This window comes from Mycobacterium nebraskense (assembly GCF_002102255.1).
Taxonomy (GTDB): Bacteria; Actinomycetota; Actinomycetes; order Mycobacteriales; family Mycobacteriaceae; genus Mycobacterium; species Mycobacterium nebraskense.
In genome coordinates this window covers 1-54396 of sequence record NZ_LQPH01000116.1, presented here as the reverse complement: position 1 = coordinate 54396, position 54396 = coordinate 1, and the positions used below count along the sequence as shown (strand labels likewise).

Genomic DNA, 54396 nt, shown 5'->3' with positions numbered 1-54396 from the left:
TCCACTACCCGACGACCTCCGCGACGCCATCGCAGCGATCACCCCAGGCCGTGCACACTAAATTGTCCTAAGTCAGGGCGGTCCGCAGCGGTAGCTGCGTCGTCATCGATTTGGGGTTGGGCGTCCGGGACGCGTAAGCGTTGGCCGCGAACATGGCCAACAATGAGCCAGACACTGTGGCTCAATGACGCCATCAACGATCAAGTCAGAGCGAGCGACCGACCCGATGGACAAGTGATACGAATTGCGAAGATCTTGTTTCCGCGGGTGATGGCGGCTAATCGCTGACTATGTGTGCCTTCCTTGGCAAGAACAACGCCGGAAGGATCGTCAACGCCACCAACACGACAGCCAGCACATACACCACTGTGTAAGCGTGGGAAAGGCTGTGCAAAAGATTGGTCGCGAAATCGGGATTGGCCGTTTGACGCGGAATGGCAGACGGGTCAATCGGCTGCCCGTGCCGAGCGGCGTTATCGTGCAATGCTGCCAACTTGTTTGCACTGGCGATGTATGTGTTGTGATTGAACTGATTGGTCAGTATCACCGCCATCAAGGAAGCTCCGATCGACCCACCTACCTGCTGGTTGACGGCCATCAGCGTCGTCCCGCGGGCGATCTGATGCGGTGTCAGCGACTGCATGAGCGCCGCATTGAGCGGCGTCGTGGTGAACCCTATGCCCAGCCCCATGATCGTCAGCCCGGCCAGCAGCGTCGGTTGATAGGCGGCCTGCTTGGCCACTCCGAAGGTGAATATGCCGAGGCCTATGGTCATCAGCGTGAGGCCAACAAGCACGATATTGCCGGGTCCTCGTTTGTCCACGAATACCCCGCCCAGCGGCATAGTCAATAGGGCACCGACTCCCACCGGCACCATGTGCAGACCGGCCTGCATCGGGGTTTGGTGCAGCACGACCTGGAAATAGCTGGGAACTAGCAGCCCGACGCCGACAAAGGCGATAGCGAATACCAGCAACGTCACATTGACTTCTGTCACCACGCGGTTCTTGAACAGCCGCAGGTCAATCAGCGGGTGATCGGTGCGATACCAGGCATGCAAGACGAACGCGATGATCAAAGCCAGCCCGATGAGCGCCGGTATCAACACATAGCGGTCGATTACCGTGCCGCGTCCCGGGATGCACGACACTCCAATCAGGAATGCTGCCACGCCTGGCGACAGCAGCAGCACGCCGACGAAGTCGAACGCCTCCGACGGGGCCGGGCGATCTTTCGCGAACATAATTCCCGCGAGGGCGAACGCGGCGAGCCCGATCGGCAGGTTTACCAGGAAGATCCATTTCCAACCGTAGGCATCGATTAGCCAGCCCCCCAGGATCGGGCCGCCGATGGGGCCGAGAAGAATTGGGAGGCCCCCGACCGCCATTAGGCGGCCGACCCGCTTCGGCCCCGCCTCGCGAGTCAAGATCACAAAACTCAGCGGCAATAGCATGCCGCCACCGATACCCTGCAGCACCCGAAAGATGATGAGCAGCAAAATGTTTGGTGCCACCGCGCACAGCAGCGAGCCGAGCGTGAATAGCATGAGCGCACTCATGAAGAGCCGTTTGGTCCCGAAGCGGTCGGCCGCCCAACCCGTTATCGGGATCACCGTCGCAAAAGCGAGCATATAGCCGGCGATCGTCCACGACACGATGGCCTGGGTCGAGCCGAATTGCGCGAGGAAAGTCGGCTGCGCAACGAGTACGACGGTGTTGTCCAAAATTGCCATAATGCACGCGAGGCCGCAAACCCCGGCGATGCGGAGTAGCGCGGCGTCCAGCTTATCGGGAGACTCGTGTCGGCCCGCGTCTGATCGCCCGGTAGAAGTGGGGTCTGCCGGGGCATCGGAAGTGGCGGAATAGGCCTTCTGCATGGTGTTGCCGAGCATATCTATACCGGTACCCTGCCGCGGACGCTTTTAGGCGTTTGGTTCCGCCGGCGCCCTTCACTTGCTGGCCAGGCAGGTGACCGGTGGTCGGACCGACAACGTTCCTCTTTCCAGAGCCGGCGCGGTGAACGGCTCACACCGCCTACGCTGGTCCGGCATGTGGCAGGCAGAAATTGCTACTGGGGCGATGCCCGTGGACGCACCGCCGCACTGACTGGCCGGTCTTGCGCTATTCACCGACTGTTTGGGTCGCGGGTTTTTTCGGGAGAAAGGACGCCGGAATGATCGTCGACACCACCAGCACCACCGCGACCACAAATACCGCCGTATAGGCGTGGGAAAGGTCGTGCATCACGTTGCCCCAAAAGCCGGGGTCCAGCGTTTGCCGCGGTATTGCGGACTGGTCAACCGGCACCCCGCTGACCGCGGCTTTCTGCTGCAGCGCCGCGAGCTTGTTCGCGGCGACGATGTTTTCACTCCGATTGAACTGATTTGTCACGATCATCGACATCAGCGCGGTGCCCATCGACCCGCCCACCTGATGGCTGACGCTCATCAGCGTCGTTCCCCGGGCGATCTGATGCGGGGCCAGCGCCTGCACCGCGGCGACGGACAAGGGCATCATGGTGCAGCCCATGCCGAGGCCCATGATGGCCAGACCGATCAGCAGCGTGGGCAGGTAGTCGGCCTGCCTGGCGACGCCGATGGTGAAGGTGCCCAGGCCGCCGGTGATCAGCGCGATGCCGACCAGCACGATCTTGCCGGGCCCCTGTCGGTCCACCAACGGCCCGGTCAGCCGCATGGTCAGCATGGCGCCGAGTCCCTGGGGGATCATCCGCAGGCCCGCCTGCATCGGCGTCTGGTGGAGCACCTGCTGGAAGTAGCTTGGCAGCAGTAGGCCGGCGCCAAAGAAGGCGCTGGCGAATACCAGCATCGTCACATTGGCGTGGGTGAGCACCGGGTTGCGAAACAACCGCAGATCGATGAGCGGGTGATCGGCGCGGTGCCATGCATGCGCGACGAACGCGGCGATCAACGCCAGGCCGACGGCCGCCGGTATCAGCACGTGGCGGTCCGCCACAGTTCCGCGGCCCGGGACCGACGACACCGCGAACAGGAACGTCGCCAGTCCCGGCGAGAGCAGTAGCACGCCGACGAGGTCGAAGGTCTCCGACCGCGCGGGTTGATCCCTTTCGAACACGATTGCCGCGAGGCCGATAGTCACGAGTCCGATCGGCAGGTTGATCAGAAAGATCCACCTCCAACTCGAGGTGTCGATGAGCCAGCCGCCCAGGATCGGGCCGGCGATCGGGGCCAGCAGCATTGGGATGCTCAGGATCGACATCAGGCGGCCGAGCCTCCGGGGGCCCGCTTCACGGGTCAGGATCATGAATCCTAGGGGCAGCAGCATGCCGCCGCCGACGCCCTGCACCATCCGAAAGACAATGAGCAGCAGAATGTTCGGTGCCAGTGCGCACAGCAACGAGCCCAGTGTGAAAGCCAGGACCGACCCCATGAAGAGCCGTTTGGTGCCGAACCGGTCGGCCGCCCACCCGGTTATCGGGATGACGGTCGCCAGAGCGAGCGTGTAGCCGGTCATCGTCCAGCCGACAACGGCCTGGGAGGACGCGAACTGGTCGATAAAAGTGCGCTGCGCGACGCTGACGACGGTGACATCGATGATCGCCATGACCGTGGCCAGGATGCACACGCCGGAGATCCGCAACAGTCCGGCATCCAGCTTGTCGGGGTAGTCCCGCTCGTCGGCACCCAACGCTGGGACGTAGGGCAGCGGGGTGTCGGCCGCTGCGAAGGGGGCCTCATCCATGGCGTTGCTTAGCATATCGAATCGATCGCTTTGACCGTCCCTGGCATGCGTTTTCCGTGCCTTTGGCGGTGTTCCGGCGAGTCTCGTTATACGCCTGCCGTCTGCGTGTCCTTCACCATTCCGACACCTGGGATCGTCAAACTGCGGGTGTGGCTGGAAAATTGATCGTCTCGGTCTCGGGGATAGGCGAACGCACCCTGGCTGACGTCGAGGCGTTCTGCGCGCAAATGGATGCCCGCAACGTGCCGGTGTCGCTGTTGGTGGCTCCCCGGCTCAGTGGTGACTACCGACTCGACCACGACCCGCGCACCGTCGAATGGCTGACCGACCGGCGGTCCGGCGGCGACGCCATCGTGCTGCACGGCTATGACGACGCGGCCACCAAGAAGCGCCGCGGTGAATTCGCGATCCTTCGGGCCCACGAGGCCAACCTGCGGCTGATGGCCGCCGACCGGGTGCTCGAGCACCTCGGGCTGCGTACGCGGCTGTTCGCGGCGCCCGGCTGGGTGGTATCCCCGGGCGTCGTCAAGGCATTGCCGGACAACGGGTTTCGGCTGCTCGCCGACCTGCACGGCATCACCGACCTGGTTCGGCACACGACTGTGCGATCCCGCGTCTTGGGCATCGGGGAAGGCTTTCTCACCGAGCCGTGGTGGTGCCGGATGGTGGTGTTGTCCGCCGAGCGGATCGCCCGTCGCGGCGGCGTGGTGCGAGTCGCCGTCGCCGCCCGTCACCTGCGCAAACCGGGCCCGCTGCAGGCGATGGTGGACGCCGTCGATCTGTCGCTGATGCACGGCTGCGCACCGACGGTGTACCGCTGGCGGCGCGACAAGGCGATTCTCGACGCGGCCTGACCAAACGTCTCCTCAACTCGTCCTGCGCTGGCACTACCCTGGTCGGACATGAGCGATTCTTCGGCCGGGGGGTTCGGCGCCGACACCATCATCGTCGGGGCGGGACTCGCGGGTTTGGTGGCCGCCTGCGAGTTGGTGGACCGGGGCCTGCGGGTGCTGATCGTCGACCAGGAGAGCAGCGCGAACCTGGGTGGGCAGGCCTTCTGGTCGTTCGGCGGCTTGTTCTTCGTCGACAGCCCCGAGCAGCGACGCCTGGGGATTCGCGACAGCCACGAACTCGCCCTGCAAGATTGGCTCGGTACCGCGGCGTTCGATCGGCCCGAGGACTACTGGCCACGCCAATGGGCGCACGCCTATGTCGATTTCGCGGCGGGGGAGAAACGCCGTTGGCTGCGTGACCGGGGCCTCAAAATCTTTCCGCTGGTGGGCTGGGCCGAACGTGGCGGGTATGACGCACAGGGGCATGGCAATTCGGTGCCCCGCTTCCACATCACCTGGGGCACCGGGCCCGCTTTGGTCGAGATTTTCGCCCGTCAGCTGCGGGATCGCTCGACAGTGCGCTTCGCGCATCGCCACCAGGTCGACGAGTTGATCGTCGAGGATGGCGCGGTGACCGGCGTCCGGGGCACGGTGCTGGAGCCCTCGGCCGCGCCGAGGGGCGTGGCGTCGTCACGAACGGCCGTGGGGCAATTCGAATTCCGCGCGCCCGCGGTGATCGTCACCAGCGGCGGCATCGGCGCCAACCACGAGCTGGTGCGCAAGAATTGGCCCAAGCGCATGGGTCGCATACCCGAGCAGTTGCTCAGCGGGGTGCCTGCTCACGTCGACGGCAGGATGATCGGCATCTCCCAGCAGGCCGGTGCGCGGGTCATCAACCCGGACCGGATGTGGCATTACACCGAGGGCATCACCAACTATGACCCGATCTGGCCCCGCCACGGGATCCGCATCATTCCGGGGCCGTCGTCGCTGTGGCTCGACGCGAGCGGCAAGCGGTTGCCGGTGCCGCTGTACCCCGGTTTCGACACCCTCGGCACGCTCGAATACATCACCAAATCCGGGTATGACTACACCTGGTTCGTGTTGAACGCCAGAATCATCGAGAAGGAATTCGCGCTCTCGGGGCAGGAGCAGAATCCCGATCTGACCGGGCAGAGCCTGCGTGCGCTGCTGCGTAACCGGGCGCGCTCCGGGCCACCCGGACCGGTGCAGGCATTCGTCGACCGGGGAGTGGACTTCGTCAGCGCAAAATCGTTGCGGGAGTTGGTGACCGCGATGAACAAGCTGCCCGCCGTGGCGCCGCTGGACTACGCCACGGTGGAGGCCGAGGTGACCGCTCGCGACCGCGAGGTGGCCAACAAGTTCAGCAAGGACGGCCAGATCACCGCGATCCGCGCCGCCCGCGGCTACCTGGGCGACCGGCTGGGCCGGGTGGTGGCACCGCATCGGCTGACCGATCCGAAGGCGGGGCCGATGATCGCGGTCAAGCTGCACATCCTGACCCGAAAGACGTTGGGTGGCATAGAAACCGACCTGGCCACCCGCGTGCTGAAGGCCGACGGCACACCCCTCAACGGGCTATACGCCGCCGGCGAGGTGGCCGGGTTCGGTGGCGGCGGCGTGCACGGCTACCGCGCCCTGGAAGGCACGTTCCTGGGCGGTTGCATCTTCTCCGGGCGCGCCGCGGGCCGCGGCGTCGCCGACGACATCGCCTAGCTCGACGATTCGGCGATTCGGCGAGCAGACGCAAAATCGCACGGACCGGGCTGAGATTGTGCGATTTTGCGTCTGCTCGCGGTCAGAAGGTGACCGCGTCCTCCTCGGGCAACACCTGGAAGTCGGTGGTGGTCATCTCGGTGAGCCGGCCGTAGTAGATGCCCCGCGCGTCCGGGGCGATGATCCCTTGGTGGATGGGCACCGCGCGCGCCGGCGCCACCGCGCGAAGGTAGTCGACGGCCTCGGAGATCTTCATCCACGGCGCCGCCGCCGGTGTCGCCAAGACGTCCACCGGCTCGTCGGGCACGAACAGCGCGTCACCTGGATGCATCAGCCTGGCGCGATGATCGCCGTCCCCCACCAGGAACGAAATGTTCTCTATCACAGGGATTTCCGGGTGAATGATGGCGTGTTTGCCGCCGATGGCGCGAACCGTCAGCTCACCGATCCGTAACTCGTCACCGACGTGCACCGCCTGGCACGGCGCGCCCAGCTGGGCGGTGGTTTGCGGATCGGCGTACAGCACGGCGTCCGGGTTGCCCTCGAGCAGCGCCGGCAGCCGGGTGCCGTCGACGTGGTCGGGGTGTTGATGGGTGATCAGGATGGCCGATAACCCCGTTATGCCCTCAAAACCGTGCGCGAAGGTTCCAGGATCGAAGAGCACCCGGGTGTGGTCGAATTCGGCAAGTAGACAGGAGTGGCCGAAATGCGTCAGTTGCATGACTACGATTGTGCCCTGACGGGGGTGATACCGATGCGGGTGATCCTGGCGACCATGGTGGTGGTCGGCGGTCTCGCGGTGGCTCTCATCGTCGTAGCGCCCGCACGTGCCGAGCCGCAGACCTGCCCGCCCGTGTGCGACCAGATCCCCGACTCCGCGTGGATCCAGCGCCGTGCCGTGCCGCTGGATCCGGTTTACGGCTGGCCAGCGTTGGCGGGCGTGGCGGCGCAGGTCACCGGGGCGGCGCCCGGCCCTCGGTTCCGGTTCGAGGAGCTGTGTGCCACACCCCCGGTGCCGCGGGACCCCCGCGACTCGGCGGTCGTGGCCCGCGCGATAGTGGCCCACCCGGACGGGCAGTGGCAGCTGCAGGCCCAGATCCTGCACTGGCGCGGCGATACGGCCACCGGCGGCGCCATCGCGGCGTCGGTGTTCAGCAATGCCGTCGCCGCACTGCGCTCCTGCCAGCAACGGGCGCCGGTGCAATCACCATCTCTCACCAGCGACGAAACGAATCGGATGGCCGCGGTGATCAGTGGCCCGGTCGTCATGCACACCTACCTGATCGCCCACCCGGCCAGCAGCACGATCAGCGAGCTCACGCTCTGGTCATCGGGGCCGCCGCAGGTCCCGTGGCCGGCAATGGCCGACGACCCGGTGCTGAACGCTATGACCGCGCCCCTGTGCGACGCCTACATTGCCTCGTGCCCGTAACGACCGAGCTGCACTTACGCCGGTAGAGTTGGCGCGGATACAGATCTGAGGAGGAGCGCCGGTGGGCCGGGTAGTCGTGCATGTGATGCCCAAAGCGGAGATACTCGACCCGCAGGGTCAGGCGATCGTCGGCGCGCTGGGCCGACTCGGTCATCCGGGGATCTCAGATGTCAGACAGGGCAAGAGATTCGAACTGGAAGTGGACGACACCGTTGACGATTCGGTGCTCGCCGACATAGCGGAAACGCTGTTGGCGAACACCGTGATCGAGGACTGGACGATCAGCCGGGAGACCCAGTGACGGCACGAATCGGCATCATCACCTTTCCGGGGACCCTCGACGACGTCGACGCCGCCCGCGCGGCGCGGCGTGTCGGCGCCGAGGCGGTCAGCCTGTGGCATGCCGACGCCGACCTCAAGGGCGTCGACGCCGTGGTGGTGCCCGGCGGTTTCTCCTATGGCGACTACCTGCGGGCGGGGGCGATTGCCAGGTTCGCCCCGGTGATGGGTGAGGTGGTGGCCGCCGCGCAGCGTGGCATGCCAGTGTTGGGGATTTGCAACGGTTTTCAGGTGCTCTGCGAGGCCGGACTGCTGCCGGGGGCGCTGACCCGCAACGTGGGTCTGCACTTCATCTGCCGCGACGTTTGGCTGCAGGTGGCATCGATCTCGACGGCGTGGACGTCGCGTTTCGAGTGGGGCGCTGAACTGCTGGTTCCGCTGAAGTCCGGTGAAGGCCGTTACGTGGCCCCCGCCGACGTCGTCGAGGAACTCGAGGGCGAGGGACGGGTGGTGTTCCGCTACCTCGACAACCCCAACGGCTCGCTGCATGACATCGCCGGGGTCAGCTCCGCCAACGGTCGTGTCGTCGGACTGATGCCGCATCCCGAACACGCCATCGAAGCGCTGACGGGCCCCTCCGACGACGGCTTGGGCCTGTTCTATTCCGTATTGGACGCGGCGCTTTCGGTCTAGGCGGAAATCCCTGCGGCGGCGCGCAATTCGGCGAACGATGCGCTGATGGCGTCCGTCGCTTCGTGCGGGTCGTCGAACGTCCGGTCATCGGTGAGCACGGCGACGCCGAGCTGGTCGACGTAGCTCCAGACGGTGATATTGACCGGGGCGCCCGGGGATAACACCCCGGTCGAGTAGATCTCGCTGACCGCCGCGCCGCCGAAGTGGCCGCGTTCACGCGGGCCCACCACGCTGGAGACCGCGACGTTCATCAGCTTGTTCGGCGCGTCGCGCTGTCCCAGCCACCGGAAGGCGGCCGGGGCAAAGGCGGTCGGCAGGTAGGCCATCAGCCGCCCGTAGAGCTGCGGGCCCAGGATCTCGTGGTCTTCTTTGGCGATTCGAGTCGCCAGCGCCACCAGCCGTGCCCGCTCGGCGGGATCGGCGACGTGTACCGGCAACGAAATCATCAGACCGCTGATCTCGTTGCCGGTGATGCGGTCCGACTTGTCGGTGGCCGTCGGCACCGACGCGATGATCGGCCGGTCGGCCGCGCCGTCATAAGCCAACAACAGTGTGCGCAGGCCGCCGGCGGCCGTCGCCAGTATCACGTCGTTGACGGTGATGCCCAACGCCTTGGCCGTCGCTTTGACGTCGGCCAGCGACAGCGTGGCGCTGGCGAACCGCCGCTGGGGCGACACGACGTGGTTCAAAAAGGTCGGCGGTGCGTCGAAGGCGTCGGCGAGATCCGGGTGGTCACCGCGTTCTTTGGACCGGCGGCGCACTCGCGTCAGCCCGGTGGCGGCGTCCCTGATCAGCCCCGGCAGTTCGGCGATCTGCCGGGCGTGGTCACGCGCCGCGGCGCGCAGCAGGTCGGCCCTCGAGGCGGTGACGCCCGCGTCGTCGTTGTCGCGCTCGTCGGTGACGTCACCTGTTGGCCCGTACACGTCCATGGCGCGAGCCAGCAGGTTGACCGACGCGACGCCGTCGGCCAGCGCGTGATGGACCTTGCCGACCAGGGCGAACCGCCCGCCGGACAGCCCCTCGGCGAAGTGGAATTCCCACAGCGGGCGGCTGCGGTCCAGCGGAGTCGAGGCGACCCGGCCGATCACCTGGTCGAGTTCTCGCCGGCCGCCCGGCGTGGGCACCCGCACCCGACGCAGGTGATAGTCCAGGTCGACCTCGCAGTTCTCCTGCCACATCGGGTGATGAAGCTGCCAGGGAATGTCGACGAGCTTGTAGCGCAACGGTTCCAGCAGGTGCAGCCGGCGGCGCAAGTGACGGCGGAACGCCTCGAAATCGAACTCGGAGCCAGCGGGGTCGATGACCGCGACTTTCAAGGTGTGCGTGTGCAGGTTGGGCGTCTCGCTGTAGAGCAGCATCGCGTCCATGCCGTTGAGTCTTTTCACCTGCCACCTCGCTGTGCAGACCTCAGCGCATTCGTAATCAGGTTGTGCTGCAGTGGCTTTCGCATGGTATCGAGCCCCGAGCCGTCGGTGCTGTCGGTCAGCCGACGATGGGCAGCCGGCGCTGACCGGCCAGTCGCTTGAGCGCTGACTCCATCACCGTGCGCACGTGCGCGTCGACCTCGTCGATGTCGGGATCGTCGCCGAACTGGGCGATGACGTCGATCGGTTCGAGCACCTCGGTGACGATCTTGGCGGGCAGCGGCAGGTTCGGCGGGAAGATCACGCTGAGTCCGAACGGGAACCCGAAGCTCACCGGCAGGATGTCCATGCGCGCCTTGGTCAGCCCCAACTTGCGCGCCAGCCAGTTGCCGCGGGTCAAGAAGAGCTGGGTCTCCTGGCCGCCGATCGACACGGTGGGCACGATCGGCACCCCGGCTTCGATGGCGGTCCTCACGTAGCCGGTGCGGCCGTTGAAGTCGATGGTGTTGGCACTGAAAGTGGGCCGGTAGGAGTCGTAATCGCCGCCAGGGAAGACCAGCACCACGGCGCCCGAATGCAGGGCGGCGGCGGCATTTTCACGGCTGGCCTCGATGACCCCGAGTCGGCGCAGCAAGCCGTCCAACGGGCCCATGAACAGGCCGTAATGGCCCAAGGTGTAGACGGGGCGGTCGTAGCCGAACTTTTCATAGAACGCCGGGGAGAAGATCAACACGTCCGGTGTCAGCATGCCGCCCGAGTGGTTGGACACCACCAGCGCTCCACCGGATGACGGGACGTTGTCGAGGTTGCGCACCTCGGCGCGATACCACCGTTTGATGAGTGGTCCGAGGGCCTTGCTGACCTGCTCGGTGAAGGCCGGATCCCACTTGGTGGTCTCGTGGTTGTCGGCCACCTCAACACCGCTGCCCTTCATGGCTCCCCGCCGTCGTGTTCCTGCCATTTGCTATTGATTGCCGGTGTGACGCAGATCTCAAACCTCAATGCCTGCGCAGCATACGTTACTCTCCGAATAGGAGAATGTCATATCCGTTTGCTGGGGAGCATCGTGCGGCGGGGCCGATGTCCGAAAAGGTTCTTGTCACTGGGAGTTTCGGGCTGGTCGGCTCGAGTACCGGGCGTCGCCGGGTCGGCGATGGCCGCCGGCGGGCGGCAACCTAAACGCCAGGATCAGCCGGCGTCGCGCAACAACGGATGCGCCGTGGGCAGCTCGACGACGGGGCTCACGTCGTCGAAGAGGTCCGTCGCGTCCGCGATCGTGCGGTCGACGAAGGCGGCGAAATCCTCGAAGGAGACGTTCGGTCGGATCCATTGCGATCTGCGGGCTACCAAGCCGATCCGCTGTGGATCGCAAGAGCCGTGCACGATCGCGGTGACTTCGCGTTCCCGGTGGTTCCACGTGTCAGAGAAGTGCACGAGCCAGGGGCGCTCGGTGGCGGGGAAGAAGCAGCCCGGAGTGACGCGAATGATCAGCACGTCGCCGTGCTCGGGCGGGATCTCGAGGTGGACGTGCAGGCGCCTCGAGAGGGACGTGCGGGCGCGGGTGACGAAGAAGTATTCGCCGTCGCGGTGGCCACGGAAATAGCGTCGCCCGCGGGTGCGCAGGTAACGTTCGACCAGGTTCGCGCACATGGGCTGCTTCGTCATGAAAACATGCTGCGGCCAGTGGCTTTGCGGATGCTGGGAGACAAGCCATGAACCACCGAAGAATCTGTTGAGAATTCGCTGAGCGGCCGGGGCGTTACGACAGCACGCCGGTGCACACATCCCAGATCACGGTCCCCTCGTGGCGCAAGGTCAGGCGTTCAAACGCCGCTCGACGATCCCGGCTCCGGGGCCCGGCACGGTCCTTGGCAGTGAGCAGAGCGTAAAGGACGTCTTGTGTTCCGTCGCCGCCCGCTCCGGCAATCGTCGTCGGCCAAGCGCCCGATTACTCTGGTACCGAATGGTTTTCGCCCAGCCAAAGGAGGGCCGACGGTGAGATTCGCGGTGGAACGGATCGACCATGTGGTGCTGAACTGCAACGACGTCGAGGCCACCGCCGCGTGGTACGAGCGGGTTCTCGGCATGCGGCGCGAGACGTTCGGGCCGAACAACCGGGTCGCGCTGCGGTTCGGCGAGCAGAAACTCAACCTGCGGCCCGTCGGGGCGCTCGCCGACGATCCCGAGTGGGTCACCGGGTCGGTCGAGGCGGCCGGTTCCGAGGACTTGTGCTTCATCAGCCGCAGCAGCCCGGACGAGGTACGCGCCCACCTCGCCGACAGTGGAGCGGAGATCGTCGGAGGACCGGTGACCAGAACCGGGGCCCTCGGCCCGATGACCTCGCACTACTGCCGCGACGTCGACGGGAACCTGATCGAGATCGCTGTCTACTTACCGGATTAGCGGTCTAGAGGGGGTACAACGCCGGGAGATTCACCACCACCGCCTCTTGGGTACTGCGCGCGATGATGACCTCCGCCGATGTGTTCGGGTCGGGGTTTTCCTCTCGGTGCGGCAGATACGGCGGGATGAAGACGTAATCGCCGGGTGAAGTGCAGATGCGCACCTCTTGGGCGCCGTCGTGAAAGACGAATTCCGGGTGGCCGCTGCGCACGTAGATGGCGGTTTCCGAGTCGCCGTGATGGTGGTTGGACGAGACGGTCGATGGCATTGCGTGTGTCTCGCCCATCCAGAGCTTTTCGGCTCCGACCGACGTGCCGCTGAGCGCGGCGAAGCGACGAAGTCCCTCCGATTGCGCGGTGTCGGAGCTGATGTCCGATGCCTTGATGTGGTGCACTCGGTTGTGGGTGGCTTCCGGTGTTGTCTCGTTGAAATCTGGGTGGAATCCGTCTGCGGTGGCCATGGGTCAATTATGGCGTCGTCCCGCGATGAGTTGCTGGGCCAGCTGGCGCACGTCACTCACCACGAGGTTCGGTTGCGGGAGCCCGTCGACCGGTAGCGGCGGATTGCCGGGGCGGGCGATGAGCGCGGCGCTGAAGCCGACATTCTGCGCGCCGAGCGTGTCCCACACGTGCGCGGCCACCATCATGCAGTCGGCCGGCGCCACACCGAGCGTTTCGCACACGTACCGGTAGACGGCGGGCGCCGGCTTGAAGGCGCGGCAGGCATCGACGCTCAATTGGTGTTCGAAAAATTTGGCCAGCCCGGAACAGAATGAGCTCGGCGCAACAGTCCCGCCTCGTGTTGCCCTCGAGGACCGGGCGGCATATCCTGGGCCAGCTTTGCGGGGCCCGGAGGTGACATGGTGGGCAAGCTGGTCTCGGTGAACATCGGCATGCCCAAGAACGTGCAGTGGCATGACAAGGCCGTCTACACGGGGATCTGGAAAACACCGATCGACGGGCCGGTCATGGTGCGCCGCCTGAACATCGACGGCGACGGCCAGGGCGATCTGGGCGGCCATGGCGGTGAGCAGCGTGCCGTCATGGTGTACCAGACCGAGTCATACGACTTCTGGAAGGAATACCTGGGTCGCGTCGACCTGGTGCCGGGCCACTTCGGGGAGAACTTCACGATTTCTGGGTTGCCCGACGACGATGTGTGCATCGGTGACCGCTATCGGATCGGAGAAGCCGAGTTCGAAGTCACCCAGCCGCGTGTCACCTGCTTCCGCGTCGGTCTTCGCCTGAATGAACCGAAGATGCCGAATCTGCTTGTCTCTCAACGACGCCCGGGGTTTTACTTTCGGGTGATCACCGAGGGTCAGGTCCGCGCCGGTGACGACATCGTGCGTACCCGCCGTGGTCGACACGAGCTCAGCGTGGCCGACGTTGATGCGCTCCTGTATCTGCCGAACCGCGACCTCGAACGACTTCGCAAGGTCGTCGACGTTCCCGCGCTGAGCCCCGGCTGGCAGCAGTCGTTCCGGGACATGCTGGAAGCACACCGCGAATCGGCGGCCGAAATGCCAGGGGCGCAACCGGCGTGGGAAGGGTTTCGCCCCTTGCGTGTCAGTGCGATACACCGGGAAAGCCCGCAGGTGATGTCCATCCGACTGGAAGCCGACGGCCATGCCGCCCTCCCACCGCCGCTTCCCGGGCAATACCTGACGGTGCGAGTCCCCGGCGCGGGCATGCCGGCGCCGCTGCGCAGTTACTCCCTCTCGGGCGATCCCGCCGCCGGGTACTACCGCGTCAGCGTCAAACGTGAAGAGCACGGTCTGGTGAGCCGGTGGCTGCACGAGCACATCGAGCCGGGCTCGTTCGTTGAGGCCGCCGCCCCGCGCGGCGAGTTTTGCCTCACCGATGGGGAGGGACCAGTGTTGCTGATGTCGGCCGGAATCGGCATCACGCCGGTCTTGGCGATGCTGCATGCGCTCTCGGCGGCCCGCAGTGCCCGCGACGTCTGGTGGCTGTACACCGCCCACAGCCGTGAAACGCAGGTTTTCGCAACCGAAGTCGCGAGCTTGATCGAATCCTTGCCGAGTGTGCGGCAATCTGTGTTCTACACGCAGACACAGGGGCGCTTGGACCGGCCGGCCATCGCGGCGCTGGGTATCCCGGCCGACGCCACGGCATACCTCTGCGGCCCAACCCAATTCATGAGTGACATGCGTGACGCACTCACCGCGGGGGGTCTGGACCCCGCGCGGACCCACAGCGAACTCTTCGGTGCCCTGCCGCCGATCAACCCGGGCATCGTCGACGGCGCCCCTCGTAAGCCACCGCATCAACCCGCGGGACTTCCGGGAACGGGGCCGTCAATCACGTTCGCGCGCAGCGGCCTGACGGTCAACTGGTCGCCCCAATGCGGAAGCATCCTCGAGCTGGCCGAAACCTGCGACGTGCCCACCCGATTCTCCTGCCGGAGCGGAGTCTGTCACGTGTGCGTCACCGGGGTCGTTGCGGGCAATGCCACGTACATCCAGCCGCCGCTGGAGCCGCCAGAGCAGGGGGCGGTGCTCATCTGCTCGGGGCTCCAGAGACCGATCTCGTACTCGACCTGTAGCGAAAACCGCTGCTTCAGGCGGCGATTGCGCGCTGACCGCCGGACGCGGGCAACACCGCGCCGTTGACATAGCTGGCGTCGGGGGAGCTGAGGAAGACAACCGCGTTGGCGATTTCACTCGGCTCGGCCGGCCGGCCCAGCGTGGTGGTGGCCGCCACCGCCTCCAACACGCCGGGTAGGGCGGCGACACCGGGAGTGTCGGTTGGCCCGACGGCGATCGCGTTCACCCGCACCCCCGATCCGCCGAACTCATCCGCCCAGACGCGCGTCAGCAGCTCGAGACCGGCCTTGCTAGCGCCGTAGATGCCCGCGCCACTCGCCGGCGCCGAGGCCGCAACGGTGCTCACGTTGACCACGGAGCCGCCGCCGCGCTCGATCATTTTCGGCACCAACTGCTGGACCAAAATGTAAGGGGCGCGCAGATTCACGTTCACGTGCTCGTCGAACGTCGCGTCGTCGGTGTCTGCGGTCGCGCCGAATTTGTAGATGCCGGCGTTGTTGATCAATATGTCGACCGGTCCCGCTTCGGCGGCCAACCGGCGTACGTCGTCGCTTTCGTTGAGGTCCGCCGCGACGAAACGCGCCATACCGCCGGCGTTTTCGATATCACGGACCGTCTTCGCGCCGCGTTCGGCACTGCGGCCGTGTACCTCCACCTCGACCCCACGTTCCGCGAGTCGCAGCGCGATTTCCCGGCCGATCCCGGATGTCGCCCCGGTCACCAACGCGGTGGAGCCGGCCATTGTTGCTGCCATCGAACCCTGCCTCCAGGAGAGAAGTTCACTTGCCTCCCCGTCAGCAGCCGTCCGGCGGCATTTATTCCTAGGAGCTCAGCGGGACCGATGCCTCGGCGGTGTAGCACAGGAATGTCAGCGTCTCCTGTAGATACAGCTGCACGGTGTCCGCATCGTGGCTGGTGTAGCCGATCGACACGTCGGTCCCGAGCTGCAGATCGAAGTCGCCGCCGCGGGTGGTCAGCACGAAAGCACCGTCGATGGCGGGCGCCCAGATGATGTCTCCGGGAACCAGTCGGTCGATGTGCTCAAGGATCGGATATCCGTGTTCGGTGGTCTCGCTGACCTTCGTATAGACGTCGGCGGACAGCAGCACCGAGTAGGGACCGTCGACACCGGCCAGCCGCAGTTCGGAGATCGCCTGTGTGATGACGTCTGGAATCTCGCGAGGATCTGCCGGCAATGTCAGCGGCTTGTTCGAGCTTGCGGAGCGGATGCCCTCGATCGACGCGGCGGCGTAGCCCTCGAAGATGGCCCGGTCTTCCACGAACGCCAGCTTCTTGGCGGCCTCCTTGACCGGGTCCCAGTCGGAGTCCTGCGCACCGCGCTCGACGTTGTCGATCTCGTAACGCGACAGGGTGAACGGAACTCGGAGCCGGACAAGGGGTTTGCTTGCCCGTAGGTGAGCCTCCACGCCGTCGGAGGGTGACGCCACGTCGATCAAGCGGCCGGTGCTGACCGCTGCGGTGACCGGACCGCCGGGCCCGCTGACGTCGACGACCCGGCGCCCGGCGACATTGCGTTTGAATGTCCGGGTCGCCTCCGTTTCGATTTCTTCCCAAGCGGCTTCGGTGACCGGTGCCAGATCGCGGTAGAGGTTGTTCATGAAGTGGTTCCTTTCAGGCTGCCGATCGAAAGTGAGCCGTCCTGTGCAGCAGTCGTTTCCGCCCCCGGCGCTGCGGGCAGAGGCGGTGGATCGTCGAGGAAGTCGACGGTGGGGGAGAAGAACAGGCCGCCGGTGACCGCGGTGGAGAATTCGAGGATGTGGTCGGTGTTGCCGGGTGGGTCGCCGAGAAACATATTGCGCAGCATCTGTTCAGTGACCTGCGGCGCGCGGGAATAGCCGATGAAGTAGGTGCCGTACTCGCCCTTGCCGAGCTCACCGAACGGCATGTTGTGCCGCACGATCTTCAGCTCGGTGCCGTCGTCGTCAGTGATGACGTTGAGGGCGATGTGGGAGTTGGCCGGCTTCTCGTCGTCGTCGAGTTCGAGGTTTTCCAGCTTCGTGCGGCCGATCACCAGCTCCTGCTCGGTGACCGACAGTGCATTCCACGAAGACATTTCGTGTAGATACTTCTGCACGTGCACGTAGCACGAGCCCTCGAATTCGGGGTCCTCGGCGCCGATGGCGGTGGCGCTGACGGCCAGCTGGCCGTCGGGGTTTTCGGTGCCGTCGACGAAGCCCAGCAGGTCCCGGTTGTCGAAGTAGCGGAATCCGTGCACCTCGTCGACCACGGTGACGGCACCGGCCATCGACCTCAAGATGCGGTCGGCCAATTCGAAACACACGTCCAAGCTTTCGGCGCGGATGTGGAACAACAGATCCCCTGCCGTGGCCGGTGCGGTGTGCCGCGGGCCGGTCAGTTCGACGAACGGGTGCAACTCGGCGGGACGCGGCCCGGAAAACAAGCGGTCCCATGCCTGCGAGCCGATGGAAGCGATGGCCGACAACCGTTTCGGCGGCTCGCGAAATCCGATCGCGCGCACCAGTCCGGAAATGTCGGGCAGCGCGTCATGCACCGTCGCTTCTCCGCCGTCGTCGATGGTCACTACCAGGAAGACCGCCGCCGGTGTCAGCGGCTCGAGGATCGGCTGTGGCTGGACGGGAGGCACTCTGCTGACCCTAGCGTGGCTGGCCCTAGCGTGGCGACGGCGAGCGCCGGAAGGGCGCGGTTGGGGGTCCCCCCGCTTGCGGGGGAGAGCCGCGCAATTGGACCTAGCGGGGCAACGGGGAGCGCCGGAAAGGCGCGAGCAAGGAGCCGCGCAATTGGACCTAGCGTGGCGACGGCGAGCGCCGGAAGCCATGATGATGAACATGTCGGCCAGCGCCGCAAGCCTCTGCGATTTCATCGACGCTTCTCCGTCGCCATTTCACGTCTGCGCCACGGTGGCCGCGCGGCTGACCGCTGCCGGGTACACCGAACTCAGCGAGGCCAACCGCTGGCCGGACGAGCCGGGCCGCTACTTCACGGTGCGGGCCGGCTCGCTGGTCGCCTGGAACTCCGATGGGGCCGACGGCCCGTTCCGGATCGTCGGCGCGCATACCGACAGCCCGAACCTGCGGGTCAAGCAGCATCCGGATCGGCTGGTCGCCGGCTGGCGCGTGGTGGCGCTGGAGCCGTACGGCGGAGCGTGGCTCAACTCCTGGCTCGACCGTGACTTGGGCATCAGTGGACGGTTGTCGGTGCGTGACGGCGTCAGGATCGAGCACCGGCTGGTCCGGATAGACGACCCGATCCTGCGGGTGCCGCAGTTGGCCATTCATCTGGCCGAGGACCGCAAATCGCTGACGCTGGACCCGCAGCGACACGTCAACGGCGTCTGGGGCGTCGGCGTCGAGGCGAGGTCGTTCATCGATTTCGTCGCCGAACGCGCCGGGGTGGCGCCGACGGGCGTGCTGGCCGCCGACCTGATGACCCACGATCTGACCCCGTCGACAGTGATCGGCGCCGACGCCGACCTGCTCAGCGCTCCTCGGCTAGACAACCAGGCCAGTTGCTATGCGGGCATGGAGGCGTTGTTGACCGCCAAGCCGCGAGGTTTCCTGCCCGTGCTGGTGCTCTTCGACCACGAGGAGGTCGGTTCGACCTCCGACCACGGCGCCCAGTCCGACCTGCTCGGCACCGTCCTCGAGCGAATCGTGCTCGCGGTCGGCGGCACCCGCGAAGACTTCCTGCGCCGGCTGCCCGACTCGTTGTTGGTTTCGGCGGACATGGCGCACGCCACTCACCCCAACTATCCGGACCGGCACGAGCCCAGCCACCTCATCGAGGTCAACGCCGGGCCGGTGCTCAAGGTGCACCCCAACCTGCGCTACGCCACCGACGGACGCACTTCCGCGGCTTTCGCTCTGGCCTGCCAGCAGGCCGGGGTCACCTTGCAGCGCTACGAACATCGCGCCGACCTGCCGTGCGGGTCGACGATCGGGCCGCTGGCGTCGGCCCGGACCGGCATCCCCACCGTCGACGTCGGTGCCGCGCAACTGGCGATGCACTCCGCGCGCGAGTTGATGGGCGCGCACGACGTGGCCGCCTACTCGGCGGCGATGCAAGCGTTCCTTTCGCCTGAGCCCGTGTGAGGCCTAAGGTCTGGCGGTATGGCGCTCAACGTGGAGATGATCACCTTCGACTGCAGCGATCCCGCGAAGTTGGCCGGATGGTGGGCCGAGCAGTTTGGTGGCACGACGCAGGAGTTGCTCGCCGACGAGTTCACCGCGGTGAGTTTGTCGGAAGGACCCCGACTCGGGTTCCAGAAGGTGCCCGACCCCACGCCCGGGAAGAACCGTGTGCACCTCGACTTCGGTGCCGCCGACGTTGATGCCGAGGTGGCTCGGCTGAAAGCCGCCGGGGCCACCGAGGTGGGCCGGCACAAGTTCGGCGACAATTTCCGCTGGGTGGTGCTGGCCGACCCCGAGGGCAACGTCTTCTGCATCGTCGGTCAATAGCCGCCGCGGCGCCCCCACGGCGCCAGCAGCGCAGCCCTAGACTGTCTGGCGTGACTGTCTCCGGGACGAGCGCCCGCACCCAGGCGATCGACACCGTCGAGCACGCCGCAGCCAGCCCCGACCAGCCGCAGCCGTTCGCCGAGCTGGGCCTCAAAGACGACGAGTACCAGCGGATTCGCGAGATCCTGGGCCGCAGACCCACCGACACCGAGCTGGCGATGTACTCGGTGATGTGGAGCGAGCACTGCTCGTACAAGTCGTCCAAGGTTCACCTGCGCTACTTCGGCGAAACCACGACCGACGACATGCGCGCCGGCATGCTGGCCGGCATCGGCGAGAACGCCGGCGTGGTCGACATCGGCGACGGCTGGGCCGTCACATTCAAAGTGGAATCCCACAACCACCCGTCCTACGTCGAGCCCTACCAGGGCGCGGCGACCGGTGTCGGCGGCATCGTCCGCGACATCATGGCCATGGGCGCCCGACCGGTCGCCGTGATGGACCAGCTTCGGTTCGGCGCCGCCGACGCGCCCGACACGCGCCGGGTGGTCGACGGGGTGGTCCGCGGAATCGGTGGCTACGGCAACTCGCTGGGGTTGCCCAACATCGGCGGCGAGACCGTCTTCGATGCGTGCTACGCCGGCAATCCGTTGGTGAACGCGTTGTGCGTGGGCGTGTTACGCCAGGAGGACCTGCATCTGGCGTTCGCCTCGGGCACCGGAAACAAGATCATCCTGTTCGGCGCGCGCACCGGGCTCGACGGCATCGGCGGGGTGTCGGTGCTGGCGTCGGACACCTTCGACAGCGAGGGGTCCCGCAAGAAGCTGCCCTCGGTGCAAGTGGGCGACCCCTTCATGGAAAAGGTGCTCATCGAGTGTTGCCTCGAGCTCTACGCGGGCGGCCTGGTGATCGGCATACAGGACCTCGGCGGCGCCGGATTGTCTTGTGCAACCTCGGAATTGGCGTCAGCCGGCGACGGCGGGATGGCGATCGAACTCGACACCGTCCCGTTGCGAGCCAAGGACATGACGCCCGCGGAGGTGCTCTGCAGCGAGTCGCAGGAGCGGATGTGCGCCGTCGTCGCGCCGGAGAATGTGGACGCCTTCCTGGCGGTGTGCCGCAAATGGGAGGTGCTCGCCACGGTGATCGGCGAGGTCACCGACGGCGACCGGTTGCGGATCACCTGGCGCGGCGAGACGGTCGTCGACGTGCCGCCGCGCACCGTCGCGCACGAGGGCCCGGTGTACCAGCGGCCGGTCGTGCGGCCCGAATCGCAGGACGCCCTGAACGCGGATCGGTCAACGAGCCTGCCGCGGCCTGCAACGGGGGAGGAGCTGCGCGCGACTTTGCTTGCGCTGCTGGGCAGCCCGCACCTGTGTAGCCGCGCGTTCATCACCGAACAGTACGACCGCTACGTGCGCGGCAACACCGTGCTGGCCGAGCACGCGGACGGCGGCGTGCTCCGCGTCGACGAGACCACCGGCCGCGGCATCGCGCTATCGACCGACGCGTCGGGGCGCTACACGCTGCTCGATCCGTACGCCGGAGCCCAGCTCGCGCTGGCCGAGGCCTACCGCAACGTCGCCGTCACCGGCGCGACCCCGGTCGCGGTGACCAACTGCCTCAACTTCGGCTCCCCCGAAGACCCCGGGGTGATGTGGCAGTTCTCGCAGGCGGTGCGGGGCCTGGCCGATGGCTGTGCGGCGCTTGGCATTCCGGTGACCGGCGGCAACGTCAGCTTCTACAACCAGACCGGGTCGGCGGCGATCCTGCCCACGCCGGTGGTCGGCGTGCTCGGTGTGCTCGACGATGTGGGCCGCCGCATCCCGACGGGCCTGGGCCGCGAACCGGGCGAGACCATGATGCTGCTGGGCGACACGCGCGACGAATTCGACGGTTCCATCTGGGCGCAGGTGACCGCCGACCATCTGGGTGGGTTGCCGCCCGCGGTCGACCTGGCGCGCGAGAAGCTCTTGGCCGAGGTGCTGAGCGCGGCGTCCCGCGATGGGCTGGTGTCCGCAGCGCACGACCTGTCCGAAGGCGGGCTCGCGCAGGCCATCGTGGAGGCGGCCCTGGCGGGCGAAACCGGTTGCCGCATCGTGCTTCCCGAGGGCGCAGATCCGTTCGTGATGTTGTTCTCCGAGTCCGCTGGCCGGGTCCTGGTGGAGGTGCCGCGCACCGAGGAGAGCCGGTTCCGTGCGATGTGCGAGGCGCGCGGGCTGCCCGCGGTCCGCATCGGCGTCGTCGATCAGGCGTCCGACGTGGTGGAGGTTCAGGGCCTGTTCACGGTGTCGCTGGCGGAACTGCGCGAGACGTCCGAGGCGGTGTTGCCGCGCCTCTTCGGATGAGCCGTAGCGGCGAATCCTGATGGGCGAATACGGTTTCCGTCGGGAACGTGCGTTCTCGTTGGCCGCCGCCCTGGTTGGCTGGAGCTTCGTCGGGCCGCGACTGCCCACGCCGTGGCGGGTCACCGCGCAGGCCGGTGCCGCCACGCTCCTGGTGCTTGCGACGCGTGCACCGCTGGGTTTATCTCCGCCGCGGTTGTGGGCGGGGCTGCGGCTGGGGTCGGCGGCCGGCGCGGCGGCGGCGAGCGCGATCGCCGCGACGACGGCGGTGCCGTTGGTGCGGGCGTCGATGGCCGACCGGGAGCCACCCGGGTCGATGCCCGGCTGGCTGCTGCTGCAGATCCCCGTCGGGACCGTCTGGGCCGAGGAGGCCGCGTTCCGCGCGGCGCTGACCACCGCCGCTTCCGGTGCGTACGGCAACTCCGGTGGAAGGGTGTTGCAAGCGGCAAGCTTTGGGCTCTCCCACATCGCGGACGCGCGGGCGGCGGGCGAGCCGGTGGTGGGCACCGTGTTGGTGACGGGCATCGCGGGCTGGCTGTTCAGTTGGCTCGCAGAGCGTTCCGGCAGCCTTGCCGCGCCCATGCTGGTGCACTTGGCCATCAACGAGGCGGGTGCGATCGCCGCGCTGCGCGTCAGGCGTCAGGGGTTGATGGTGTAGTCGCCCACCTGGCGACCCCACACGTGCTCGACGAAAAGTGGCGAGCCGATCTCAAAGTGGTTGTAGGGAGCCATGCTCGCGCCGGTGTCCATCACCAGGAACGGCGCCGGCCACAACTGCCGGGTAATCGTCTGCCAACAGCCTGGCCGGCCACCGGGACCGCCCCTGGCGTTGGTCCGCGGCAGATTCTCCGGCCAGATATACGGATTGGGCGCACCGGCGATTGCGCCCGCCGCGTGGGCGCCCAGCGAGTAGCCGTTGTCGCCGAGGGCGTTGTGGATCCTGGGTCCGACTTCATTGAAATTGCGGATGGTGCAGAAGATTTCCGGACTGTACTCGTCGAGCAATTGGCTGGAGCCGACCAGATCGGCGGCCCCCCGCGCGAGGTACGGGCCGCCGCGTCCGAAGACGTCGGCGCCCGTCCCGCCCAGGCCCGCCGCCGCCAGCAGGGCCGCGTCCAGATCGACTTGCCGGCGGTTGAGAGTGCGCGACGCGGTCACCGCGTGGTCAAGCGCGGCCCACAGGTCTGGCGAGGCGTTGGCGTAGGTGTCACCGAGTGCGGCCAACCGCGCAATGTCGGCTCGGAGGTCGCCCATCTGGGGATTCACGTCGTCAAGGATCGTGTTGCCGTTGACCAAAGAGGCTCCGAACTTTTCGCCCAACCCCGTCAGGGCTTGCGCGGCCGCGCTGAGCGTCAGATTCACTTTGACCGGGTCGACCTTCTCCGCGATCGACATGAGTGTCTCGAACACGGTGTTGAACTCGGTCGTCACCGCGGTCGCGTCGATCACGGTCGACGGTGTGATCGGTTGGGCCGCGGGTTGGGGCGGCGAGTTCAGCGCGACGTATTTGTTGCCGAACACCGTGGTCGCCTTGATGGCGGCCACCACGTTGGCCGGCATCATCTTGACGTACCTCGGGGTGATATCCAGCACCACCTTGGCGGCCGGCTTACCGTCGCGGGTGATCTCGGAAATACTCGCCACCCGGCCGATCTGAACCCCGTTGTAGGTGACCTTGGAACCCGGATCCAACACCAGGCCGGCCCTGGCGGCCACCAGCGTCAGCTTCGTCTTCGGGGTGAGGTCACCCCGGAACTGCAGGTACAGGAGCGACCCGACCAGTCCCATGATGACGACCGTCACGAGGCCGACGGACTTGTACCGTGGCCCGCGCCGCGAGCGACGACGCTCCATGAGTTTGAGACCCTAGGGTATGGCCGCCCGCCAAAAGGCCGATCCGGCAAAGACTCGGCAGGCCGTGTTGGCCGTCGCGAACTGGTTGCGGGACGAATCCCGGCCGGCCCCCGACCGCGAGAGCCTCGGCGCCGCAGTCCGGCTCACCGCCCGCACCCTGGCCGCCCTGGCACCCGGCGCCAGCGTCGAGGTGCGGATCCCGCCGTTCGCCGCGGTGCAGTGCATCTCCGGGCCGAGGCACACCCGCGGCACGCCGCCCAACGTGGTGGAGACCGATCCGCGGACGTGGCTGCTGCTGGCTGCCGGGATGCTGTCGTTCCAGGCGGCGAAGGATGCCGGTGCGCTGAGCCTTTCCGGCTCTCGAGCGGGTGAGATCGAACACTGTCTGCCCTTGTTCGATGTCAGCTGAATAGTAAGTCTGAACTGCAGGTTTAGGGTCAGGTGAGGGAATTTTCGGCACCCAACACGCGGTGTTAATTCGCGGTCGCGGGCGTCGGACCCGTAGACTCCGTTACGTCACCACCCGTTCCCCAGGGAGCCGCCCAATCGTGACCGTCGGAGAACCCGAGCAGGACCTGAACTCGCCTCGTGAAGAGTGTGGTGTATTCGGGGTTTGGGCCCCTGGCGAGGATGTCGCAAAACTCACCTATTACGGCTTGTACGCCCTGCAGCATCGCGGGCAGGAAGCCGCCGGTATCGCCGTCGCCGATGGGTCACAGGTCCTCGTCTTCAAAGACTTGGGCTTGGTCAGCCAGGTGTTCGACGAGCAGACGCTCGCGGCGATGCCGGGCCACGTCGCCATCGGGCATTGCCGTTACTCCACCACGGGCGATACCACGTGGGAGAACGCGCAGCCGGTGTTCCGCAACACGGCCGCGGGCACCGGCGTCGCTTTGGGGCACAACGGAAATCTGGTCAACACCGCCGATCTTGCCGCCCGCGCCCGCGACGCCGGGCTGATCGCCCGGCGCTACCCCGCCCCGGCGACAACGGACTCCGACATCTTGGGCGCACTGCTGGCCCACGGCGCGGCCGATTCCACCCTGGAGCGGGCGGCCCTGGACCTGCTGCCAACCGTGCGCGGCGCGTTCTGCCTGACGTTCATGGACGAGAACACGCTGTACGCGTGCCGCGATCCCCATGGGGTGCGGCCACTTTCGCTCGGACGCCTGGACCGCGGCTGGGTGGTGGCCTCCGAAACGGCCGCGCTCGACATCGTCGGCGCATCGTTCGTGCGTGATATCGAGCCGGGCGAGTTGCTGGCGATCGACGCCGACGGGGTGCGCTCCACCCGTTTCGCCAACCCCACCCCCAAGGGCTGCGTCTTCGAGTACGTCTATTTGGCGCGCCCGGACAGCACGATCGCCGGCCGCTCGGTGCACGCCACCCGGGTGGAGATCGGTCGTCGGCTGGCCCGTGAATGCCCGGTCGACGCCGACCTGGTGATCGGGGTCCCGGAGTCGGGCACCCCCGCCGCGGTCGGATACGCGCAGGGGTCCGGCATTCCCTACGGGCAGGGTCTGATGAAGAACGCCTACGTCGGGCGCACCTTCATCCAGCCGTCGCAGACCATCCGCCAGCTCGGTATCCGGCTGAAGCTCAACCCACTTCGCGAGGTCATCCGCGGCAAGCGGCTCATCGTTGTCGACGACTCGATCGTGCGCGGGAACACCCAGCGCGCGTTGTTGCGCATGCTGCGCGAGGCCGGCGCCGTCGAAGTCCACGTGCGTATCGCTTCACCGCCGGTGAAATGGCCCTGCTTCTATGGCATCGACTTCCCGTCGCCGGCGGAGTTGATCGCCAACGCCGTGCAGGACAAAGAGGAATCGCTCGAAGCGGTGCGCCACGCGATCGGTGCGGACTCGCTCGGCTACATTTCGCTGCGAGGTCTGGTCGCCGCATCCGAGCAACCCGCGTCGCGGCTCTGCACCGCCTGCTTCGACGGCAAGTATCCGATCGAACTGCCCGAGGAGACGGCCTTGGGCAAGAACGTCATCGAGCACATGCTCACCAATGCCGCGCGCGGAGCCGGGCTCGACGATCTGGCCCCCGACGAAGTGCCGATCGTCCACTGACGGGCGTCGGATCCGGCCCTTCCAAGACGTTTGATAACGGCGGTCGGCGGCGCCCGGTAGCCTTTATCGCGATGACGGATCCCGGAAAAAGCCCCGGACGAAACCCGGGCAGCCACGGCATTACCTACGCGTCGGCCGGGGTGGACATTGAAGCCGGTGACCGCGCCGTTGAAATGTTCAAGCCGCTGGCGACACGGGCCACCAGGCCCGAGGTGCGGGGCGGCCTCGGCGGGTTCGCAGGGTTGTTCGCCTTGCGCAACGACTACCGCGAACCGCTGCTCGCGGCGTCCACCGACGGTGTGGGCACCAAGCTGGCGGTCGCTCAGGCGATGGACAAGCACGACACCGTCGGCCTGGACCTGGTTGCGATGGTGGTCGACGACCTCGTCGTCTGCGGTGCCGAGCCGCTGTTCCTGCAGGACTACATTGCGGTGGGCCGGACGGTGCCCGAACGCCTCAGCGCGATCGTCGCGGGCATCGCCGAGGGATGCGTGCGAGCCGGTTGCGCGTTGCTCGGCGGCGAAACCGCAGAACACCCGGGCCTGATGGAACCTGACCACTACGACATCTCGGCGACCGGTGTCGGCGTCGTCGAGGCCGACGACGTGTTGGGCCCCGATCGCGTCAAACCCGGCGACACCATCATCGCGATGGGATCCTCGGGCCTGCATTCCAACGGGTACTCGTTGGCCCGCACGGTGCTACTCGAGATCGACCGGATGAACTTGGCCGGTTATGTCGAGGAGTTCGGCCGCACCCTGGGTGAAGAGCTGTTGGAACCCACTCGGATCTACGCCAAAGACTGCCTGGCGTTGACCGCCGAAACTCATGTCCGCACGTTCTGCCACGTCACCGGCGGCGGGCTGGCCGGCAACCTGCTACGCGTCATCCCGCACGGCCTGGTCGCCGAAATCGACCGCGGGACCTGGACGCCCGCACCGGTGTTCGCCATGATCGCTCAGCGTGGCCGGGTGAGGCGGGAGGAGATGGAGAAGACGTTCAACATGGGCGTGGGCATGGTCGCCGTCGTCGCGCCCGAGGACACCGATCGCGCCTTGGCCATCTTGACGGCCCGCCACTTGGACTGCTGGGTGTTGGGGACGGTCTGCAAGGGCGGCAAAGAGGGCCCGCGGGCAAAGCTTGTCGGGCAGCACCCGAGATTTTAGAAGCGGAAGCCGGGCTAGCGCAGTGCCGAAACGGATTACACCGGCACAGCGACGTGAGTTTCAGCGACGCCAGTCGTCGGCGTCTTCCCAGGAGTCGCCGATGCCGTCGTCCTCCAGCCCGGTGGAGTCGTCGGCACCCGTCCCTGCCAGCTCTTGCTGAAGCCGCTGGAAGTCGGTCTGCGGGGAACTGTATTTGAGTTCTCGAGCAACCTTGGTCTGCTTTGCCTTAGCCCGGCCGCGGCCCATGGGGGAACCCCCTCGCGCAATAACGGAGCGGCCCGAATCAGGCGGCTCCGATCTACTGGTGTCGTTATTGTCCTGCCGACAGTTTACCGTGCCTTACGGTTGGGCGTCGGTCCCCCCTGCCGCTGTGGCGGACGTCATCGACGATTATCTCGCACCGCCCCGCAACCGTTCAACGGCCAGCCGTCCCGCACCGATCTGTTCGGTCGGCGGCAGCGAATCGGCGTCGATCACCGCGGCCACCGAGGCCTGCGGCCCGGTCGCCAGTTCGGTGTCGGCCGGCACCCCGCGCTTGAGCAGCGCGAGGGCCACGGGCCCAAGGTCTACGTGATCCACCACGGTGCCCAGACGGCCGACGACGCGACCGCCGGCGAGCACTGGATCGCCCGTCGACGGCCGCTCCACCGAGCCATCGAGGTGCAACAGCACCAGCATCCGGGGCGGTTTCCCGAGGTTGTGCACTCGCGCGACGGTCTCTTGCCCCCGGTAACAGCCCTTGTCCAAGTGGACGGCACCCTCGCCGGGACCGCCGATCCACCCCACCTCGTGCGGAATCGTGCGCTCATCGGTGTCGACGCCCAGTCGCGGGCGCAGCGCCACCACCCGGTGGGCTTCGTAGGCCCAAACCCCAGCCGGCCGCAGTCCCGCCTGCACCAACCGTTGCTGCCAGGCGGCGGACGCGTCGCGCGGGACCAGCAAATCCAGTTCGATCTGGCCGGCCGGGGCGCCGGGCATCCGGCGCACAAAGCCCCCGCCGGCGACCGGAATCGCGGTCATCTCGGCGGGCAGGGCGTCCACGCCGAGCGCGTCGAGCACCGCCCGGTCGGCCAGTCGCGGGCCCAACAGCGAAAGCACCGCCATGTCGGCGGCAGCCGCCGTTACATCGGACCAGAAGACCATCTTGCGCAGGTAGTCCAGCAGCGGTTCGCCCCGCCACGGTTCGGTATCGAGGTAGGTGGTGCCGCCGAGTTCGGTTTGGATCCAGTGATCCTCGACGCGGCCCTGGCCGTCGAGGCTGAGGTTCTGCGTGCTGGCGCCCTCGGGGAGGTCGCTGACGTGTTGGGTGGAGATGCTGTGTAGCCACTTCTGGCGGTCGCTGCCGGTCAGGGTGAGCACCGCGCGGTGCGAGCGGTCCACCACTACCGCATCGGTTTCGGCCGCCCGCTGCTCGCCCAGGGGATCGCCGTAATGCCAGATGGCTCCCGCGTCGGGTCCGGCATCTGGGGCAAGCACTGCAGTCACACGTCAACTCTACGGACCCCGCGGTCTCCCGTCCGCGACTGTGCGGCCAGCTTCACATTCGCGGCTACGCTTTACCTCCATGGCAGGCCAGACGGGTGTGATCGTCACGCTGGACGGCGCGATTCATCCGCCGGAGGCCCCGCTGCTGCACGCCGACGACCTGGCAGTGGTTCGCGGCGACGGTATCTTCGAGACGCTGTTGGTCCGCGACGGCAGGCCCTGTCTGGTCGAGTCTCACCTGCAGCGGCTGACCCATTCGGCCAGGCTGATGGAGCTGCCCGAGCCGGACCTGCCCAGCTGGCGCAGTGCGATCGACGTGGCCACTGGGCAGTGGGCCGCGGGCACCGCTGATGAAGGAGCGATGCGCCTGATCTACAGCCGCGGCCGGGAGGGCGGCACGGCGCCGACCGCCTATGTGATGGTCACCGCTGTTCCCGAACGGGTGACGGCGGTGCGGCGCGAGGGACTGGCCGCGGTGACGCTGGACCGCGGACTGCCCGCGGCCGGCACCGACGCGATGCCCTGGCTGCTGGCCGGCGCCAAGACACTGTCCTACGCGGTCAACATGGCCGCCTTGCGTCATGCCGCCCGGCAGGGCGCCGGTGACGTGATCTTCGTCAGCTCGGACGGCTACATCCTGGAAGGTCCGCGCTCGACGGTGGTGATCGCGACCGATGCCGAAACGGGATCAGGCGGGAATCTGTGCCTGCTGACGCCGCCACCGTGGTATCCGATTCTGCGTGGCACCACACAGCAGGCCGTCTTCGAGGTGGCGCGCGCCAAGGGTTATGACTGCGACTATCGCGCGCTGCGGCCCCCCGATCTCAATGCCGCGCAAGGGATCTGGTTGGTCTCGAGTATGACGTTGGCCGCTCGCGTGCATACGCTCGACGGTCGGCCACTGCCTCGGTCTCCGTTGGCCGCCGAATTCGCCGCGTTGGTCGACTCGGCGATTGTCAGCGATCGCTGAGCGCTGAATTGCGTTGTCCGCTTGCGGAATCGCGGGTACGGTCGGGCGTACACAGGGAAGGAGGTGGTCCGCGAAATTGATAGCTTCATGGACATGTGAGGTGGCTGCGCGCTAGCTGCAGTGGCTCGGAAGAGCTGGCGACCTACGCGCGCTAGCGAATTCCCCGCAGTCACCCGGCCCCCGAGCTTTCGGTCTGTCCAACCAGGAGCCTTGCTCGGGGGCCGCTCCATGTCTGGGGCCGTTACTGGCTCACCTTCGCGGCGATCTGCCCGGCGAGTTTGCCCGCTTGACCGTTCTCGGCGTCGGGGCCGCACAGCAACAAGTCGACGACCACACTGGACACCGCGTGCAGCGCATGGTGGCAGATCCGGGTTCCGTCCGCTTGTGTCCGCTGTTGATAAATCCTCGGCACGGTTCCGGTGACCTCACCGAACTTCCATTCGCTGGACTTGCCGTTGAACGTCAACGTGATCGATTGCCCGGCGCAGGCTTTCCACTTGTCCGCCGACGCCTGCACGAATGCGGCGGCCTTCTCGGGCGACGAAAACTCCGCCACCGCTTCGTAGAGCCGGTGCGGGGGGTTCTCGCCGGCGGTGTGCACGGCCTGGCCGCTCACCGCGGTGTAACCGTCCGCGCCCCGGTAGGCCGATTCCTCGATGGGTTCGAACACGCCCTTGCAATCCGGGTTGGACAGCGTCGGCCTAAAGTTGCGCAGTTGCGCGGCTTGCTCGGAGACCACCAGGTTCGGGTCGCCGACGACGGCGCCGACGTCGGCGGGTCCGAGCAGATACAAGTCCAGCTTCGAGGCATTCCCGGCGGCCGCGGTGCTGGGCGCCGCCGAATTCGGGTTGCCGCCGGCTTTGGGGGACGGCTTCGTCTTGCCTCCCTGCATGGCCAATACGACGACGATCGCCATCGCGGCGATGACCGCCACGGCGGCGCCGCCGATGATGATCAGCCGCTTGCTGGACCCGCCGGTCGGGACCCCGCCGCCGACCGCGGCAGGCGCGGCCTTGACCGACGGGCCGCCGGGCGGCGCCGCGGCGGTGGGCTGCGGTGCGGCAGCGGTCGGTACCTGCGCGTTGCTAGTGGTCGCGGCGGACGGGCCCGCCGACGAACCGTCCTTGGCCTCGATCTCGGCCAACACGTTGTCGATTTCGGTGCGGGTGCGGTAGGTGACATCGTGGCGCAGGCGCAGCATGCGCAGCAGCTGGCCGATGTCGCCGCGAGCGCTGGGGTCGTCGCCGTCCTCGTCGAGTCCCTGCCTGAGTTCGATCAAAAGCTGGGTCTGCTGCTGCGGGCTGAGTTCCTTCTCGGCGAGGGTGTCGCCCAACCGGGTGATGTACCCGAACGGCACCGGCGGCTCTTCGGGCAGCGGGTCCGGCAACGGCACCGGCTTGCTTTGCAGCGCGTGTACCGCGGTCACCAGTTGGATGCCGGCGTCGACGGTCGGTTCGCGATAGTCGATGATCTGCAACGCGGCAAGGGGATTCACGCGCATGCTGTCGATGTCGCCGATCCGAACGGGAAGGATCGGCCGGTTCAGGGCCCTCGCGTAGCGCAACTCGGACTGACTGGGCTTGGATTGGAGCCAGTTATTGGACAGCGCCACGATGAATACGTCGCATGAGCGAATCTGCTCGAGGATCTTGTTCCACCAGGATTCGCCACCGCCGAGCTCTTGGTCGAACCAAACCTGTTGTTGTCCGCGCCGAAGCGCGGTCGTCAGGGCGTCGACCGTCGCCCTGTCTTGGCTCGAATAGCTGATGAACAGCGGCATCACGGTCTCCTACGGGGCGGCGTAGCAAACGAAAGGGGAAATCGGCGCATGCGGCTATTGGGCATGCGCCGATACCGTATCAGTGTCGGGCCGTATCGGACGGCGCAAATTCACTGCCGCTTGGGACGCGACGGCTACAACTCAGCCGTGGCCGCCGTCGACCGCGGAAGCGTCCTCGGGCGGGTGGAATTCGGCATAGCGACGCTCGAATTCGTCACCGGGAACGGGCCACTGTTCGCCGCTGGATCCCCGGACGACCCAGTCGCCCTCCGCCGCGGTTGTGGGGCCCTCCAAAGTGTTTACCGTCTCGCCCGGGTAGGCCGGACGGGCCTGAACCCGCCCTTTCCGCTGCCAGCGCCCGTCGCCGGCCGGCTCGTAGGTATCCCGGAAGATGTCGTCGCGAACTGACCACACCTTGCCGTCTTCCTGGATCGCCCAGTCGCCGGCGTCGGCGCGCATGGTGTGCCCCGAATCCGACGTCCATGTCCATGGGGCGCTTCGTTGTTCGGCGGCCACCGTCCCCACCCGGGTGAAGGACTGCCAAAGCGGGCGCGACCGGAAGCCCAGCTGGCGCAGGCTCCACAGCGTGCCCGCCAGGCTGCGCACTGCGGCATTGAGTAGCTCCGGGTCGCTTTCGACCACCGACCAGTCGACCAGCTTGTTGTGGATCTTGCGTGAATCGTCGCGCGGCGAACCATATTTCCAACCGTTGCGCCGGTAGTAGCGGCACCAGTCCTCATGCTCCGCACGGGCCATGCTCATCGCCGAATCCTGGTCGAAGCCCATCAGGGCAAGCTGTTCCAATGGGGGCAGGTCCGCCATCTCGTGGCCGGACAGCTGCGCCGGCGGGCTGCCCCACGTATTCCAGGTGTGCCCCGCGATCTGCTCCACCATCCACAGCGCGTTGCGCACCTGGCGCCGATTGGACCCGCGGTAGAACTCGTTGAGCTCGGCCCACGGCATCGCGGCCGGGGACCGCGGCGCATCGGGGTCGATCGCCGAGACATACCGCTCGTGGATCAACCTCGCCGCCCGCTCCCAGGCGTCCCGCACTTGGCCCTCTTGGGTGTCCAGTACCAGCGAGTAGGACTGCAACCGGCCGACGACCTGGATCGAGTCGTCACTGATGCTGGTGTTGAGATCGGAGGCGTAGATGGGCATGTCGGGGAATCGGGCCGCCAGCCTGGCGGCGGTCGTCGCGGCATGGGAGTCCACGAAGATCGCGGCGCTGGTGGCAGGGTCCACGTCGCCGATCAGCTTCAGCATCGTCGGTACCGTCGGCGCCTCGGCCGTCGCATCGATGGTCGGTCCCTCCGACATGAATCCGGCCTGCTGCCGGTAGAACTCGTGATCCGCCAGGTACTCCGGAGCGTCCTTCTCGACCAGCGTGAGCGAGGGCAACGGCACCGCGCCGGACGGGGTGTAGAAGTCGCGTTCCAGGACGCGTTGGGTAAGGTCCGCGCACAGCGCCAGGGTCAATTGTGAAGTGCCGCAGACGAATACCCGTTCCGTACGCCCCGTTGCGATGATGCCGTCGAGCAGCCTGCCCGCGGTCACCTCGTACTTGCCGACCACGTCGGCCGCCCACCGGGTGTCCGATCCGCCGAACTGCTGGGCGCGCCACGCTTGGGCCAGCCAGGGGTCGTCCATCCGCACGATCAGCGGCAACCGCCGTTTGTGCGCGACCTCGTCGAGCCGGCGGCTGATCAGGTCCAGCCACAACAGGTTGATCGCCGGGTCGGGCGCCATCAGGTAGAGCCGGGACAGGTGGCGCCACAGCCGCAGCGACACCAGGGTCGACGGATTGTTGAAGTCCACCAGGACCACCCGGGCGCCCTGCCTGCGGGCCCGCTGCACCCGGTCGTCGCTGGCGCCGGTGATGACGACCAGCGTGCCGCGCCGGTCGAGCGTCCGCGCGACCGCGCTGATCATCGACTGGGTGTCGCCGTCGACGCCGACGATGGCCGTGACGGAATCGGCCAGGTTAGCCCGTAGCCGGTCCACCTGGGACCGGAAGACCCCGACCACGACGCCGCCGAGCCCGGTGAAGATCGCCGACAGTGCCGCGATGCGTGCCAATTCCAGGCCGACGGGGGTGGGATTCGGACAGGTGCGCCCGCCCACCGAGAAGTCGCCGGTGCCGCCCTTGACCAGACTGGCCGTCGCCATCAGCGGGGTGAATAAGGCCGGATGGTTGGCGTCGTGGCATCCCCAATACGAGGTGAGTCCCAGAACCGCCGTCATGGGGACGAGGGCTGCGATCAGGGTGAACGAAACACCCACCACCCGGTGGCTGCTGCCCGAGCGGAAGGTCAGCACAGATGCGGCGATCAGGACGGTCACGACGATCGCGAGCGTGGGCATCGAGCCGGGCCGGCCGAACCATGCGAGCGCTGGCGGCAGCGCGTCGATGATCGAGGGCTGTAGGTCCAGCACGGCCAGATAGGCGATAAGCAGCAGGCCTACCGCGGTTACGCCCCAGCGCAATAGGGGCGAGGGTGCCCTGGTGGGACGCATCCGCCGATCTCCCTTCGCGCGGTATCGGCTGCTCGGACGTCGAACAGTACACGCAAAAGATCGGCCGAACGCAACGATCTCGGGCCGGTGCGCACCGCCGAGTTACCCAGGCGGGCAACAGGTCGGCGGTTATCCGGCGTACCGCGAGAGCCGCGCCGAAAGGTGGGGCACCAGGCCGCCGTCGGCGTCGACCCGTTCCTCGACATAGGCAAGGTCGCCGCCCTCGACGATGCCGTAGAGCCGTTTGGCGCCACCGACAAGCACGCCCGATCGGCTGCGGGCCAGTGCATCGGTCACCAGCTCCCACGACGACTGGGTAAGCGGCCGTCCGTAGAACAGTTCGACGTAGCCGGCCGAATGGGCCAATAGCAGCTCGATGGCCTGAGATTCGCTCGGGTCGTCGGGATCGCTGACAAAGCGCCAGAACCCCGTCTCGCGCAAGCCGTGTTCCTGGTAGTCGCCCGTCTCATCGAGCCGCCACGAACGAGATTCCCAATTCAGGTAATCGCCGCCGTCGTGCGACACCACGATCTGCTGGCCGAACCGGTAATCCCCGTCATGTCCACGGCCCTCGCCTTGTCCGCGCCACACACCGACCAGCGGCAGCAGCGCCAGCAATGCATCGTGGAGGTTGGCGCCTTCACGCAGGTTGGCGGTGTCGGCAGGAAGCGGCAGATCGTCGAAGGCGGGGATGTTGCGGCCGGCGGTCAGCTTGGCGCGCTCAGCGGCGGCAGCCACCGCGCGATCGCGGGAGCTCGCAGAACTCAATGGTTCGTCAGAAGTCACGATTCGTCAGTGATGAGCCGGTACAGCGTGTACAGCGCGAACCATGAGATCACCACGACCGACGCGACCAGCATGATCTCGAAGAAGAGCACCACGGGGACAAGTCTATTCGTCCCGCGCGATCCCGGTCGGGGCAGCCGGGCTCTCAGGCGATCTTGACGTCCACCTCGTGGATGCCCGCGCCCGACGGGGCCACTACCGCGTTCCCGTTACCGGCCGCCGACAACGCACGCAGCGTCCAGGATCCCGGCGCCGCGAAGAACCGGAAGTCACCCGTGGCCGACGCGACGACCTCGGCCGTGAACTCGTCCGACGAGTCGAGCAAGCGGACGAACGCGCCACCCACCGCCTGGCCGTCGCTATCCACGACGCGGCCGGTGATCACCGTCTCCTTCTCCAAGTCGACGCTGGCGGGCAACGTCACGCCTTGCTTCGGGGCAGAGCACATATCAGCTTCCCAACTCAATCGGGGCACCCACCAGGGAGCCGTATTCCGTCCAACTTCCGTCGTAGTTCTTGACGTTTTTGTGGCCGAGTAATTCCCTGAGCACGAACCAGGTATGCGACGAACGCTCCCCGATTCGGCAGTACGCGATCGTTTCCTTGGTGCCGTCCAGACCGGCATCGGCGTACAGCTTGGCCAGCTCCTCGTCGGACTTGAAGGTGCCATCCTCGTTGGCGGCCCTGCTCCACGGCACGTTGATCGCCTCGGGGATGTGGCCGGGCCGCTGGCTCTGCTCCTGTGGCAGATGCGCCGGCGCCAGGATCTTGCCGGAGAACTCGTCGGGCGAACGCACGTCGACCAGGTTCTTGGCGTGGATGGCCGCGATGACCTCGTCGCGGAACGCCCGGATGGTGTTGTCCGGTGCGGCGGCGGTGTACGAGGTGGCCGGCCGGCTGACCGTGTCCCTGGACAGCGCGCGCCCGTCGAGTTCCCACTTTTTGCGGCCGCCGTCGAGCAGCTTGACGCCGACGTGGCCATACAGCTTGAAGTACCAGTAGGCGTAGGCGGCGAACCAGTTGTTGTTGCCGCCGTAGAGGATCACGGTGTCGTCATTGGAGACGCCGCGTTCGCTGAGCAGTTTCGAGAATTGCTGCGCGTCGACGAAGTCGCGCTTGACCGGGTCCTGCAAATCGGAACGCCAGTCCAGCCTGATCGCGCCGGGGAGGTGGCCGGTGTCGTATGCGCAGGTGTCCTCGTCGACTTCGACGAAGACGACGCCGGCGGCGTCGAGATTGCTCTCGGCCCAGTCCGCGGAGACCAGGACATCGGAGCGTGCCATACGGGAGATCCTTTCGATCGCTTGCTATGAACAGGTCATGCGGTGCGCGCTGCGCCTCGGAAACGCGCGACCAGGGGATAGAGCTGGCAGCCCAGGCAGATGCCGAAGGCGGCGTTGAGGAAGGCGGCGGTGAGCGCTGCGGCGGTGGCGATGACGCCGATCAAGAAGGCGCCCGCGGCGAACGCGGCGACGCCCGCGAGCGCGAAGATCAGGCCGACGAATTGGGCGAACTTCAGCGGCGCGACCGGTTCGCGTTCCTTGACGGGCCCGAGGCGGGGTGCCACGACACTGGCGAATATCCGCCCATACGGGTGCTTGCGGGGGCCGCCGACGGCGCCGATGGCGAAGATGATGGCCTGCACGCCCAGAATGACCGCCGCCGCCAACGGGCTGGCGGCGGACACGGCGAGCGTGATCGCCAGGACTGCGGTCGTAACCCAGGCGGCGAACCTTGGGCCGCGCACGTCGACGGTGTCTGGCTGGGTGTTGGTGGTGTTGCTGCTCGGCACGGTACTACTCCTGGATACGCCTGTTGCTTTAGGAAGGAACGACGGGAGACGGGCCACGGTAAAGTTCCGGGGCTGCTCCGAGCGCGACGCGAAAAGGCGCGGCGACTCAGCAGCTACAGCGACAGCAACAGCCCGCGGTGCGGCACAGATCGACTGCGCGGCGTTGGGTGAGCAGGGGCTCAAAGCGGGCTGGCACGTCGGCAAGCTTACCGAATGACGGGCAGCGATCAAATCAGCGGCGGTTGCCGCGCGGACCGCAGACCCTCGGCTTCAGGCAGTCATGACGGGGTCACGACTGCCTGAAGCCGTCCAGATTGACGGTAATTCCGTAGCTGATGCCCTCGATGATGACGTCGGAGCCGCGCGCCCCTTCGGTCTTCGGCGCCACCCCGAACGGAAGCCGCTGGTTGGGCACCCTGGTGGTGAAGGCGCGCAACACCGCATCCCGCTTGTCATCCGGGACAGCTTGGTCCGCGGTATCCGGCCCGGTCAGGACGCCGGTCGGCGTGATCACCAGCGTCGCCTGGTCGTCCGGGGCGATGGAAAGGTCCACCGAGACGCTGACCCGGTGCTCGAAGTTGGCCGAATGTGGGGTGCCGCTGAACACCAGACCGTGGCTGTCGGAGATGCCCGACGCGGTGACGCCGCCGGTAGCGGTGTTGGTTTCCTTGGGGGGCGCCTCAACCATCAAATCGCTGATGCCCATATACCGGCCCAGCTGCGTGGAGCCGATGATGATGCGGCTCTCCAGTTTGCCCACCGGCAGCTTCGCATCGGGCCTGATCAGCCAAGACGTGTGAGTCAGATCGACCGAGTACATCGTGGCTTCGAGGGTGGCCTTGCCGACCGTCGCATGGTCGACGGCGTTGGCCTTGATCTCCAGCTGGTTGTAGTGGTCGCGCATCGCCTGCGGGATGAACGGGAACGCCACGATGGCCACGAACGGGTCGGACCTCAGGTTTGCCGCTTTGCGCACGCTGCACGAGAGCCGGTATTCGGCGTAGATGCTGCTCCCGTAGTCGATGGCGACGGCACCGAGCGCAACCACGACCACAGCGATCGCCGCTGCCGCGACCGCGATCAGCACCTTGCGCACGCGCATATTGTCGCGTAACCCTCTGCCCGCCGTGTCGCGGACCGCCGGGTGGCGGGGCTCACACTGCATCGTCACCACGCAAAAGTGGCAGGTGGCAAGTTATCGTTAGATGTCCTGGCAACTAACGCGTTGTTGCGTTGCGAATTGTGAAGATGCCGTTCCCCCGAGCTGGAGGGGCTAGTTGGAGCTATTACTGCTGACCTCGGAGCTGCATCCCGACCCGGTCCTGCCGTCGTTATCGCTGCTTCCGCACACCGTCCGGACGGCGCCGGCGGAACCGTCCTCGTTGCTCGAGGCGGGGACGGCGGACGCCGTGCTCGTGGACGCCCGCACCGACCTGTCGTCGGCGCGCGGGCTTTGCCGGCTGTTGAGCACCGCGGGCCGGTCGGTCCCCGTCTTGGCTGTCGTGAGCGAAGGCGGCCTGGTGGCGGTCAGCCCCGATTGGGGGCTGGACGAGATCCTGCTGCCGAGCACCGGGCCCGCCGAGATCGACGCCAGGCTGCGGCTGGTGATCGGTCGTCGCGGGGGGCTGGCCGATCAGGAAAGCGCCGGCAAGGTGAGCCTGGGTGAGCTGGTGATCGACGAGGGCACCTACACCGCGAGGCTGCGGGGCCGCCCGCTCGACCTGACCTACAAAGAGTTCGAGTTGCTCAAGTACCTGGCCCAGCATGCTGGGCGCGTGTTCACCCGAGCCCAGCTGCTACACGAGGTGTGGGGATACGACTTCTTCGGCGGCACTCGCACGGTGGATGTGCACGTGCGTCGACTGCGCGCCAAACTCGGCCCCGAATACGAGGCATTGATCGGAACCGTCCGCAACGTCGGGTACAAGGCCGTCCGGCCGGCACGCGGCCGCGCGCCTATCGCGGACCCCGCTGAGGACGAAGCCGCCGACGATGTCGAGTCCGACTCCGAAGATTTGCAAGAGCCGCTGGGCGACCCGCTGCGCAGTCAGTGACCGCCCCCGCCTGGCGCTCGACACTGACCGCGGACGAGCAGCGGCAAGTGCGTGAACTCGTCACGGCGGCAACGGAATTCGATGGGGTGGCGCCTGTCGGCGAACAAGTGCTGCGCGAGCTCGCGCACGACCGCACCGGGCATCTGGTCATCATCGAGACCGACGTGATCGTCGGCTACCTGAATCTCTCGCGCGATGCTGATGCCGGAATGGCGGAACTCGTCGTGCACCCGCGGGTCCGGCGGCATGGTTTCGGGACGGCGCTGGCGCGCGCGGCGTTGGCCGAGACCGCCGGGCGCAACCGGTTCTGGGCGCACGGCACCCTCGAGCCGGCCCGGGCCGCCGCCTCCGCTCTGGGTCTGATCCCGGTACGTGAGCTGCTGCAGATGCGACGCACGCTGCGTGACATCCGCGACTTGGTGCGCCCCGTGCCCGGCGTGCGGATCCGCACCTACGCGGGCACCGCCGATGACGCTGAGCTGCTGCGCGTCAACAACGCCGCCTTCGCCGACCACCCGGAACAGGGCGGCTGGACCGAACTCCAGCTGGCCGAGCGCCGGAACGAACCGTGGTTCGACCCGGCAGGTTTGTTTCTTGCGTTCGACGAGTCCGAAACCGATCAGACGGGCAAGCTGCTGGGCTTCCACTGGACCAAGGTGCATCCCGATCAACCGGGCCTGGGGGAGGTCTACGTCGTGGGCGTCGACCCGTCGGCGCAGGGCCGGGGGATAGGGCAGATGGTCACGGCCATCGGCATCGAGTCGTTGGCGCACCGGCTGGCCGGGTCGGCCGAACCGACCGTGCTGCTCTACGTGGAGTCGGACAACGTCGCCGCGGTGCGCACCTACCAGCGCCTGGGCTTCAGCACCTACAGCGTGGACACCGCCTACGCCGTCGCCCCGGCCGCTGACTGACCAGATACGCAGGCAGCGGGCCCCCTAGCCCCCGTTGTTCACCTGCGCTTGCTAGTCAGACGTTGCCGTCGGCTGCGTCGGAGCATATTTTCGCGACGACCTGGCAACCTTTTGGGAGATGGCCGGCGGCGCACACGCGGTCCGAATGCGTCAGGAAGCGAGATCGGTGAGGCTCGACAGGGGAGGAAGAGCGCTGGCGGGGCTGGCCCTGGTGGTGACAGTCGCTAGCGGCGTATCGACTGGCTGTGGCAACGACCAGAACCGCCGAGGCGCGTCCCCGGCGGTCGCCTCCGGGGCCACGGGCACGGCGGGATGTAGCGGCAAGAACAAGCTGACGGCGGAAGGCTCGACGGCTCAACAAAACGCGATGGCGTTGTTCAACCAGGTCTGGGGCCAGTACTGCCCGGGCAAGACCGTGTCGTACAACCCAACCGGTTCGGGTGCCGGCCGCGAGCAGTTCATCGCCGACCATGTCGACTTCGCGGGCGCGGACTCCCCGCTGGCCGCGGACCAAATCGGTCCGGCCTCCGCACGCTGCGACGGAAACCCGGCGTGGGACTTGCCGTTGGTCTTCGGCCCGATCGCATTGGTGTACAACCTGGCCGGAGTCCCGGCTTTGGTGGTGAGTAGTGACGCGCTGGCCAAGATATTCAGCGGACGGATCACGGCCTGGAATGACCCGATCCTGGCGGCCCTCAATCCCGGCGTCGTGCTGCCCGACACCAAGATCACGCCGATCTACCGGACTGACTCGTCGGGGACCACCGACAACATGCAGAAATATCTGACGGCCGCCGCACCGCAGAGCTGGACCAAAGGCGTAGGCACCGAGTTTCAGGGCGGGGTGGGCGAGGGCGCCGCGAAGTCGGCCGGTGTCGTTCAGGCCGTGCGGGCCACCCCGGGCGCCATCGGATACGTCGAGAAGGGCTTTGCCGACCAGGGCGGTATGCCGTACGCCCGGATCGCCACCAATAAGGGCGCCGTAGTCCCGCTCACCAACGAGACGGCCGGAAACGCCGTGAAGGCGGCCAAATTCGTGGCCGACGGCAATGACCTGGTGCTCGACCTCCACTCGATGTACAGCTCCCAGGACCCGGGTGCCTACCCGTTGGTGCTGGCGACGTACGAGATCGTGTGCTCGAAGGGTTCCGGCCCGGACACCTCCGGGGCGATCAAGTCGTTCCTCACGGCGGCCGCCGGCAGCGGGCAGACCGATCTTCCATCGGCCGGCTACGTCCCGCTGCCCGATAAGGTCAAAGAGCGACTCGTCGCCGCGATCAACGCCCTGCAGTAACCAAGTGGCCCCGGACTTAAGGAGCGACAGAACTGTGCCGGGATCACAGTGACTACGCCAAACCCGATCGACGCCGGTTCGGGCGCGACCGTTGCTGCGGCCTTTCCGGAGGCGCCGGTGGTACCGATCAGCCCGTGGGGGGATGCAAGCCCGAACGTCGGGGATCGGGCATTCCGTTGGCTCGCCAACGGTTCGGGTTTGCTGATTGTGGTGGTGATGGGGGCAATCGGCGGATTCCTGCTGCTGCGCGCGGTACCGGCATTGAAGCGCAACCGCGAGAACTTCTTCAGCTACGGCGGCAACTGGGTCACCACCGACACCTCGGCGATGCACTTCGGCATCTCCGATCTGCTTAAGGTCACTGTGTTCGTGTCCGCGTTCGCGTTGATCCTGGCTATGCCAGTCGCGCTGGGCGTCGCCATCTTCCTCACGCAGTACTCGTCGCGGCGCGCTGCCGGCCCTCTGGCCTACGCGGTCGATCTACTGGCCGGGGTTCCCTCCATCATCTACGGTGCGTGGGGCCTGTATGTGCTGGCGCCGCAGCTGCGACCCCTGGCCACCTTGCTGAACCACTCCATGGGGTGGTGCTTCCTGTTCGCCGACGGCAACGCGTCGGTGGCCGGCGGCGGCACCATTTTCACCGGCGGCGTCGTGCTGGCGGTGATGATCCTGCCGATCATCACCGCCGTCACCCGCGAGGTGTTCATCCAGGCACCACAGGAGCAGATCGAGGCCGTGCTGGCGCTCGGCGCCACCCGTTGGGAAGTGGTGAAGACGATCGTGCTGCCGTTCGGGCGGTCGGGATACATCAGCGCAGCGGTGCTGGGGCTGGGCCGCGCCATGGGTGAGACGGTCGCGCTGCTGATCATCTTGCGGGGAACCCAGGCGGCGTTCGGCTGGTCGCTGTTCGACGGCGGCTCCACCGTCGCGACCAAAATCGCGGGGGCCGCAGCGCAATTCAATGACCAGTACAAGGCCGGCGCGTACATCGCCGCCGGGCTGGCGCTCTTCGTGCTCACCTTCGTGGTCGACGCCCTGGCGCGTGGCGCCGCCGGAACGAGATGGGGCGGCCGATGACCTCGATGTTGGACCGCCCGCTGAAGCCGCGCACGTTCGCCAGGCCCAGCCGGCGCCGCCGGGTCGCGGATCACGTTGCGATGGTGCTGGTTTCGCTGTCAACGGTGATCGCGGTGATGCCCTTGCTGTTGGTGCTGCACTCGGCGATCGCCAAGGGCTTCAAAGCGATCACATCGACCGTTTGGTGGACGCATTCCCAAGCGGGCATGACGGCCTTCGTGGGCGGTGGCGGCGCGTACCACGCGATCGTGGGCACCGTGCTGCAAGGATTGGTATGCGCGCTGATCTCGATCCCGATCGGCCTCATGCTCGCCATCTATCTGGCCGAATACGGTGGCGGCACCCCGCTGGGAAGGCTGGCCACGTTCATGGTGGACATCCTGAGCGGAGTGCCCTCGATCGTGGCGGCATTGTTTGTTTACGCGCTGTTCGTGGCGACGTTCGGTCTTCCCCGCTCCGAGTTCGCGGTGTCCCTCGCGCTGGTCCTGTTGATGCTTCCGGTGATCGTGCGAGCCACCGAGGAGATGCTGCGAATCGTTCCGGTGGATCTTCGCGAGGCCAGCTACGCGCTGGGCATCCCGAAGTGGAGGACGATCATCAGGGTCGTGCTGCCCACCGGGGTCTCCGGCATCATCACGGGCATCATGCTGGCGGTGGCCAGGGTGATGGGCGAGACGGCCCCGTTGCTGATTCTCGTCGGCTATGCGCAATCCATGAACTTCGACATCTTCAGTGGATTCATGGGGACGCTGCCAGGCATGATGTACAACCAGACCAGCGCCGGCGCCGGCGTCAACCCGGTCCCCACGGATCGGTTGTGGGGTGCCGCCCTAACCCTCATCCTGGTGATCGCCACCATCAACATCGGGGCCCGAGTAATAGCGAAATTCCTTGGCGCCAAGAAGTCATAGGCAGGAGCACTAAGTGGCCAAGCGGTTGGACCTCAAAGCCGTCAACATCTACTACGGTTCGTTTCATGCGGTAGGGGATGTGACGCTGTCGATCCTTCCCCGCAGTGTGACTGCGTTCATCGGCCCGTCAGGCTGCGGTAAGACGACGGTGCTGCGCACCCTCAACCGGATGCATGAGGTGGTCCCCGGCGGCAGGGTTGAGGGCAGCGTGCTCCTCGACGACGAGGACATCTACGGCGCCGGCGTCGACCCGGTCGGCGTGCGCCGGGCGATCGGAATGGTCTTTCAGCGGCCGAACCCGTTCCCTGCCATGTCGATTCGTGACAACGTGGTCGCCGGTTTGAAGCTGCAGGGCGTGCGCAATCGCAAGGTGCTCGACGAGACGGCTGAATACTCGCTGCGCGGCGCGAACCTGTGGGACGAGGTCAAGGATCGGTTGGACAGGCCCGGCGGCGGATTGTCCGGCGGCCAGCAGCAGCGCTTGTGCATCGCGCGGGCGATCGCCGTGCAGCCGGACGTGCTGCTCATGGACGAGCCGTGCTCCGCGCTGGACCCGATCTCGACGATGGCCATCGAGGAGCTGATCAGCGAGCTGAAGCAGGACTACACGATCGTCATCGTCACCCACAACATGCAGCAGGCAGCCCGAGTCAGCGACTACACCGCGTTCTTCAACCTGGAAGCGGTCGGAAAGCCGGGACGGTTGATCGAAGTCGACGACACCGAGAAGATCTTCTCCAACCCGAGCCAGAAGGCGACAGAGGACTACATCTCCGGCCGCTTCGGCTAGTCAGGGTGTGCTTTCGCTTACTGCGAGGCGGGCTTCGTTTCTTCTTCGGGCAGTTTGCCGGTCGCCTGGAAGATGACGCGCCTCGCCACTTCGACGGCGTGGTCGGCGAAGCGCTCGTAGAACCGGCCCAGCAGGGTCACGTCGACGGCGGCCGCCACACCGTACTTCCATTCACGGTCCATCAACACCGAGAACAGATGGCGGTGCAGATCGTCCATGGCGTCGTCCTCTTCGCGAATCCGGGCCGCTTTCTCCGGATCGCGTGACATCACCACCTCTTGCGCGCTGTTGCCCAACTCGACTGCGACCCTGCCCATTTCGGCGAAGTAGCCATTGACCTCTTCGGGCAACGCGTGCTGGGGATGCCGGCGGCGAGCGATCTTCGCGACGTGCAGGGCCAGCGCGCCCATCCGGTCGATATCGGCCACCATCTGAATGGCGCTCACGATCGATCTCAGATCACCGGCGACCGGTGCCTGCAAGGCCAGCAGCACGAAGGCGCTTTCCTCGGCGCGGGCGCTCAACGTGGCGATCTTTTCGTGGTCGGAAATCACCTGTTCGGCCAGCACCAGATCGGCCTGCAGCAGGGCTTGGGTGGCCCGCTCCATGGCGATGCCTGCCAGCCCGCACATCTCGCCTAGCCGCTCGGATAACTCCGAGAGCTGCTCATGGTAGGCGGTCCGCATGACGCCAAGCCTACGTTCTCGGCGCCGAAAACGGGCGGTGCAGCGCCGCCAAATGCGCTTACTCGCAGGTGGTGTCGGCGGCGTTGGTGACGGTCAGGTCCTCGGGCAGCTTGGCCGGGGCGCTGCCCGACCCGCGTTCGATCTGCAAGCTGATCGACGATCCGCTCGGTTGAGGAGTGGCGACCGACTTGAAGTCGGGTCCGAGCACCACCTGAACGACCTGCCCGTAGCCGGAGACCCGCTGGACTTTCGCATTGGCGAAAGAGGACGCCACGGTCGCCGCGGCCTGTTCGTTGCCGGGTGAGAACAACACCGTCGTCGTGTTCACCGAACTCGGATAATCGTCCGGCGTCATCACGTTGAAGCCGTCCCGCTTGAGCTGGCTGGTCGCGGTGGCCGCCAAACCGCTCTGCGTCGTGGCGTTGGAGACCCGTACCGTGACATCGCCCGGCGTGGTCGTGGTCACCTGCTCGTGCCGAGCCTCGGGGGCCGCCGTGGGGGCTGGTGCCTGCTTGGTGGCGGGCGCCTTCGTACGCCCCGACGTGTCGTCGGAGGTCCCCAGATTCTTTGCGTTCTGGTCGTTTTCCTCGGGCAGCGGATCGTCGTTGATGATGGCGTCGAACAGCGCGCGCATATCGGCCATGCGCGGCGGCTCGTCGCCGTTCTGGTCCGTTACGCCGGTCGGGACGGTGACGAACGTCACGTGCCCGGCCGCCATACCCTGCAGCGACTGACCGAGTTGGATCAAGTCCTTTGACTGCACGTTGTCGACGACGGTGTCGCTGATGAACATGTTGACGACATTGTTGAGCTTGTTGAGGTCAAGCAGCGTGTCCTCGGAGATCAATGAGCGCAGCAGCGATGACAGGAACAGCTGCTGGCGTTTGATGCGGCCGTAGTCCCCGTTGGTTTCGGTGGTGACCTGGCGGGCTCGCACATAATTCAGGGCGGTTGGGCCGTCCAGGACCTGGCGGCCGCCGTGTTCGAGCACCGTGCCCAGCTCGTAGTCGTGCAGTGCGGATTTCGAGCACACCTCGACACCGCCCAGGGCGTCGACCATCTTCGCGAAGCCGGCGAAGTCGACGGCGATGAAGCGGTTGATGCTCAAACCGGACAGCTTCTGGATTTCCTTCACCAGGCATTTCGGTCCGCCGAAGGCGAATGCCGAGTTCAGTTTGGTCTCGGTGTAGACCATCTTCGGGCCCCAGGTCTTGGTCTTCGCGTCGTAGAGGGGCCCGTACTTACCCGTCTCCGGGTTCCATGCCTCGCACTGCATCGGGGTGATCGCGAGGTCGCGGGGGAAAGACACCGCCACCACGCGTTTGCGGTTGGCCGGAATGTTGACCAGCATCACGGTGTCAGACCGGGCGCCGCCCGCGTCGTCGGTGCTTCCGGCGCCCATGTTGGCGTTGTCGCCGGAGCGGGAGTCCATGCCGACGATCAAGAAGTCTTCGTCACCGTATTGTCCGTTGCGGTCGCGAATGTCGTCCGACTGCGGGTCAAGGGCGTTGATGGTGTTGAGGCGGGCGTTCTTCGACGTACTCCATTGCCACGCCCCGCCGGTCATGGCGACGGCGAGCAAGGCGAGCAGCGCCGCCACCGAGCGCGCGGCAAGCAGCAGCGGCCGGTGGCGGTGCCGCGTTTTCCGCTGATCAGCGTGCGGGGTCCCGTCGGATGGGGACCCGTCGCCGTTCCGATGGTCGGCGGGCTCGAGGTCGGGGAGCTCCGAGATCACATCGAGTGAGTAGGCCAGGTCCTCGATCACCTGGGTTTCCTGCAGCTCTACCGGCAGGTCCGATTCGGCTTCGGCTGGTTCGAGGGCGGGTTCGATGTCCGGCTCGACGCGGTGGTGAGTGGACCGGCCGGTTGAGGGGGCACCGAGTTTCGCGATCAGGTCGGCGACGCTGACCGCGCCTCCCGCGTGGGACCCGGATTCTTGGTCATCGGCTGCTCGAGGCCGGGTGGGCTCGACCGCGGTCTCGGTCTGCCAGAGGTGGAGGCTGTAGTCGGACGGCGGCTCCGAGAACCGCTCCCAGGGGGCGGCGCCCAGCGCAGCATGCCGAGCGCCGGGAGTGGCGTCGTCCTCGGCGTCACTCATGTCTTACCGGCCTCCGAAGCTCTGTTGCGGATGTCAGCGTGTCCGTGCGCGATGTCGGCCCAGCGCTTGGCGTTGTCAGCGCTGAGGCTCGTGCCACCCGTGGGTCGCACTCCTTTGTCGCGCTCGGGCGGCGGCGCGTTACCGATCCGCCGCAGTAACGCGCAATGCAGCAAGGTCCACATGGTACTGAGTTATCGGCCCGAACGCGATTTCGAGCGGTCGATCAGCCGCCGGAGTGCATCACGTCGGCGCCGGCCGGCACGGTGCAGTCGTCCGGGTCGGTGAGCCAGCCTTCAGGCAGTGCCACCCGGGCGGGTGAGCCCTGGCGGCCCCGGGGGCCGGTCGCCGCGTCCGGGAATGGGACGGCGCCGTCCAATTGGCTTAGCAGCGAATCGAGTTCGTCGAGGGTCGTGACCATCGCCAGCGCTCGGCGCAGTTCCGAGCCGGCAGGAAAGCCGTGCAGGTACCAGCCGGTGTGCTTGCGGATGTCGCGCATGCCCTTGTCCTCGCCGAAGTGCGCGGCCAGCAACTGCCCGTGTCGGCGGACGATGTCGGCGACCTCGCCCAGCGTGGGCGGGGTGGGGGCGGGGCTATCGGTGAACGCGGCCGAGAGCTCGGCGAAAAGCCAGGGTCGGCCCAGGCAGCCGCGGCCGATCACGACGCCGTCGCATCCGGTGGTGGCCATCATCGTCAGGGCATCGCTGGCGTCGTAGATGTCGCCGTTGCCCAGCACCGGAATCGTCCGCACGTGTTGCTTGAGCAGGGCGATCTGCTCCCAATCGGCGGTCCCGGAGTAGCGCTGAGCCGCCGTGCGGGCGTGCAGGGCGACCGCGGCGGCGCCCTCCGCCTCGGCGATGCGGCCGGCGTCGAGGTGGGTGCGGTGCTCGTCGTCGATGCCGACGCGGAACTTGACGGTCACCGGGATCTGGGTGCCTTCGGTGGCGCGCACGGCCGCCGCGACGATCTGCCCGAACAGCCGTCGCTTGTACGGCAGCGCCGCCCCGCCGCCGCGTTTGGTGACCTTGGGTACCGGACAGCCGAAATTCATGTCGATGTGGTCGGCCAAATCCTCGTCGGCGATCATTTTGGCGGCGGCGTACGTGGTCGCCGGATCGACCGTGTAGAGCTGCAACGAGCGTGGCGACTCGTCCGGGGCGAAGGTGGTCATGTGCATGGTGACCGGATGCCGCTCGACGAGTGCGCGAGCGGTCACCATCTCGCAGACGTACAGCCCGCTGACGGTGCCGACCTTCGCGTGTTCCAGTTCACGACATAGGGTCCGGAATGCGACGTTGGTCACACCCGCCATCGGGGCCAGCACCACCGGGCTGGCGAGTGTGATGGGACCGATGCGCAAGGCTGGTTACCGGCGGCTCATCATCAGTTTGCCCGCAGTCTGGTGCAGCTCGCACGCCGTGGTCTTCTTGCCTGTGCGGGCTTCCCGGTCGAGCTGGCGCTGCTTCGATACCTCGAACTTGTCGCAGGCCTGCTCGAGTTCCTTGATCAGCAGGGCAAGGTCGTCGCGCATCGCCGCCGCGTCACCGGTGAAGTCCTCGCGCTCGAAAATGCGCCACTTCTTCAGCACCGGCATGACCACGTCGTCGAGGTGGATGCGGGGGTCGTAGACCCCCCCGACGGCGATGAACACGGCCTTGCGCCGGAATTCTGGGACCTGATAGCCCGGCATCTGGAAATTGCGCAGCACCTTGTGCAGCGACCTCATCGCCTGGTTGGGCGCCGCAGTGAAGCCGGCGTCGCTGACATCGCGGTAGAAGATCATGTGCAGGTTTTCGTCGGCCGAGATCTTGGCCAGCAACTGGTCGGCGATCGTCTCGTTGCAGGCCTTCCCGGTGTTGCGGTGCGAGATCCGGGTCGCCAGCTCCTGGAACGTCACGTAGATGACCGAGTCGAACAGGCTCTCTGCGAACAGGTCGGCTCGAATCTGCTGGTTCTGGCCCGGGCTGAAGCCCCGGTTCACCACCTCGATGCGCAGCTTCTCGAGTTCGATCGGGTCGACGGCGCGGGTCACCACCAGGTAGTCGCGCAGCGCGATGCCGTGCCGGTTCTCTTCGGCGGTCCACCGGTTCACCCACTGGCCCCACGGGCCGTCCAAGCCGAAGTTCATCGCGATCTCGCGGTGATATGACGGCAGGTTGTCTTCCGTCATCAGGTTCTGCACCATCGCCACCTGGGCGAGGTCGGAGAGCTTGCTCTCCTCGGGGTGCCAATTCTGGCCGCCGAGCGCGTAGAAGTTCTTGCCGTCCGACCACGGGATGTAGTCGTGCGGGTTCCAGTTCTTGTGCATGCTCTCGTGCCGGTTGAGGCATTTCTCGACCACCGGTTCGAGCTCGTGCAGCAGCTGTAGGTTTGTCAGCTCCGCTGACATAAGGCCTCCGGTTATCTGTGTCGACGGGTAGCAGTCAATATATCTGTGTACTTCAGTAGCATCAAGCTGCCTGGCCGCGCGCCGCATAACAGTTGGATGCCATATTTTGAGCGCGCCCGGGCAACACGCCCAGGTTCTACGGTTTGCCGCCGCGGCGCAGCCGGTAAATAGCCGGTCGGCTACCCCAGGTCGGGGGCGGGCACGTACGGGGCCGCCGTGATGTACAGCATGTTGACGCAGTAGTCGATGAATTGTTTGCGCGTCGCGCCGAGCTGTCCGTTCAGGTAGGCGGTGAACAGGCTCGACAGGCCGCCGACCAGGCTGGTGGCGATCATTTTCTGCAGCACCGGATCGCCGATCCGGGATAGCTTGCGCTGCAGCAGGTCGATGAAGTTGGGCATCCACTCCGCGCCTGAGCGGGTCAGTATCGGTTCGACAGCCGGCGCCAGCAACAGCACGCGCCCGCGGACCGGGTCGTCGACCATCAGCTCGACGAACTTTTCGACGGCCTCTCGTGGGGTATTCGCCGACGTGAGCGTGTTCATTGCGCGCGTGCATACATCGTCGTAGACCGCGCGCACGAATTCGTCACGGTCGGAGAAGCTTTCGTAGAAGTAGCGTTCGGTCAGCGCGGCCTTCCGGCATACCGCGCGCACGGTCAGCGCCGATCGGCTGCCGCTGCCGAGCAATTGCACACCGGCGGCGATGAGGTTGTCGCGACGGAGGGCGAGGCGATCCCCCAAGGGGATGCCGGTCCAACGGCCACGACGTTGACCGGACTGCACATCGCTCCTAAGCTTGAAACTGACAACGCATGTAGTCAGTTTTGCAGATACCTACAGGAATCCAATAGTGACTCAACATACGTCCGAAACCCGCTCGCTGACCAGCGACGTCTCGCGCGGCGATTCGGCCACCACCGCCGGCTTGGCCGGCGGCTGCCCGGTATCGCCCCTCGGTTATGACGCGCCACCACTCCCGTTGGGCCCCGAATCGCTGACTTGGCGGTACTTCGGCGATTGGCGCGGCATGCTGCAGGGCCCGTGGGCCGGGTCGATGCAGAACATGCACCCCCAGCTGGGCGCGGCCGTCATCGACCATTCGACGTTCTTTCGGGAGCGGTGGCAGCGTCTGCTGCGGTCCTTGTATCCGATCGGTGGCGTCGTCTTCGACGGTGACCGCGCCCCGGTCACCGGGACCGAGGTGCGCGACTACCACACCGACATCAAGGGTGTCGACGAACAGGGCCGCCGCTACCACGCGTTGAACCCCGATGTGTTCTATTGGGCCCACGCCACATTCTTCGTCGGCACCATCCATGTGGCCGAGCGGTTCTGCGGCGGCCTGACCGAAGCGCAGAAACGCCAGCTGTTCGACGAACACGTCGACTGGTACCGGATGTACGGCATGAGCATGCGGCCCGTCCCCGCGTCGTGGGAGGAATTCCAGGTCTACTGGGACCATATGTGCCGCAACGTGCTCGAGGACAACTTCGCCGCGCGCGCCGTGCTCGACCTCACCGAGCTCCCCAAACCGCCGTTCGCGCAATGGGTTCCGCAGTGGTTGTGGGCCGCGCAGCGCAAACTGCTCGCGCCATTCTTCGTCTGGGTGACCGTTGGCCTGTACGACCCCCCGGTTCGCGAGTTGATGGGCTACGGGTGGTCGCGGCGCGACGAATGGTTACACCGCCGCTTCGGCGACGTCGTTCGCGGGGTCTTCGCGTTCGTGCCGAGCCGATTCCGTAAGCACCCGCGCGCCCGCGCGGGCTTCGACCGCGCGGCCGGGCGAATCCCGGCCGACACACCGCTGGTGCAGACGCCCGCGCGCAACCTGCCGCCCATGGACGAGCGCGGCGACCCGAAGCATTACTGCCCAGCGGTCTCCTGAGCGGCGCCGCCCGCGTTATGCGTGGGCGTGACCGTGAACGTCCTCCAGGCCGGCCTGATGCACGTGCGGATGGCTGTGCTCGGTCCCGTCGGCGTGGTGGTGGGAGTGGTCGTGCTGGACGTGGTCATGCTCGTGCGTGGTGTGTGCGTGAGCATGGGTGACGTCGCCATGTTCGTGTTCGTGTTCATGGGGCGTGTCGTGAGTGTGCTGCTCGGGCATCGATGCGTCTCCTTGGGCCAAATACGCTGCGCTGATTCGCTTTTCACTTGGTGCCGCTGTGCCGCCGATTCGGCGGGAGCTCCGATTCGCTGACGGCCTTCAGCCCGCCATCTCCGCGGTGATGACCGGGCACGCCCGGCCCCGCGTGCTCGGCGTTGAAGACCGCGTCCATGACGAGCTGACGGACGTGGTCGTTCTCCAGGCTGTAGAAGATCGTGGTTCCCTCCCGGCGGGTGCGGACCAGGCGCGCCATCCGCAGCTTCGCGAGGTGCTGGGAGACCGACGGCGCCGGCTTGCCCACATGCTCGGCCAGTTCGTTCACCGACATCTCGCGGTCGGTCAACGACCACAGCACCCGCACGCGGGTGGCGTCGGCCAGCATCCGGAAGACCTCGACCACCAGATTCGCCTGGTCGTCCGGCAACCGGTCTGCACTACTATCTGCATGCATACGCAAATATTAATCAAGATCGGGCGCCGCTGCCAACGGGTGCTTTTAGGGTGACGGCACGACCGTGGACCGGCGCTGACCACCGTTGCGCTCGTTCCAGAACCGATAGACATCCACCGCACCGACTTGAGGTTGGTAGCGCATGGGCAGGCGCCGCCGGTCCCAGCTCTTGGCGAACTCGTCGTAGAAGGTAGACACCTCGAAGTACTTGCGGTCGTCGAGGTAGTACTGCTCGTAGGCCTCGCGGGTGATCAGGAAGACGACTTCCTTGGGTGAGCAGTAGTACAGCGAGCCCAGACACATCGGACACGGATGCGCCATCACGTAGATCGTGCTGTCGACCAGGTGCTCGGTGCCCAGCTTTATGCACGCCTCGCGGATGGCGAGGATTTCCGCGTGGGCGGTCGGGTCGTTCGTCTGGGCTACTTTGTTGGCGCTCTCGGCGAGGACTTCGCCGTCTTTGACGATCACCGTCGCGAACGGGCGACCGCCCTCCGCGACGTTTCGGCGGGCCAGGTCGATCGTCCGCTGGGCGAAGTCGGTCACAGGTCGGAGGGTAGTCCCGCCGGCGTTGGGAATCCGCCCTGTGATACTGACTAGATTGTCTATTTAATTTGTGGATCGGGATGAGGGAGCACCATGGCGCGCACCGATCGTGATCGTTGGGATCTGGCGACCAGCGTGGGGGCGACGGCGACGATGGTCGCCGCCCAGCGGGCCCTGTCCAACGACGCGAAATTGATCGACGACCCCTACGCAGCCCCGCTGGTGCGCGCCGCTGGGATCGACGTTTACGTCCGGCTGGTGAACGGCGAAATCCCGGTCGGCGGGGCTTCCGAGTTCGATCCGCAGCGAATGGCGCGGGGGATGGCCTGTCGCACAAGGTTTTACGACTCCTTCTTCCTGGAAGCAACGCAGAGCGGCATCGGCCAGGCGGTGATTCTTGCGTCGGGGCTTGACGCGCGGGCCTACCGCCTGCCGTGGCCGGCCGGCACCGTCGTCTACGAGGTCGACATGCCCGAGGTGATCGAGTTCAAGACCCTGACCCTGGACGATCTGGGTGCCGCGCCGACCGCCGAGCGGCGCACCGTCGGGGTCGACCTGCGCGACGACTGGGCCACTGCGCTGCGTGATGCGGGATTCGATGCGCAGGCCCCGTCGGCGTGGAGCGCCGAGGGCCTATTGGTGTACCTGCCCGAGGGGGCCCAGGACGCCCTGTTCGACAACATCACCGCCTTGAGCGCACCGGGGAGCCGCCTGGCGTTCGACTTCGTGCCCGACACCGCGATTTTCGCCGACCCGCGCTGGCGCGCGCACCACGACCGGATGAGCGAGCTCGGGTTCGAAGTCGACTTCAACGACCTCGTCTATCACGGCGAGCGCAGCCACATCGTCGACCACCTGGGCCAGCGCGGCTGGCGGACTTCGTCGCAGACCGTCGCGGAACTGCATGCGGCCAACGGCTTTGTCTACGCCGACAACGAAGTCGCCCAAGCCTTCGCCGACGTGACCTACAGCAGCGCGGTGCTCGGGCGCTGAGCGCCCATCTGCCGAGGCCAATACGCTTCGGTGCCCCCACTAGGACTCGAACCTAGGACCTGCGGATTAAAAGTCCGTAGCTCTACCAACTGAGCTATAGGGGCCGCGGAGATTCAGGATACTTGGGCCCCAAACGCGGCTCGTTTGAGGATTGGGCCCGCGGTGACCTAAGCTGACGTGGCTCCCAACGAAACCTCGTTGCGAGTACCCCGGAGAGATTCGGTTCTGGCCCCCTTCGTCTAGCGGCCTAGGACGCCGCCCTTTCAAGGCGGTAGCGCGGGTTCGAATCCCGTAGGGGGTACGCGACGCGGCGACGTGGAGCAGCAGCAAGGCCCTGTGGCGCAGTTGGTTAGCGCGCCGCCCTGTCACGGCGGAGGTCGCGGGTTCGAGTCCCGTCAGGGTCGCCAACTCGGCGAGGCACTCCATGCCTTCCGGCCAGGTAGCTCAGTCGGTACGAGCGTCCGCCTGAAAAGCGGAAGGTCGGCGGTTCGATCCCGCCCCTGGCCACCAAGTATCTGTGCATTTCAGCGCCCCTTTTCGCTCTGTCTACGAACTCGTCATCACCGATTCGGACTCGGCGATGGGGCCAATATGGGGCCAAAAACGAGGTGCCGTCGCTGCCAACTCTGTATCGGATCCGTCCCCCTCGACTCTCCGCTGTCTTCGAGCGGAGCCCTACGCGACATGCGCGTGGCCAGTGGCGATTGCACTAGCACCTGCGAGGCACAATTGCGTCGTGCCCGTTCGCTGGTCAGTCGTGGCTGCCGACGACTGGGCTGTCGCTGGCCTCGAGAGCCAGGGCCAGCATCCGCACGACTGGCTCAAACATCCGTCGAGAGAGCGTACCTGGCTGTTCAAACCCGCACGGCCAGAGCGCGATCGTTCCCTCGGGGAAGACACTGTGGAGAAGCTCGGAAGCGAGATGGCTCGGCTGGTCGGAGTGCCGGCGGCCACGGTCGAACTAGCCACTCGGGGCGGGGTGCGTGGCGCATTGGTTGAAGACGTGCGATTGCCAGAGTGGGAATTGCAGGCAGGGCAGGCGCTAATGCTAGAGGTGGTTATCGATTACGACCCGACTGATCCTGAAGCGCGCGGATACAATGTCGGCTCTATCAGGCAGGCACTCACACGGTTTGGATCACCGCCAGGCTCATCGATGCCTACGTCGTTTCGGGCTTTCGATGCGTTCGCAGGATATCTCCTGTTTGACGCGTTGATCGCGCATGGAGATCGCCACGACCGCAACTGGGCCGTCCTTGTGCCGCCGCCGGACGTATCCGAGCCCTCTTTCGACCACGCAGCTAGCCTCGGCTTTACGTTGAGCGACGAACTGCGCGCCGAGCACTTACGCGACGGAACAGTGATGAAATGGGCAGAACGTGGGCACGCGAGCCGATTTGAGCATCGCAAGGGCACGCGTTGGCAGACACTCGTGGACCTGGCAGGCGACGCCATCAGACTCTGTGGACCGAGCACCCGCGAGTACTGGCGTGAACGGATACTGTCGCTTGAACGGCGGACCGTTGAGGACCTATTTGCTTCTGCCCCAGGGATGACGGAGACTGCGCACCGTTTCACGGTCGAACTCGTCAAGATTAATCGAGAGAGGTTGCTCGATGTCCTCGCCTGAATTGCTGTTATCGCGGACGTCAATGGCCACGCGACGCTTCGCTGTCGCATGGCGGAACCGGCGGCGACGCTTAAATTACGCCGGTGGCCGTACTAGACCACGGTGCCAAAGGCTATCGATTCCAGTACCTAGTTGCGTCCAGCAGAGTGGTGTACGAGCCGGTGATGACCGGCGTGTCGTAGCCGGATGAATGAAGGTCATCGCGTG

52 protein-coding genes, 4 tRNA genes and 2 pseudogenes are annotated in these 54396 nt (G+C 66.5%); 27 read left to right on the top strand and 31 right to left on the bottom strand.

Annotated elements, in window-relative coordinates:
- Positions 1 to 277: 277 nt before the first annotated feature.
- The gene (locus AWC17_RS14055; protein ID WP_085164797.1) at positions 278 to 1891 is read right to left on the bottom strand and encodes a DHA2 family efflux MFS transporter permease subunit; all 1614 of its coding nucleotides are present in this window, start codon (positions 1889 to 1891) and stop codon (positions 278 to 280) included.
- Between the two features lie 229 nt (positions 1892 to 2120).
- Positions 2121 to 3734, bottom strand: a complete 1614-nt coding sequence (locus tag AWC17_RS14050) for a DHA2 family efflux MFS transporter permease subunit (RefSeq protein ID WP_046184093.1) — start codon at positions 3732 to 3734, stop codon at positions 2121 to 2123.
- A gap of 134 nt (positions 3735 to 3868) precedes the next feature.
- Between AWC17_RS14050 and AWC17_RS14045 the strand changes: the two genes are divergently transcribed.
- Positions 3869 to 4573 carry a DUF2334 domain-containing protein gene (locus AWC17_RS14045; RefSeq protein WP_046184094.1) on the top strand — a complete coding sequence of 235 codons (705 nt, stop codon included), beginning with the start codon at positions 3869 to 3871 and terminating at the stop codon, positions 4571 to 4573.
- A 27-nt stretch (positions 4574 to 4600) separates the two neighbouring features.
- The gene (locus AWC17_RS14040) at positions 4601 to 6289 is read left to right on the top strand and encodes an FAD-binding dehydrogenase (protein ID WP_167385585.1); all 1689 of its coding nucleotides are present in this window, start codon (positions 4601 to 4603) and stop codon (positions 6287 to 6289) included.
- A gap of 82 nt (positions 6290 to 6371) precedes the next feature.
- Here the strand turns inward: AWC17_RS14040 and AWC17_RS14035 are convergent, their stop codons facing one another.
- The gene (locus AWC17_RS14035; RefSeq protein ID WP_046184309.1) at positions 6372 to 7010 is read right to left on the bottom strand and encodes an MBL fold metallo-hydrolase; all 639 of its coding nucleotides are present in this window, start codon (positions 7008 to 7010) and stop codon (positions 6372 to 6374) included.
- Here AWC17_RS14035 and AWC17_RS14030 point away from each other — a divergent pair.
- The 3 genes from AWC17_RS14030 (at position 6987) to purQ (ending at position 8693) form a co-directional block, all read left to right on the top strand.
- The gene (locus AWC17_RS14030) at positions 6987 to 7721 is read left to right on the top strand and encodes an ATPase (RefSeq protein ID WP_197083425.1); all 735 of its coding nucleotides are present in this window, start codon (positions 6987 to 6989) and stop codon (positions 7719 to 7721) included. The two genes, AWC17_RS14035 and AWC17_RS14030, sit on opposite strands and share 24 nt — an antisense overlap.
- A gap of 61 nt (positions 7722 to 7782) precedes the next feature.
- A complete protein-coding gene (gene purS / locus AWC17_RS14025) occupies positions 7783 to 8022 on the top strand; it encodes a phosphoribosylformylglycinamidine synthase subunit PurS (protein WP_046184307.1) in 240 nt (79 codons plus the stop codon).
- The gene (gene purQ, locus AWC17_RS14020; RefSeq protein ID WP_046184306.1) at positions 8019 to 8693 is read left to right on the top strand and encodes a phosphoribosylformylglycinamidine synthase subunit PurQ; all 675 of its coding nucleotides are present in this window, start codon (positions 8019 to 8021) and stop codon (positions 8691 to 8693) included. Before purS ends, purQ begins: the two co-directional genes overlap by 4 nt.
- On the opposite strand, the gene AWC17_RS14015 is transcribed toward purQ, so the two are convergent.
- From AWC17_RS14015 to AWC17_RS14005, 3 genes are all read right to left on the bottom strand, one after another.
- On the bottom strand, positions 8690 to 10078 hold the full coding sequence (locus AWC17_RS14015; protein ID WP_208618374.1) for a WS/DGAT/MGAT family O-acyltransferase: 1389 nt from the start codon (positions 10076 to 10078) through the stop codon (positions 8690 to 8692). The genes purQ and AWC17_RS14015 overlap by 4 nt on opposite strands.
- Positions 10079 to 10175: 97 nt before the next feature.
- Positions 10176 to 10991, bottom strand: a complete 816-nt coding sequence (locus AWC17_RS14010; protein ID WP_085164794.1) for a lysophospholipid acyltransferase family protein — start codon at positions 10989 to 10991, stop codon at positions 10176 to 10178.
- Between the two features lie 254 nt (positions 10992 to 11245).
- Entirely contained in the window at positions 11246 to 11722 is a 477-nt protein-coding gene (locus AWC17_RS14005; RefSeq protein ID WP_047321868.1) for a hypothetical protein, read from the bottom strand.
- Positions 11723 to 12052: 330 nt separating this feature from the next.
- Here AWC17_RS14005 and AWC17_RS14000 point away from each other — a divergent pair, with 330 nt between their 5' ends.
- Positions 12053 to 12460: a VOC family protein gene (locus AWC17_RS14000; protein ID WP_085164793.1), complete on the top strand. Its 408-nt coding sequence runs from the start codon at positions 12053 to 12055 to the stop codon at positions 12458 to 12460.
- A 4-nt stretch (positions 12461 to 12464) separates the two neighbouring features.
- On the opposite strand, the gene AWC17_RS13995 is transcribed toward AWC17_RS14000, so the two are convergent.
- Together AWC17_RS13995 and AWC17_RS33840 are read right to left on the bottom strand one after the other, a co-directional pair.
- Entirely contained in the window at positions 12465 to 12920 is a 456-nt protein-coding gene (locus AWC17_RS13995; RefSeq protein ID WP_046184301.1) for a cupin domain-containing protein, read from the bottom strand.
- A gap of 3 nt (positions 12921 to 12923) precedes the next feature.
- Positions 12924 to 13226, bottom strand: a pseudogene (locus AWC17_RS33840) (HAD-IA family hydrolase); the annotation flags it as partial.
- A gap of 96 nt (positions 13227 to 13322) precedes the next feature.
- Here AWC17_RS33840 and AWC17_RS13985 point away from each other — a divergent pair.
- Positions 13323 to 15025 (top strand): annotated as a pseudogene (locus AWC17_RS13985) (MOSC domain-containing protein).
- 14 nt (positions 15026 to 15039) lie between these two features.
- Here AWC17_RS13985 and AWC17_RS13980 read toward each other — a convergent pair.
- The 3 genes from AWC17_RS13980 to AWC17_RS13970 form a co-directional block, all read right to left on the bottom strand.
- On the bottom strand, positions 15040 to 15780 hold the full coding sequence (locus AWC17_RS13980) for an SDR family NAD(P)-dependent oxidoreductase (protein ID WP_085164792.1): 741 nt from the start codon (positions 15778 to 15780) through the stop codon (positions 15040 to 15042).
- Positions 15781 to 15847: 67 nt separating this feature from the next.
- Positions 15848 to 16645 (bottom strand): family 1 encapsulin nanocompartment shell protein, encoded by a 798-nt coding sequence (locus AWC17_RS13975; RefSeq protein ID WP_046184299.1) that lies wholly within the window; start codon positions 16643 to 16645, stop codon positions 15848 to 15850.
- Positions 16642 to 17652: a Dyp-type peroxidase gene (locus tag AWC17_RS13970; RefSeq protein WP_085164791.1), complete on the bottom strand. Its 1011-nt coding sequence runs from the start codon at positions 17650 to 17652 to the stop codon at positions 16642 to 16644. The genes AWC17_RS13975 and AWC17_RS13970 overlap by 4 nt, the downstream gene beginning before the upstream one ends.
- Before the next feature lie 202 nt (positions 17653 to 17854).
- Between AWC17_RS13970 and AWC17_RS13965 the strand changes: the two genes are divergently transcribed.
- Genes AWC17_RS13965 through AWC17_RS13950 form a run of 4 tightly spaced genes read left to right on the top strand, consistent with a single transcriptional unit; the run spans position 17855 to position 22486 of the window.
- On the top strand, positions 17855 to 19117 hold the full coding sequence (locus tag AWC17_RS13965; protein ID WP_085164799.1) for a M18 family aminopeptidase: 1263 nt from the start codon (positions 17855 to 17857) through the stop codon (positions 19115 to 19117).
- 18 nt (positions 19118 to 19135) lie between these two features.
- A complete protein-coding gene (locus AWC17_RS13960; protein WP_046184297.1) occupies positions 19136 to 19483 on the top strand; it encodes a VOC family protein in 348 nt (115 codons plus the stop codon).
- A gap of 50 nt (positions 19484 to 19533) precedes the next feature.
- Complete coding sequence (gene purL, locus AWC17_RS13955) at positions 19534 to 21831, top strand: phosphoribosylformylglycinamidine synthase subunit PurL (protein ID WP_046184296.1); 2298 nt, start codon at positions 19534 to 19536, stop codon at positions 21829 to 21831.
- A 19-nt stretch (positions 21832 to 21850) separates the two neighbouring features.
- Positions 21851 to 22486: an Rv0804 family intramembrane glutamic endopeptidase gene (locus tag AWC17_RS13950; RefSeq protein ID WP_085164790.1), complete on the top strand. Its 636-nt coding sequence runs from the start codon at positions 21851 to 21853 to the stop codon at positions 22484 to 22486.
- On the opposite strand, the gene AWC17_RS13945 is transcribed toward AWC17_RS13950, so the two are convergent.
- Positions 22468 to 23682 carry an MCE family protein gene (locus AWC17_RS13945; protein WP_046186355.1) on the bottom strand — a complete coding sequence of 405 codons (1215 nt, stop codon included), beginning with the start codon at positions 23680 to 23682 and terminating at the stop codon, positions 22468 to 22470. The genes AWC17_RS13950 and AWC17_RS13945 overlap by 19 nt on opposite strands.
- A gap of 19 nt (positions 23683 to 23701) precedes the next feature.
- Between AWC17_RS13945 and AWC17_RS13940 the strand changes: the two genes are divergently transcribed.
- From AWC17_RS13940 to purM, 3 genes are all read left to right on the top strand, one after another.
- Positions 23702 to 24091 carry a sterol carrier family protein gene (locus AWC17_RS13940; RefSeq protein WP_046186356.1) on the top strand — a complete coding sequence of 130 codons (390 nt, stop codon included), beginning with the start codon at positions 23702 to 23704 and terminating at the stop codon, positions 24089 to 24091.
- A 139-nt stretch (positions 24092 to 24230) separates the two neighbouring features.
- Entirely contained in the window at positions 24231 to 25757 is a 1527-nt protein-coding gene (gene purF, locus AWC17_RS13935; protein WP_046186357.1) for an amidophosphoribosyltransferase, read from the top strand.
- A 71-nt stretch (positions 25758 to 25828) separates the two neighbouring features.
- Positions 25829 to 26923, top strand: a complete 1095-nt coding sequence (gene purM / locus AWC17_RS13930) for a phosphoribosylformylglycinamidine cyclo-ligase (protein ID WP_046186358.1) — start codon at positions 25829 to 25831, stop codon at positions 26921 to 26923.
- 60 nt (positions 26924 to 26983) lie between these two features.
- Here the strand turns inward: purM and AWC17_RS13925 are convergent, their stop codons facing one another.
- Together AWC17_RS13925 and ygfZ are read right to left on the bottom strand one after the other, a co-directional pair.
- Positions 26984 to 27169 (bottom strand): DUF3073 domain-containing protein, encoded by a 186-nt coding sequence (locus AWC17_RS13925; protein ID WP_046186359.1) that lies wholly within the window; start codon positions 27167 to 27169, stop codon positions 26984 to 26986.
- A 144-nt stretch (positions 27170 to 27313) separates the two neighbouring features.
- Positions 27314 to 28408, bottom strand: coding sequence for a CAF17-like 4Fe-4S cluster assembly/insertion protein YgfZ (gene ygfZ, locus AWC17_RS13920; protein WP_085164789.1), 1095 nt, complete (start codon positions 28406 to 28408; stop codon positions 27314 to 27316).
- A gap of 97 nt (positions 28409 to 28505) precedes the next feature.
- Here ygfZ and AWC17_RS13915 point away from each other — a divergent pair, with 97 nt between their 5' ends.
- Positions 28506 to 29378 (top strand): aminodeoxychorismate lyase, encoded by an 873-nt coding sequence (locus tag AWC17_RS13915; protein WP_141224624.1) that lies wholly within the window; start codon positions 28506 to 28508, stop codon positions 29376 to 29378.
- Between the two features lie 241 nt (positions 29379 to 29619).
- Here AWC17_RS13915 and AWC17_RS13910 read toward each other — a convergent pair whose 3' ends face one another.
- The 8 genes from AWC17_RS13910 to lmeA form a co-directional block, all read right to left on the bottom strand.
- Positions 29620 to 31158, bottom strand: a complete 1539-nt coding sequence (locus tag AWC17_RS13910; RefSeq protein WP_085164788.1) for a sensor domain-containing protein — start codon at positions 31156 to 31158, stop codon at positions 29620 to 29622.
- A gap of 141 nt (positions 31159 to 31299) precedes the next feature.
- The gene (locus tag AWC17_RS13905) at positions 31300 to 33675 is read right to left on the bottom strand and encodes a RyR domain-containing protein (RefSeq protein ID WP_046185754.1); all 2376 of its coding nucleotides are present in this window, start codon (positions 33673 to 33675) and stop codon (positions 31300 to 31302) included.
- Positions 33676 to 33804: 129 nt separating this feature from the next.
- Positions 33805 to 34461 carry a heme-binding beta-barrel domain-containing protein gene (locus AWC17_RS13900; protein ID WP_046185755.1) on the bottom strand — a complete coding sequence of 219 codons (657 nt, stop codon included), beginning with the start codon at positions 34459 to 34461 and terminating at the stop codon, positions 33805 to 33807.
- Positions 34462 to 34606: 145 nt separating this feature from the next.
- Positions 34607 to 34909, bottom strand: a complete 303-nt coding sequence (locus AWC17_RS13895) for a DUF1416 domain-containing protein (protein WP_046185757.1) — start codon at positions 34907 to 34909, stop codon at positions 34607 to 34609.
- A 1-nt stretch (position 34910) separates the two neighbouring features.
- Positions 34911 to 35744 carry a sulfurtransferase gene (locus tag AWC17_RS13890; RefSeq protein WP_046185758.1) on the bottom strand — a complete coding sequence of 278 codons (834 nt, stop codon included), beginning with the start codon at positions 35742 to 35744 and terminating at the stop codon, positions 34911 to 34913.
- A 35-nt stretch (positions 35745 to 35779) separates the two neighbouring features.
- A complete protein-coding gene (locus AWC17_RS13885; protein WP_046185759.1) occupies positions 35780 to 36253 on the bottom strand; it encodes a DUF4395 domain-containing protein in 474 nt (157 codons plus the stop codon).
- A 106-nt stretch (positions 36254 to 36359) separates the two neighbouring features.
- Positions 36360 to 36449, bottom strand: a complete 90-nt coding sequence (locus tag AWC17_RS34185; RefSeq protein ID WP_372517386.1) for an Ms5788A family Cys-rich leader peptide — start codon at positions 36447 to 36449, stop codon at positions 36360 to 36362.
- Between the two features lie 93 nt (positions 36450 to 36542).
- A complete protein-coding gene (gene lmeA, locus AWC17_RS13880; RefSeq protein WP_046185760.1) occupies positions 36543 to 37355 on the bottom strand; it encodes a mannan chain length control protein LmeA in 813 nt (270 codons plus the stop codon).
- Positions 37356 to 37530: 175 nt separating this feature from the next.
- Here lmeA and AWC17_RS13875 point away from each other — a divergent pair, with 175 nt between their 5' ends.
- The 6 genes from AWC17_RS13875 (at position 37531) to pstB (ending at position 43293) form a co-directional block, all read left to right on the top strand.
- A complete protein-coding gene (locus tag AWC17_RS13875; protein WP_046185761.1) occupies positions 37531 to 38307 on the top strand; it encodes a winged helix-turn-helix transcriptional regulator in 777 nt (258 codons plus the stop codon).
- Positions 38304 to 39221: a mycothiol synthase gene (gene mshD / locus AWC17_RS13870; protein WP_047321856.1), complete on the top strand. Its 918-nt coding sequence runs from the start codon at positions 38304 to 38306 to the stop codon at positions 39219 to 39221. The genes AWC17_RS13875 and mshD overlap by 4 nt, the downstream gene beginning before the upstream one ends.
- Positions 39222 to 39387: 166 nt before the next feature.
- Positions 39388 to 40515, top strand: coding sequence for a phosphate ABC transporter substrate-binding protein PstS (gene pstS / locus AWC17_RS13865; protein WP_046186005.1), 1128 nt, complete (start codon positions 39388 to 39390; stop codon positions 40513 to 40515).
- Positions 40516 to 40563: 48 nt separating this feature from the next.
- Entirely contained in the window at positions 40564 to 41592 is a 1029-nt protein-coding gene (pstC, locus tag AWC17_RS13860; protein WP_372517392.1) for a phosphate ABC transporter permease subunit PstC, read from the top strand.
- Positions 41589 to 42503 (top strand): phosphate ABC transporter permease PstA, encoded by a 915-nt coding sequence (pstA, locus tag AWC17_RS13855; protein ID WP_046186004.1) that lies wholly within the window; start codon positions 41589 to 41591, stop codon positions 42501 to 42503. Before pstC ends, pstA begins: the two co-directional genes overlap by 4 nt.
- A gap of 13 nt (positions 42504 to 42516) precedes the next feature.
- Positions 42517 to 43293, top strand: a complete 777-nt coding sequence (gene pstB, locus AWC17_RS13850) for a phosphate ABC transporter ATP-binding protein PstB (RefSeq protein WP_046186002.1) — start codon at positions 42517 to 42519, stop codon at positions 43291 to 43293.
- A 17-nt stretch (positions 43294 to 43310) separates the two neighbouring features.
- Here pstB and phoU read toward each other — a convergent pair whose 3' ends face one another.
- The 5 genes from phoU to AWC17_RS13820 all read right to left on the bottom strand — a co-directional run bounded on the left by phoU (position 43311) and on the right by AWC17_RS13820 (position 49248).
- The gene (gene phoU / locus AWC17_RS13845) at positions 43311 to 43979 is read right to left on the bottom strand and encodes a phosphate signaling complex protein PhoU (protein ID WP_046186001.1); all 669 of its coding nucleotides are present in this window, start codon (positions 43977 to 43979) and stop codon (positions 43311 to 43313) included.
- Positions 43980 to 44037: 58 nt separating this feature from the next.
- Entirely contained in the window at positions 44038 to 46077 is a 2040-nt protein-coding gene (locus AWC17_RS13840; RefSeq protein ID WP_047324235.1) for an LCP family protein, read from the bottom strand.
- Positions 46078 to 46300: 223 nt separating this feature from the next.
- The gene (dusB, locus tag AWC17_RS13830; protein ID WP_046186623.1) at positions 46301 to 47434 is read right to left on the bottom strand and encodes a tRNA dihydrouridine synthase DusB; all 1134 of its coding nucleotides are present in this window, start codon (positions 47432 to 47434) and stop codon (positions 46301 to 46303) included.
- A gap of 6 nt (positions 47435 to 47440) precedes the next feature.
- Entirely contained in the window at positions 47441 to 48463 is a 1023-nt protein-coding gene (locus AWC17_RS13825; RefSeq protein WP_046186624.1) for an acyl-ACP desaturase, read from the bottom strand.
- A 179-nt stretch (positions 48464 to 48642) separates the two neighbouring features.
- A complete protein-coding gene (locus AWC17_RS13820) occupies positions 48643 to 49248 on the bottom strand; it encodes a TetR/AcrR family transcriptional regulator (RefSeq protein ID WP_046186625.1) in 606 nt (201 codons plus the stop codon).
- 67 nt (positions 49249 to 49315) lie between these two features.
- On the opposite strand from AWC17_RS13820, the gene AWC17_RS13815 reads away from it, so the two are divergent.
- A complete protein-coding gene (locus tag AWC17_RS13815) occupies positions 49316 to 50350 on the top strand; it encodes an oxygenase MpaB family protein (protein WP_085164787.1) in 1035 nt (344 codons plus the stop codon).
- A gap of 15 nt (positions 50351 to 50365) precedes the next feature.
- Here AWC17_RS13815 and AWC17_RS13810 read toward each other — a convergent pair whose 3' ends face one another.
- The 3 genes from AWC17_RS13810 to AWC17_RS13800 are packed head-to-tail and all read right to left on the bottom strand — an operon-like array spanning position 50366 to position 51566.
- Positions 50366 to 50569: a hypothetical protein gene (locus AWC17_RS13810; RefSeq protein ID WP_046186732.1), complete on the bottom strand. Its 204-nt coding sequence runs from the start codon at positions 50567 to 50569 to the stop codon at positions 50366 to 50368.
- A 43-nt stretch (positions 50570 to 50612) separates the two neighbouring features.
- The gene (locus AWC17_RS13805; RefSeq protein ID WP_082123209.1) at positions 50613 to 51020 is read right to left on the bottom strand and encodes an ArsR/SmtB family transcription factor; all 408 of its coding nucleotides are present in this window, start codon (positions 51018 to 51020) and stop codon (positions 50613 to 50615) included.
- Between the two features lie 45 nt (positions 51021 to 51065).
- Positions 51066 to 51566 (bottom strand): nucleoside deaminase, encoded by a 501-nt coding sequence (locus tag AWC17_RS13800; protein WP_046186733.1) that lies wholly within the window; start codon positions 51564 to 51566, stop codon positions 51066 to 51068.
- A gap of 93 nt (positions 51567 to 51659) precedes the next feature.
- On the opposite strand from AWC17_RS13800, the gene AWC17_RS13795 reads away from it, so the two are divergent.
- Entirely contained in the window at positions 51660 to 52559 is a 900-nt protein-coding gene (locus AWC17_RS13795; protein WP_046186734.1) for a class I SAM-dependent methyltransferase, read from the top strand.
- Between the two features lie 31 nt (positions 52560 to 52590).
- Here AWC17_RS13795 and AWC17_RS13790 read toward each other — a convergent pair.
- Positions 52591 to 52663 (bottom strand) — tRNA-Lys (locus AWC17_RS13790).
- Positions 52664 to 52787: 124 nt separating this feature from the next.
- Here AWC17_RS13790 and AWC17_RS13785 point away from each other — a divergent pair.
- The 4 genes from AWC17_RS13785 (at position 52788) to AWC17_RS13770 (ending at position 54189) form a co-directional block, all read left to right on the top strand.
- Positions 52788 to 52860, top strand: a tRNA-Glu gene (locus AWC17_RS13785).
- 29 nt (positions 52861 to 52889) lie between these two features.
- A tRNA-Asp gene (locus tag AWC17_RS13780) sits at positions 52890 to 52966 on the top strand.
- Between the two features lie 26 nt (positions 52967 to 52992).
- Positions 52993 to 53069, top strand: a tRNA-Phe gene (locus AWC17_RS13775).
- Between the two features lie 247 nt (positions 53070 to 53316).
- On the top strand, positions 53317 to 54189 hold the full coding sequence (locus AWC17_RS13770; protein WP_225336779.1) for a HipA domain-containing protein: 873 nt from the start codon (positions 53317 to 53319) through the stop codon (positions 54187 to 54189).
- Positions 54190 to 54396 lie beyond the last annotated feature (207 nt).

What these genes read in the sequence shown, in the direction of transcription:
- AWC17_RS14055 (WP_085164797.1), bottom strand. Translation starts at nt 1,891, where the DNA reads ATGCTCGGCAACACCATGCAGAAGGCCTATTCCGCCACTTCCGATGCC.
- AWC17_RS14050 (WP_046184093.1), bottom strand. Translation starts at nt 3,734, where the DNA reads ATGCTAAGCAACGCCATGGATGAGGCCCCCTTCGCAGCGGCCGACACC.
- AWC17_RS14035 (WP_046184309.1), bottom strand. Translation starts at nt 7,010, where the DNA reads ATGCAACTGACGCATTTCGGCCACTCCTGTCTACTTGCCGAATTCGAC.
- AWC17_RS14010 (WP_085164794.1), bottom strand. Translation starts at nt 10,991, where the DNA reads ATGAAGGGCAGCGGTGTTGAGGTGGCCGACAACCACGAGACCACCAAG.
- AWC17_RS14005 (WP_047321868.1), bottom strand. Translation starts at nt 11,722, where the DNA reads ATGACGAAGCAGCCCATGTGCGCGAACCTGGTCGAACGTTACCTGCGC.
- AWC17_RS13995 (WP_046184301.1), bottom strand. Translation starts at nt 12,920, where the DNA reads ATGGCCACCGCAGACGGATTCCACCCAGATTTCAACGAGACAACACCG.
- AWC17_RS13980 (WP_085164792.1), bottom strand. Translation starts at nt 15,780, where the DNA reads ATGGCAGCAACAATGGCCGGCTCCACCGCGTTGGTGACCGGGGCGACA.
- AWC17_RS13975 (WP_046184299.1), bottom strand. Translation starts at nt 16,645, where the DNA reads ATGAACAACCTCTACCGCGATCTGGCACCGGTCACCGAAGCCGCTTGG.
- AWC17_RS13965 (WP_085164799.1), top strand. Translation starts at nt 17,855, where the DNA reads ATGTCGGCCAGCGCCGCAAGCCTCTGCGATTTCATCGACGCTTCTCCG.
- AWC17_RS13960 (WP_046184297.1), top strand. Translation starts at nt 19,136, where the DNA reads ATGGCGCTCAACGTGGAGATGATCACCTTCGACTGCAGCGATCCCGCG.
- AWC17_RS13950 (WP_085164790.1), top strand. Translation starts at nt 21,851, where the DNA reads ATGGGCGAATACGGTTTCCGTCGGGAACGTGCGTTCTCGTTGGCCGCC.
- AWC17_RS13945 (WP_046186355.1), bottom strand. Translation starts at nt 23,682, where the DNA reads ATGGAGCGTCGTCGCTCGCGGCGCGGGCCACGGTACAAGTCCGTCGGC.
- AWC17_RS13940 (WP_046186356.1), top strand. Translation starts at nt 23,702, where the DNA reads ATGGCCGCCCGCCAAAAGGCCGATCCGGCAAAGACTCGGCAGGCCGTG.
- purM (WP_046186358.1), top strand. Translation starts at nt 25,829, where the DNA reads ATGACGGATCCCGGAAAAAGCCCCGGACGAAACCCGGGCAGCCACGGC.
- AWC17_RS13925 (WP_046186359.1), bottom strand. Translation starts at nt 27,169, where the DNA reads ATGGGCCGCGGCCGGGCTAAGGCAAAGCAGACCAAGGTTGCTCGAGAA.
- AWC17_RS13910 (WP_085164788.1), bottom strand. Translation starts at nt 31,158, where the DNA reads ATGCCGCTGTTCATCAGCTATTCGAGCCAAGACAGGGCGACGGTCGAC.
- AWC17_RS13905 (WP_046185754.1), bottom strand. Translation starts at nt 33,675, where the DNA reads ATGCGTCCCACCAGGGCACCCTCGCCCCTATTGCGCTGGGGCGTAACC.
- AWC17_RS13895 (WP_046185757.1), bottom strand. Translation starts at nt 34,909, where the DNA reads ATGTGCTCTGCCCCGAAGCAAGGCGTGACGTTGCCCGCCAGCGTCGAC.
- AWC17_RS13890 (WP_046185758.1), bottom strand. Translation starts at nt 35,744, where the DNA reads ATGGCACGCTCCGATGTCCTGGTCTCCGCGGACTGGGCCGAGAGCAAT.
- lmeA (WP_046185760.1), bottom strand. Translation starts at nt 37,355, where the DNA reads ATGCGCGTGCGCAAGGTGCTGATCGCGGTCGCGGCAGCGGCGATCGCT.
- pstA (WP_046186004.1), top strand. Translation starts at nt 41,589, where the DNA reads ATGACCTCGATGTTGGACCGCCCGCTGAAGCCGCGCACGTTCGCCAGG.
- phoU (WP_046186001.1), bottom strand. Translation starts at nt 43,979, where the DNA reads ATGCGGACCGCCTACCATGAGCAGCTCTCGGAGTTATCCGAGCGGCTA.
- AWC17_RS13840 (WP_047324235.1), bottom strand. Translation starts at nt 46,077, where the DNA reads ATGAGTGACGCCGAGGACGACGCCACTCCCGGCGCTCGGCATGCTGCG.
- AWC17_RS13825 (WP_046186624.1), bottom strand. Translation starts at nt 48,463, where the DNA reads ATGTCAGCGGAGCTGACAAACCTACAGCTGCTGCACGAGCTCGAACCG.
- AWC17_RS13810 (WP_046186732.1), bottom strand. Translation starts at nt 50,569, where the DNA reads ATGCCCGAGCAGCACACTCACGACACGCCCCATGAACACGAACACGAA.
- AWC17_RS13805 (WP_082123209.1), bottom strand. Translation starts at nt 51,020, where the DNA reads ATGCATGCAGATAGTAGTGCAGACCGGTTGCCGGACGACCAGGCGAAT.
- AWC17_RS13795 (WP_046186734.1), top strand. Translation starts at nt 51,660, where the DNA reads ATGGCGCGCACCGATCGTGATCGTTGGGATCTGGCGACCAGCGTGGGG.